Here is a 56,129-nt window from a genome sequence, read left to right on the forward strand (position 1 = left end):
TGGACGCCAGCGGCACCACCCAGATGAAGCCCACGTACTTGAAGCCCGCCGCGCCGACCACGCCGCCGGCGGTGAACATGCCCAGCAAGCTGGCGAACATGCGCAGGCGCGTCTTGTTGGCATGCACCTGCGACTCGCGCGGCGTCCCGCTGCGGTTCCAGTACAGGGCCTTGCCCATCTCGATGCCGAGGTCGGTGACGATGCCCGTCATGTGCGTGGTGCGGATCTGGGCCGAGGACATCTTGGTCACCACCGCGTTCTGCAGCCCCATGATGTAGGCCAGCAGCAGCACCGTGAGGGGCACGGCGAACGGCGTGCGCCAGCCCAGCGTGATGGCCCCCATCAGGCCGAACAGCAGCATCAGCACCGCCTCCAGCAAGAGCGGCAGCGCAAAGCCGCTGCGCAGGTGCTGGTGGCGCGCCCAATTGACGAGGATCGCCGTGGAGCCCGCGCCCGACATGAAGGCCCACAGCGTGCCAATGGCGCTGAGCACCAGCGTCATGTTGCCCAGCACCAGGTTGTCGGCCACCAGCGAAAGGAAGCCCGTCATGTGCGAGGTGTACATGTGCACGACCAGAAAGCCCCCCGCGTTGATCGCCCCCGCGTTGAACGCCAGCAGCAGGCCCAGCGTGCGGTTGGTGACCGTGGTGCGGTGCCGCCCGGTCAGGTGGCGCAGCAGGCGCATGGCTAGACGAGGCGCCCGGGGTTGAAGATGCCGGCCGGGTCGAACGCCTGCTTGAGCCGCTGGTGGATCGCAGCGAGCGCCGCAGAATTTGCATCAAAAATGGCTCTAGCGCTTATCCCATCTGCGCTAGCAGCTATGAATAGAGAAGCACTACCCCCCACCTCGGCGGCGAGTGCATGCAGCGCATCGCCGTGCTGCGGCAGCGCCTGCACCCAGCGCAGACCGCCGTGCCACTCCACCAGCGGGGACGCCACGCCCGCGGGCAATGCCAGCACGGGCGCGGTCTGGGGAACCGACAGGCGCCACAGCGCATGGTCTGCCGCGCGCGCGGCGAACCAGGGCAGGCGCTGGTCGCGGCAAGCCTGCCAGTCGTCAGGCACGGTGGGAGCGTCTTGCAACTCACCTCCCATGCTGCGGCAGGCGGCCTGCACCGCCGCCTGCGCGCCACGCAGGCGCACGTAGAGCTGGCCGCGGCCCGCATCCTCGACCCAGCAGCTGGCGTTGAGCGGCAGCGGCTGGCCGCCCCAGGCGTTGAGGCGGCGCAGCGCCTCGGCCTGGTCGCAGTCAAAGCGCAGCGTGGCCTCCGCCGGCGGCACCGGCAGCACCTTCAGGCTGACCTCAGTGATCACGCCGAGCTGCCCCCAGGCCCCGGCCATGAGGCGCGAGACGTCATAGCCCGCCACGTTCTTCATCACCTGGCCGCCAAAGCGCAGCAGCTCGCCGCGCCCGTTGATGATCTCCACGCCCAGCACGTAGTCGCGCACCGCGCCCACGCTGGCGCGCGCCGGGCCCGACAGGCCGGCCGCCACCATGCCCCCTACGGTGCCGCCTTCGGCAAAGCGTGGCGGCTCGAACGGCAGGCTCTGGCCATGGCGCGCGAGCAGCGCCTCCAGCTCCGCCAGCGGCGTGCCGGCGAGCGCGGTGACCACCAGTTCGCTGGGCTCGTAGCTCACGACGCCGGCCAGGGGCCGCATGTCCAGCGGCTCGCCGGCATGCTGCGGCGCGCCCGGGCCATGGAAGTCTTTGGTGCCTCCGCCGCAGATGCGCACGGCGCTGCGGCGGTCTGCGCTGTCGCGCACGCGGTCGATGATCTGGCGAAGGGCTGCGTCCATCCGGCGATGGTACTGCCCTGCCCTTTCGGGCGGCCGTGGCGCAGGTTTGATTTTTTTGAACGCGCGGCGTGAATGGCGCTGGCAGCCATGCGCGCCGCAGGGGTCAGCGCTGGCCGACCTCGCACCAGGCCACGGGCAACCCCTCCACGGCCACGCGGGTGGACAGCACCTGCCCCGACTGGGGCCAGCGCGCCAGCTCATCGGCACTGCGGCCCTTGCGTGCAGAGGTGACGAACAGCGTGTGCCCGTCCGGCCCACCGACGCAGGGCATGGTGGGGCAGGACAGCGGCGTGGGCAGCTCGGCCAGCACCTCGCCGCGCGGCGACAAGCGCAGCACACGCGCGCCCTCGTACAGCGCGCACCAGTAGGCGCCTTCGGCATCCACGGCGGCACCGTCCGGGCGGCCGCCATAGGGGACTGCCTCATCGCGCGCCGCAAAGCGGTGCAACACACGCGGCGCCCCGATGGGCTCCAACTGCGCGTTGCAGTCCCAGGCGCGGATGGTGTGCGAGGGCGTGTCGCTCCAATACAGCGTGCGCCCGTCCGGCGACCAGGCCAGGCCGTTGGCGGTGGCCACGCCGTCCAGCATGCGGCGCACCGTGGGAGCATCGGGGCCGCCCTGGTCCCCGCCGCGCAGGTCGATGCAGTACAGCGCAGCGACGGGCTGGCGCGGGCCCTGGACGGGCTCATGCACCGTGCCCACCCACAGGCGCCCGAGCGCGTCGCACTTGCCGTCGTTGGCACGCTCGGTCGCCGGGTCGATGGGCAGGTGCGCCAGCGTGAGGAGCGGCCCGCCCCAGCGCGGCGCGTGGCAGATGCGGTCGCGCAGCGCCACTACCAGGCCTGCGGGTGTGCCCCCCTGGCGCGCCGGCGCGATGCAGCCGGGCTCGGCCGGCAGGGGCCAGCATTGCGCATCGCTCCCGTGCACGCCGCTGCGCCACAGCGCGCGGCCGGCGATGTCCACCCAGTACAGACGGGACTCCAGGGGGTGCCAGAAGGGAGATTCGCCGAGTTGCGCAGGCGCGGCGGCCAGGGGCGTCCAGGCAGTGTTCATACAGGCATTATTGGCCCCGGGCCCGCGCGCCGCACAAAGAAAAGGCCCGCCAAGGGCGGGCCCAAACACGGGACAGGGAGTTACTCGCTTGTAGTCGGAGGGCCGCCGCGCCACCACGCGGCGCCCGCCATTCAACGGTGGTAAGCCGTCTCGCCATGGGAGGTGATGTCCAGGCCCTCGCGCTCGGCCTCCTCGCTCACGCGCAGGCCCACCAGCAGGTCGGCGACCTTGTAGGCGATGAAGGACACCACGCCCGACCACACGATGGTGAACAGCACGCTCTTGACCTGCACCCACACCTGCGCGCCCATGCTGAAGGTGTCGGGCGTCAGGCCGCCGGTGCCGCCCAGGCCCTGGGCCGCGAACACGCCGGTGAGTATCGCGCCCACGATGCCGCCCACGCCATGCACGCCAAACACGTCGAAGGCATCGTCCACGTTCAGCATCTTCTTCAGGCCGCCCACGCCCCACAGGCAGACCAGGCCGGCAATCAGGCCGATCGCGATGGAGCCCATGGGGCCCACGAAGCCCGCGGCGGGCGTGACCGCCACCAGGCCGGCCACCGCGCCCGAGGCCGCGCCCAGCATGGAGGCCTTGCCCTTGTGCAGCGCCTCGCCGGCAATCCACGACAGCGTGGCGGCCGAGGTGGCCAGCACCGTGTTCACGAAGGCCAGGCCCGCAACGGCGTTGGCGGCACCTGCAGAGCCGGCGTTGAAGCCGAACCAGCCCACCCACAGCAGCGACGCGCCCACCATGGTCAGCGTGAGCGAGTGCGGAGTGAACGCTTCGCGGCCAAAGCCGATGCGCTTGCCCACCATGTAGGCACCCACCAGGCCCGCGATACCGGCGTTGATGTGCACCACGGTGCCGCCCGCAAAATCGAGCGCGCCGTCGGCCGCCAGCAGGCCGCCACCCCACACGATGTGGGCCATGGGCACGTAGCTGAAGGTGAACCACAGCAGCGCGAAGATGAGCACGGCCGCAAAACGCATGCGTTCCGCAAAGGAGCCCACGATCAGCGCCACGGTGATGGCCGCGAACGTGCCCTGGAAGGCGATGAACACGTATTCGGGAATGGTCGCCAGCGCACCAAAGGTTTCCTGGCTCACGCCCTTCAGGAAGAGCTTGGACAGGTCGCCCACGAATTGGCCCTCGCCGGAGAACGCGAGGCTGTAGCCGTAGATGGACCACAGCAGCGACACCAGGGCGAAGATCACGAACACCTGCATCAGCACGGACAGCATGTTCTTGGTGCGGCCCAGCCCCCCGTAGAACAGGGCCAGGCCCGGGATGATCATCAGGATCACCAGCAGCGTGGAGGTCAGCATCCAGGCGGTGTCGCCCGAGTCCACCTTGGGCGCGGCGGGCGCCTCTGCCGCGGGGGCGGGTGCGGGTGCCGCAGCAGGTGCTGCGACGGGCTCGGCAGCGGGCGCAGGCGCGGGGGCGACGGCCACGGGCTCCGAAGCCGCCGCGGCCGCGTCGGGTGTCTGGGCCAGCGCGCCGGCGCCACCGGCCAGCAGGCTTGCACCGATCAGTAGGGAAGCAAATAGTTTTTTCATGGCAGATCTCTGGGTCGGGAGGGACGAATGCCTGTGCGGCGCGCGCTCACAGGGCTTCCTGGCCGGTCTCGCCGGTGCGAATGCGCACCACCTGCTCCAGGTGCGCCACGAAGATCTTGCCGTCGCCGATCTTGCCGGTGCGGGCCGCGCCTTCGATGGCCTCGATGACGCGTTCCACCAGCTCGTCGGCCACGGCGGCCTCGATCTTCACCTTGGGCAGGAAGTCCACGACGTACTCGGCGCCGCGGTACAGCTCGGTATGGCCCTTCTGGCGGCCAAAGCCCTTCACCTCGGTCACGGTGATGCCCTGCACGCCGATGTCCGACAGGGACTCGCGCACCTCGTCGAGCTTGAAGGGTTTGATGATGGCGGTGACCATTTTCATGATCGATTCCTTGTCGAGAGTTAGAGGGTCTTGGTGAGGGAGACGATCAGGCGGGCCTTGTTGGCATCGCCGAAGAAGCCCTTCTTGTTGGCTCCGGCAACCGCCGCGGACAACGACAGGCCGGCGCCGAAGTCGTAGGCGCCGCCCACGCTGTAGTCCACGTAGTTGGGCACGCCCAGGTCCTTGATGTCGCTGGCAAAGCGCGTGTAGCCCACGGACGCCTTCAGCGTGACGCTGGGCGCAACCTCCTGCGCAAACGCCAGGTTCAGGTAGCCCGTGTTGCGCCCACGGTTGCTGGAGGTCTTGGCGCCCGCCCAGCCGAAGTAATCCTTGGACACGGTGTGCGAGTACTTGGCCGTGAACGGGCCGTACGTGGCCGCGCCATACAGCTCGGTGGTGTTGCCGTTGGTGTTGCCTGGGTACACATACGTGAGCGCGCCCACATCCAGGTCCACCTCGCCGGCCTTGAATTTGTAGCCACCGTAGAAGTCGGCCTCGATGGAGTTGCCGGACAGCCAGTCCACGCTGGAGTTCCAGTTGCCCACGTAGAAGCCACTGTCGCCAAAGCTGTAGTCGAACCCGCCCTGGATGGCCGGGTTCACGGCCTTGATGCGGTTCACGTCCTGGTCCTGGCCGCGGAACTTGTAGTTGCTGGTCAGCGACACATTGGCAGTGAGCTGGGCGCTGGCAAGGCCCGGTACGGCGACGGCCGCAAAAGCGAGGGCCAGGGTCTTGAGGGAAAAGCGGTGCATGGTTCCTCCAGTGTTGGGCGACGGTTGACACCCCCTCAATGCATGGACCGTGCCACCCCGAAATCCGCCCCGCGACGGCCTGCCGGGTACCATCCTGAGGCATACGTGCAGTCACAGGGGTTGCAGCCCGGCGCATTTCGCACCAGCCTGGTGCAGGGCGGCCCCCTTGCGCATCCGTCGCCATGGTTGCACGCACATGCCTGGGGAGATCCGTTGCGATGAGTCTTGCTTTGGTGCAAAGCCGCGCCCTGCTGGGCCTGCACGCGCCCGCCGTTACTGTGGAAGTACACCTGGCCAACGGGTTGCCCAGCTTCGCGCTGGTGGGCCTGGCCGATGTCGAGGTCAAGGAGGCGCGCGAGCGCGTGCGCTCCGCGCTGCAGAACGCCGGGCTGGAATTCCCGGCCAACAAGAAGATCACCGTGAACCTGGCGCCGGCCGATCTGCCCAAGGACTCCGGCCGCTTCGACCTGCCGATCGCGCTGGGCATCCTGGCCGCGAGCGGGCAGATCGACGCAGCCCGGTTGGACGGCTGGGAGTTCGCCGGCGAGCTATCGCTGTCGGGCCTGCTGCGCCCGGTGCGCGGCGCCCTGGCGACCAGCTTGGCGCTGCGCGCGCTGGCGCAGCCCGTGCGCACGGTGCTTCCCCCCGGCAGCGCCGAAGAAGCTGCGCTGGTGCCGGGCACCGAGATCTACCGCGCGCACCACCTGTTGGACGTGGTACGCCAGTTCGTGCCCGTGCCCCCGCCGAACGATGATGGCGCGGACGACGGCGGTTGGCAGCGGCTGCAACCCGCGCCGCCGGCCCCGGCCACCGATGGCCCGGACCTGGCCGACGTGAAGGGGCAGGCCGCGGCCAAGCGCGCACTGGAGATCGCCGCCGCCGGCGGGCACGGGCTGCTGCTCGTGGGGCCCCCGGGCTCGGGCAAGTCCATGCTGGCCCAGCGTTTTGCCGGGCTGCTGCCCCCGATGGGGGTGGAGCAAGCGCTGGAGAGCGCGGCCATTGCCAGCCTGGCCGGGCGCTTCAGCCCCGCACAGTGGATGCAGCGCACCACAGCCAGCCCGCACCACAGCTGCAGCGCGATCGCGCTGGTGGGCGGGGGCTCGCCGCCGCGCCCGGGCGAGATCTCGCTCGCGCACGAAGGCGTGCTCTTCCTCGATGAATTCCCCGAATTCGCCCGCAGCGCCCTGGAGGCGCTGCGCGAGCCGCTGGAAAGCGGGCGCATCACCATCGCCCGGGCGGCGCAGCGCGCCGAGTTCCCGGCGCGCTTTCAGCTCGTGGCGGCCATGAACCCCTGCCCCTGTGGTTTTGCGGGCTCGCACCAGCGCGCCTGCCGCTGCACACCCGACCAGATCGCGCGCTACCAGGGCAAGCTCAGCGGCCCGCTGCTGGACCGCATCGACCTGCATGTGGAGGTGCCCGCGCTGCCGCCCGAGGAACTGCTGGGCGCCCCGCCCGGCGAACCCAGCGGCGCCGTGCGCGAACGCGTGGCCCGCGCGCACGAACGAGCGCTCCAGCGCCAGGGCAAGGCCAACCAGGCATTGCATGGCCAGGAGCTGGAACAGATGGCGGCGCTGGACGCGCCGGCCGCGCGGTTCCTGCAGGCCGCGGCGGCGCGCCTGGCGTGGTCGGCGCGCAGCACGCACCGGGCCCTCAAGGTTGCACGTACTATTGCCGATCTATCGGGCTGCGAGACCGTGGGCGCCGCCCATGTGGCCGAAGCCGTGCAATACCGGCGCGCCCTGCGCGCACCGGCGTGACGCTCCACCGCTGCCCTTCCTTGTTTGAATCCTCCTGAAGATCCTATGAAAAACCTCAGCATCGGCACCCGCCTGGGAGGCGGCTTCGCCCTTGTCCTGCTGCTGATGGCCCTGATGACGGCCTTTGGCGTATGGCGCCTGCAGACCGTGGCGCAAGCCACCAACGAGATGACGCAGCAACCCCTGGCGGTGGAGCGCATGATCAGCGACTGGTACCGCTACGTGTACAGCGCGGCGCGGCGCACCTCGGCCATCGTCAAGAGCACGGACCCCTCGCTCGGCCAGTTCTTCGCGGCGGACACCGCCACCTCCACGCGCGAATCGGCCGAGCTGCAAAAGCGTATCGAGACGCTGCTCACCAGCGACGAGGAAAAGGCCCTGTGGGCCGACATCCAGAAGGCGCGCGTGACCTACCTGTCCTCGCGCGACCAGGCCGTGAAGGCCAAGGCCGAGGGCCAGCTGGAGGAGGCCGAACGCCTGCTCACCCAGGTGTACCTGCCCGCCACCGACCAGTACGTGGCGCTGATCCAGCGCCTGCTGGACATGCAACGCTCCCGCATCGACGCCACGGCGCAGGGGATCAATGTCACCTATGGGCAAAGCCGGCTGTGGCTGATCGTGCTGGGCGTGCTCGGCCTGGGCGCAGGCGCCCTGTGCGCATGGTGGCTCACACGCGGCATCACGCGGCCGCTGGCGCAGGCCGTGCAGGTGGCGCGCGCCGTGGCGGCCAACGACCTCACCAGCCGCGTGCAGGTCGACTCGCGCGACGAGACCGGCCAGCTGCTGCAGGCGCTGCAGGAGATGAACGCCAGCCTGTCGCAGGTGGTGGCGCGCGTGCGCTCGGGCACCGACGGCATCGCCACGGCGTCCAGCCAGCTCGACGCAGGCAACCAGGACCTGTCCTCGCGCACCGAGGAGCAGGCCAGCTCGCTGCAGGAAACCGCCGCCTCGATGGAGCAGCTGACCAGCACCGTGCGCCAGAACGCCGACAACGCGCGTCAGGCCAACCAGTTGGCCTCCTCTGCCGCGCAGACGGCCACGCAGGGCGGCCAGGTGGTGGCCGGCGTGGTGCAGACCATGGGCGCCATCAACGCCAGCAGCCGCAAGATCAGCGACATCATCGGCGTGATCGACTCGATCGCCTTCCAGACCAACATCCTGGCGCTGAACGCCGCGGTGGAGGCCGCACGCGCCGGCGAGCAGGGCCGCGGCTTTGCCGTCGTGGCCGGCGAGGTGCGTGCACTGGCACAGCGCAGCGCGGCTGCCGCCAAGGACATCAAGGGCCTGATCGGCGACTCGGTCGCCAAGGTGGAGGAAGGCTCCCACCAGGTCGAGGAAGCCGGCCGCACCATGGACGCCATCGTGCAGAGCGTGCAGCGCGTGAGCGACCTGGTGGCCGAGATCACCGCCGCCAGCCAGGAGCAGAGCGCGGGCATCGAGCAGGTGCACCAGGCCATCACGCAGATGGACCAGGTCACGCAGCAGAACGCCGCACTGGTGGAGGAAGCCACCGCCGCCACGGGCTCGCTCAAGGCCCAGGCTGGCCAGTTGGCCCAGGCAGTGAGCGTGTTCCGCGTGGAAGGCCTGCAGGCCGCCCAGACGGCAACGGCAGCGGCAGCGCCCGCCCCCCTCCGCCGGCCCGCACCGGCCACAACGACCACAACGACCAAGCCCCCCGCAGCAGCGCGCACGCTGGCGGCGCCCGCCCGCCCACCGGCAGCGGCCAAGGCGGCCCCGGCCGCCGCGCGCCACAGCGACGACGATTGGGAAGCCTTCTGAGCGCCCCGGGCGGGGATGCCCCACCCGCCTCGTTTTGCTACGTTGTTTATAGCTGCTAGCGCTTATATAACAAGCGCTACAGCCCAAAAATGCAGTAAAGCAACCAGGCGCAGCCCCGATGCCGGGCGTCAAACGAACATGCCGCCCGATGCCTCGATGCGCTGCGCGTTCACCCAGCCCGTGCCCGGCTGCAGCAGCGCAGCGATCACGCCACCGATGTCGTCCGGCAGGCCCACGCGGCCCAGCGCGGTCTGGCCGGCGATGAAGGCGTTGAGCTGCGCGTTGTCGCGCACGGCGCCGCCGCCAAAATCCGTCTCGATCGCGCCAGGCGCCACCACGTTCACGGCAATGCCGCGGGCGCCCAGTTCCTTGGCCAGGTAGCGCGTCAGCACCTCCACCCCGCCCTTCATCGCCGCATAGGCCGCGTAGCCCGGTAGCGCGAACCGCGCCAGGCCCGACGACACGTTCAGGATGCGCCCGCCGTCGTTCATCAGCGGCAGCAGCTTCTGTGTGAGGAAAAACACGCCCTTGAGGTGGATGTTGACCATGTCGTCGAACTGCGCCTCGGTGGTCTCCATGAAGCTGGCATACACGCCCACGCCGGCGTTGTTCACGAGGAAGTCGAAGCGCTCGCGCTGCCAGTGCCGCGCCAGCACGTCGCGCACCTGGCCTGCGAAAACGGTGAAGGTGGCGCTGGCCGCCACGTCCAGGGGCAGCGCCACGGCGCGGCGGCCGAGGGCCTCGATCTCGGCGACGACGGCCTGCGCCTCGGCGGCCTGGCTGCGGTAGGTCAGGATCACATCGGTGCCGGACCGCGCCACGTGCAACGCGGCATTGCGGCCCAGTCCCCGGCTGCCGCCGGTGATGAGGGCGATGGCCGGGCGGGCGGCCATGCCGGCGGTGGCCGTAGAGGAGGAAGAAGATGCGGCGTGGCTCATGGCGGGAACCTTTCAGTGAGGAGTGAGAAGCAGTGAGCGGACTCTATTGATCCGCGCTGCATCCATAAATCACTGAAAATTGATCGCATCGTTCTTTGGATACGAACAATGAGCCCGTTTGACCGCATGCACATCTTCGTCCGCGTGGCCGAGCTGGCCAGCTTCACGCAGGCCGCCGAAGCGCTGGGCATCCCCAAGGCCAGCGCCTCCACCGCCGTGCAGCAACTCGAAACCCAGCTTGGCACGCGCCTGCTGCACCGCACCACCCGGCGCGTCCAGCTCACGCAGGACGGGCAGGCCTATTACGAGCGGTGCAAGGATCTGCTGGCGGACGTGGACGAGCTGCAATCCATGTTCCAGCACCCCGACGGCGCCGGCCTGAAAGGACGCGTGCGCATCGACATGTCCACCGGCATGGCGCGCAACGTGGTGGTGCCCCGCCTGCCCGAACTGCTGGCGCGCCACCCCGGTCTGGAGGTGGAGCTGAGCAGCACCGAGCGCCGCGTGGACGTGGTGCGCGAAGGCTTCGACTGCGTGCTGCGCACGGGCGCCGTGGTGGACAGCAGCCTGGTCGCGCGCCCGCTGGGGCTGGTGCGGCTGGTCAACTGCGCCAGCCCGGCCTATCTGCGCGCGCATGGCACGCCACGCTCGCTCGCCGACCTGCCGGGCCACCGGCTGGTGCATTTCGTGAACACGCTGGGCGCCCGCTCTGCAGGCTTCGAGGCCGTGGTGGATGGCGCACTGGTGCTCACCCCCATGCAGGGCGCCCTCACGGTGAACAATGCCGAGGCCTACATGGCCGGCTGCCTGGCGGGGCTGGGCCTGATCCAGGTGCCGCACCTGGGCGTGGTGGACCTGCTGGCGCGCGGCGATCTGATCGAAGTGCTGCCGCAACTGGCCGCCCCGCCGATGCCGCTCACGCTGATGTACGCCAACCGCCGCAACCTGCCGCGGCGCGTGCGCACGGTGATGGACTGGCTGGCGCAGGTGGTGGCGGAGCATCTGGCGCAGGTGGCCGCCGCCTGAGCGGCCTGGCCCCCACGTGTCCCTGGGCCGCTAGACGCCCAGGTACTGCCGCCGCGCCGCGGCGTCGCCCGCCAGCTGCGCCATGCCGGCGCTGTACACGATGCGGCCCTGCTCCAGCACGCAGGCGCGGTCGGCCACGGCCTCGGCGAAGGGCAGGTTCTGTTCGCTCAGCAGGATGCCGATGCCCTGGGCCTTCAGCGCGCGGATGGTGCGCGCCATCTGCTGCACGATGACTGGCGCCACGCCCTCCGAGGGCTCGTCCAGCAGCACCAGCAGCGGCTGGCCCATGAGGGTGCGCGCCACGGTCAGCATCTGCTGCTCGCCGCCGCTCATGCGCCCGCCGGGGCGGTCGGGCATTTCGCCCAGATTGGGGAACAGCGTGAACAGCCGCTCGGGCGTCCACAGCGGCGCGGGCGTGCCGTCGGGCCAGTGGCGGGGCTTCTGGCGGCCCACCTCCAGGTTCTCCAGCACCGTGAGGTCGGTGAAGATGCGCCGATCCTCCGGCACGTAGCCCAGGCCGCGCCGCGCGATGGCGTGCGGCGGCTGGCGGTCGATGCGCTGGCCCAGGAACTCGATGCGCCCGCTGCGCCGCTCCAGCAGGCCGGCAATGCCCTTGAGCGTGGTGGACTTGCCCGCGCCGTTGCGCCCCATCAAGGCCACCACCTCGCCGCGCCCCACGCTCAGCGATACGCCGTGCAGGATGTGGGCGGCGCCGTACCAGGCGTGCAGGTCCGCCACCTCCAGCAAAGGTTTTTTTGCCACCAAAGCCTTGTCTGGCAAGCGCGAGGCGCTATCGTTTTGATTGTTCATGCCGACTCCAGTGCCAGCCCCGTGCCCAGGTAGGCGGCCTGCACCCGCGCGTCGTCCTGGATCTGCTGCGGCGTGCCCTCGGCCAGCAGCTGGCCGCGCACCAGCACGGCCACGCGGTCGGCCAGGCCGAAGACCACGTCCATGCTGTGCTCGGTGAACAGCACGCCCATGTGCCGCTCGCGCGCGATGCGCTGCACCAGCTGCATGAGCGCCAGGCGCTCGGCCGGCGCCATGCCGGCGGTGGGCTCGTCCATCAGCAGCAGCGCCGGGGCGTGCGCCAGCGCCATGGCCAGCTCCACGCGCTTGACATCGCCGTAGGCCAGCGCGCTGCACGGGCGCTGCGCCTGGGCAGCCATGCCCACCTGCTCCAGCAGCGCCAGCGCATCCTGCGGGCGGTGCGCATCGGCACGGCGCCACCAGCGCCAGGCCTGCCGGTCGTGCGACAGCAGCGCCATCTGCACGTTCTGCAGCACGGTAAAGCTGGTAAAGGTCTGCGCGATCTGGAAAGTGCGGCCCACGCCGCGCCGCCAGACGGCGCGTGGCGCCAGACCGGTGATGTCCTGCCCCTGCAGCAGCACGCACCCCGCATCGGGCAGGAGCTGCCCGCCCACCAAGTTGAAGGTGGTGCTCTTGCCCGCGCCGTTGGGGCCAATCAGCGCCAGCAACTCGCCGGCCTGCAGTGCGAACGACACGCCCTGCACGGCCTGCACGCCGCCGAAGGACTTGCGCAGCCCCTGGACCTGCAGCAGGCTCACGGCGCGCCCTCCTGTGCTTTGTTTTTGATAGCTGCTCGCGCTTGCCACATCTGCGCAAAACCCGAGATTCCTTGAGGAAACAGCAGCACCAGCAGCAGCATGATGCCGCCCAGCAGCGCGCGCCAGTAGTCGGTACTGCGCGCCACGGTGTCGTGCAGCCAGGTGAACACGCCCGCGCCCACCACCGGCCCGGCCAGCTGCTGCATGCCGCCCAGCAGCACCATCACCAGCCCGTCCACCGAGCGCGACACGCCCAGCGCATCGGGCGCCACGCTGCCTTTGGAAAACACGTACAGCGCCCCCGCCAGACCGGCCAGCAGCCCCGCCACCACAAAGGCGGCCCACTGCACGCCGCGCACGTCGATGCCAATGGCGTCGGCCCGCAACGCCGAGTCGCGCGCCGCGCGCAGCGCCCAGCCCAACGGCGCAAACAGCATGCGCCGCAGCAGGTAGATGCCCGCCACGGCCAGCGCCAGCACCAACCAATAGAAGCCCGCGCCCTGCGCGGCCCACTGCGGCGGCCACACGCCGGTGATGCCGTTGCTGCCGCCGGTGAACCCGTCCCACTGGTAGGCGATGGCCCAGGTGATCTGTGCGAACGCCAGCGTCAGCATGGTGAGCGACACGCCCGACAGGCGCACGCAGAACCAGCCGTACACCAGCGCACCGGCCGCCGCCACCAGCGGCCCCAGCAGCAGCGCCGTGCCCATGGGCCAGTCCAGCCAGCGCACCAGCAGCGCCGCGCCGTAGGCGCCCAGGCCGAAGTACGCCGCATGGCCAAACGAATGCAGCCCGCCCGGCCCCAGAATGCAATGCAGGCTGGCGGCGAACAGCGCGGCAATCGCGATGTCGGTCAGCAACACGGTGGCGTAGCTGCCCGGCTCCACCGCCAGCGGCAGCAGCGCCAGGCCCAGCACCAGCGCGCACCAGGCGGCCGTGGCACCCTGCCCCGCCTGGCGCAGCGGCGCCTCGGGCGCGCCCACGCCGCGCGCCACGGCCTGCGGGCGGCCCATGAGGCCCCAGGGCCGCCAGATGAGCACGGACGCCATCACCAGGAATTCCACCACCAGCGTGAGCCGGGGAAAGGCCACCTCCACCCCCGCGACCTCGACCACGCCCAGCCAGATGCACACGGCCTTGAGCTCGGCAATCACCAGCGCCGCCACGAAGGCGCCGGGCAGCGAGCCCATGCCGCCCACCACCACCACCACGAAGGCGGCGCCGATGGTGAGCATGTCCAGTTCCAGGCTGGCGGGCTCACGCGGCAGCTGCAGCGCGCCGCCCAGGCCTGCCAGCAGGGCCCCCAGCGCAAACACGCTGGTGAACAGCCAGGCCTGGTTCACACCCAGCGCACCGACCATCTCACGGTCCTGCGTGGCGGCGCGCACCAGCGTGCCCCAGCGCGTGCGCGTGAGCAGCAGCGTGAGCAGCACCAGCACCAGCGGCCCCACGGCGATGAGGAACAGGTCGTAGGCCGGGAAGCGCCGGCCCAGCAGGTCCACCGCGCCCTCCAGGCCCGGCGCGCGCGGGCCGAACAGCTCCTCCGGCCCCCAGAGCCACAGCGCCGCGTCCTTGATCACCAGCACCAAGGCGAAGGTGGCCAGCAGCTGCAACAGTTCGGGTGCGCGGTAGATGCGGCGCAGCAGCAGCACCTCCACCGCCGCGCCCAGCAGGCCCACCGCCAGCGGCGCCAGCAACAGCGCAGGCCAGAAGCCGAGGGCCTCGCCCAGACGCTCCACCAGGGCATAGGCCAGGTACAGGCCCAGCATGTAGAACGAACCGTGCGCGAAGTTGACGATGCGCATCACCCCAAAGATCAGCGACAGCCCCGCCGCCACGAGGAACAACGTGGAAGCGCCCGCCAGGCCATTGAGCAGTTGGGCCAGCAGCCCCGAAACATCCATGTCAGTCGTCCAATGCCGCACAGTGCCACCGCAGCCCGCGCGGGTGAAGCCCGCAGCCATAGCGCCCGGGTCGCCCGGCGGTAGCAGCCGCGCCGTCCCCCACGGGAAGGGCGCAGGCGCAGAGTGCGGCGGTCACTCGTCCTTGCGCAGCCGCTTCACCTCGGCGTCGCTGGGCTGGTACTTGGCGCCGTCGCGGTAGGTGAAGTCCACCATCACACCCTTGCCCATGCGCAGCGCGGTCTTGCCCACGTAGGCACCCATGGTGGATTGGTGGTCCTGCGTGCGGTAGGTGATGGGACCGAACGGCGTGGCCACCTGCAGGCCGCGGAAGGCGGTGATGAGTTTCTCGGTGTCGGCCGATCCAGCCTTGGCCAGCCCCGCCGCAACCGACTGCACGGCGTTGTAGCCCACCACCGAGCCCGCGCGCGGGTAGTCCTTGAAACGCTTCATGTAGGCGTCCAGAAAGGCCTTGTGCTCGGGCGTCTGGATGGCATACCAGGGGTAGCCGGTGACGATCCAGCCCTCGGGCGTCTCGCTCTTGAGCGTGTCCAGGTATTCCGGCTCGCCCGACAGCAGGCTCACCACGCTGCGGCCCGTGAACAGCCCGCGGGTGTTGCCCTCGCGCACGAATTTGGCGAGGTCGGCGGCGAACAGCACGTTGAAGATCGCATCGGGCTTGGCGTCTTCCAGCGCCTGGGCCACGCTGCCGGCATCCACCTTGCCGAGCGGCGTGGCCTGCTCGGCAACGAACTCCACGTCCGGCTGCGCGGCCTTGAGCAGTTGCTTGAAGGTGGCCACGGCCGACTGGCCGTACTCGTAGTTGGGGTAAACGATGGCCCAGCGCTTTTTCTTCAGCGCCACGGCTTCGGGCACCAGCATGGCCACCTGCATGTAGGTGGAGGGGCGCAGGCGGAAGGTGTAGCGGTTGCCGTGCTCCCACACGATCTTGTCGGTGAGCGGTTCGGCCGCCAGGAAGAAGCGCTTCTTCTGCTGCGCGAAGTCGGTCAGTGCCAGGCCCACGTGCGACAGAAAGCTGCCCATGAGCACATCCACCTTCTCGCGCGCGATCAGTTCCTCGGCCGCGCGCACCGCGTCGCCGGGGGTGGCGTTGTCGTCGCGCGTGACCAGCCGCAGTTGCTTGCCCTGGATGCCGCCGGCCGCATTGATCTGCTCGACCGCCAGTTCCATGCCCTTCTTGTAGGGCTCCAGGAAGGCGGGCTGGGCCTTGTAGCTGTTGATCTCCCCGATCGTGTAGGCCCCCTGCGCATAGGCGCCACCTGCAAACAGCAGGGCGAGCAGGGGGGTGAAGGGCTTGTGCATGGTCGAATCCTTTGCCACAGGTCAGCTTCCGGGCAACGCAACTGTACCGCTGCCACGAGTTTGCCCGACAATGTGCGGGTTTGCCCGCATGGCAGGGGGCAGCCAACGCCCGCACGCGATGCTTGACGGGTGCCGTGGACACAGCGCAAATGTCGGCTTATGCCGAGAGCGCATATCAAAGCCGCGACACTAACGCCACCGGCCCTGCCCCCACGGCTCCCGTTCGCCCTGTTTTCGTTCATTTTTCTGGCACCCATCCATGAGCGCATTTCACGAAGAGCGTGTACTGACCGTACACCACTGGACCGACCGCCTGTTCTCCTTCACCACCACGCGCGACCCGGCGCTGCGGTTCTCCAACGGCCACTTCACCATGATCGGCCTGAAGGTGGACGGCAAGCCGCTGCTGCGCGCCTACAGCATCGTCAGCGCCAACTACGAGGAGCACCTGGAGTTCCTCTCCATCAAGGTGCCGGACGGCCCGCTGACCTCGCGCCTGCAGCACATCCAGGTGGGCGACTCCATCATCGTGGGCAAGAAGCCCACGGGCACGCTGCTCATCGACTACCTGCTGCCCGCCAAGCGGCTGTACCTGATGTCCACGGGCACGGGCCTGGCGCCGTTCCTGAGCGTGATCCGCGACCCCGAGACGTACGAGAAGTTCGAGCAGGTGATCCTGATCCACGGCGTGCGCCAGGTGGCCGAGCTGGCCTACCACGACTACATCACCAAGGAACTGCCCCAGCATGAGTTCCTGGGCGAGCTGATCACCAAGCAGCTCAAGTACTACCCCACGGTCACGCGCGAGCCCTTCCGCAACCAGGGCCGCATCCCCGACCTGATCGACAGCGGCAAGCTGGCCGCCGACCTGGGCCTGCCCGAACTCAACCCGCTGGAAGACCGCGTGATGCTCTGCGGCAGCCCGGAGATGCTGGCCTCGCTCAAGGAACTGCTGGAAAAGCGCGACTTCGAGGAAGGCAACACCACGCGCCCCGGCGACTTCGTGATCGAGCGCGCCTTCGTGGAGAAGTGACGCACGCGGCCCTGGCCGCGCCGGTCTGCTAGCAAAATAGGAGCTATTGGCGCTTGCTCACAGGCGATCCAACGCCAATCCCCCTTCAAAACGGCCTGCCCGCAAGCGCAGGCCGCTTTTATTTTTGTAGCGCCTGCGTGGCCGCGCTCGTCAAACGCAACCCCTGCGCTCAATAGCCCCGGTCCACTACGCGCACCGGCTCCACGCCCGCACGGTCGGCGTCCGCCCCCGGGTCCACGCGCAGGCTCTTGCCCTGCACGCGCACGGCCGTGCCCTCGGCCAGCGGCTGGGCGCGCGTGAAGTTGCGCACCGAACCGTCATCCATGCGCACGCGCATCTGGTAGACCGTGGTGGTACGGGCGCGCTGCTCCACCTTGTGGCCCACGTAGCCGCCGCCCACGGCGCCCAGCACCGTGGCCGCGGTGCGGCCCGATCCCTTGCCGATCTGGTTGCCCAGCACGCCCCCCAGCACACCGCCGGCCACCGCGCCCACGCCCGTGGCCGGCGCGGCCTGCTCGACAGCGCGCACCGACTCCACCCGCCCGCAGGTGCCACACACCGGCGCCGCACTGCGCTGCGCCACGGCCCGCTGCAGCGGTTCGCCGCGCTGGGTTGGCACTGGCGAGGGCGATGCCGCCGGCTGTGGATAGCCCTGTGCATACGTCTGTGGGTCGTCCTGTGGATACGCCTGTGGAGAAGGCGGCGCTGCTGCGCGCCGGGCTGTGGGATTAGCTCCTGAATCGAGAGCTGCCATCGCTTGCTGCGACTGGACTGGAGGCGCTTTTTCATTCAACACTTCCGCCTCGGGCGTGCGCGGCGCGGTGGCTGCCAGCGTGGCGGCCGGTCCGCCGGCCGCGGAGTCGCCAGCAGGCGGACCGCCGCGCAGGTTCTGCGCCAGCAGCGTGCCACCCAGGGCCAGCACACTCACGCCCAGCACGCCCACGGCGGCCCACAGCCATTTGAGCGAAGCCGCGGACGGGGCTGCGGCGGAGGAAGCAGAGGTGGAATGCATGTGCTCGTTCGGTTGCCAGAAGAAAAGCCGCGGGCTGCGCATGCAGCCGCCACGGCACCGGCGCCAAGGCTAACGCCGGCCCTGCTTCACAAAACCGCGCGCGGCGTAACGGACGTAATCAGCGGTCAACGGCCCGCCGGCGCGGAGGCGGCGGTACGCGTTTCGTGCAGCGCCCGCGCGCTGGCGGCCGAGAACAGCAGCACCGCGGACGAAAAGTAGATCCACATCAGCAGCACCACCAGCGAGCCCGCAGCGCCATAGGCCGACACCACCGCCGCGGTGGACAGGTACAGCGCCAGCAACTGCTTGCCCACCGTGAACAGCGTGGCGCCCACCACCGCGCCGAATACCAGGCAATGCGTGGGCGGCTTGGGGCCGCTGCCGATGCGCATCAGCCCCAAGAACAGCGCCACCGCCACGGCGAAGGCCACGGCCTCATTGACGATCTGCAGCAGCGTGCCCGAGCCGAACGGCAGCCGCGCGCTGGCCCAGGTGGCCAGCACGTTGATGGCCGTGGACAACACCAGCGACACCAGCAGCAGAAAGCCGATGGCCAGCACATAGGCCAGGCCCCGCAGGCGCAGCGAGGCCATGCGCCACCACGCCTTGCGCTCGGGCGCGGGCTGGCCGTGCGCCCACAGCCGCTCCAGCGCGCTCTGCAGCTCCACGAACACCCCCGTCGCGCCGGACAGCAGCAACACGAAGCCGGCCACCGACGCGAGGCGCCCCTCGGCCGGCTCCTGCGCGCTGGCCAGCGCCAGGCGCACCACCTCGGCGCCGCGCTCGCCCATCACCCCGCGCACCTGGGCGATGAGGTTGCTCTCCAGGTAGGCCTGGTCGATCCACCACCCGAGCACACCCACCAGCAACAGCAACAGCGGCGCCAGGCTCAGCATGCCGTAGAACGACATCGCCGCGCTCATGCGCAGGCCGTCGGCGTCCAGCCACATCTGCACGGCGCGCACCAGCGGCGCAATGGGCTGCAACACTCGCTGCAGCAGTGGCTGGGCAATAGATTTGAGGCTCTGCAGGGACAGTGGCATGGCCCGATTGTGAACAGTGCGGGCCCGGCCCCCTGTCGGCGCAAGCCGATAGCCGGCTGCGCACCGGCTGCCGCACGGACCAGGTGGACGCTCTTACACTTCCCAGTCTTCACTCACCACGACAGACAAGCATGCAAACGCGTTGCGCCCTGGTCGGCATGCCGGGCTCGGGCAAATCCACGGTGGGCCGCCAGCTCGCCCGCCGTCTGGGGCTTCCCTTCGTGGACCTGGACCAGCGGCTGGAGCAGCGGCTGGGCACCAGCATCCGCGACTATTTCGACCAGCATGGCGAAGCGGCCTTTCGCGACCACGAGGCTGCGCTGCTGGCCGAGCTGGCCGCCCAACCCGGCGGCATGGTGCTGTCCACCGGCGGCGGCGCCGTGCTGCGCGAGGACAACCGCGCCACGCTGCGCCGCGGCTTTCCCCATGTGATGTACCTGCGCGCTTCGCCCGACGAGATCTTCAAGCGCATCAAGCACGACCGCACGCGCCCCCTGCTGCAGGTGGACGACCCGCTGGCCCGCCTGCGCGACCTCTACCGCGCGCGGGACCCGCTGTACCGCGAGGCCGCGCACTACGTCATCGAGACCGGCCGGCCCACGGTGCACACGCTGGTCAACATGATCATGATGCAGCTGGAGATGGCGGCGCCGGGCGACCCGGTGTAGCTAGCGCCCTTCCTCAGACATGAAAAAGGCCCCGCATGCGGGGCCTTGGTTCTCTTGCGGCGCAGAGGCTTACCAGCTGCGCACACGTCCGGTGTCGATGTGCACGAACTGTTCCCGGGCGTAGTAGCCCACGCCGCCCGCCCGCAGGGAGATGGCGGCGTCGCGCAGGTCGCTCAGGGACACGCCGGGCAGGCGCACGTCGATGGCCTTGCCGTCCATGTGCAGGCTGCGCCGCGCCACACCGCCGCCGCGCGTGGTGCGCAGCGTCTCGTTGGTGTGGGGGCTGCGGTAGCCGGAGATCACCTCGAACGGCTGCTGCGTCTGCAGCGTCTGCCGCACGCGGTGCAGCAGGTGGAACAGGTCCGGGTCCATCACGCCGACGTCGCCGCTGTAGTGGTCGCGCAGGAAGTGGTTGAGCGTGGGCAGCGCCGCGGGAACGAATTGTTCGCCCTGGGCGTAGACCAGTGCCAGCCGCTCATGGGTGTGCAGGTGGTTGAAGGCCAGGCGCCGCGCAAGGTCCTGCTCTTCGCTGAGCGACGCCAACGCCGCCTTGGGCAGCAGCACCGCGGCCGCAGCGGCGTGCGCGACGGCGGCGCCGCGCCCCAGGAATAGACGGCGGTGGGGGTTGTGCGGTGGAGCCATGCGCGAAAAACCTCGAAAAAGCGAAAAAACGCGCTATTTTGGACCGATCACCCCGGCAGCACTACCCGCGCGGACCGCATCGTAGGGTTTTGCCGAATGCAGGCGCAGCAGGCTGGCGAGCTTGCGGTCATGGCCGTACAGGTCGCCATAGAAGTGCGGACGGCCGTCCTGCACCACCACGGTGATGTGCGTGATGATGACCGGCACCGGATGCGGCAGCCGTACGAACACGGGCTTGGGCTGCGCCATGGCCGCACGGATACGCTCCACGGTCCAGGCGGGATCGTCCTGCAACACGAACTGGGCGAGCGCCACCGGCTCCTCGACACGCACGCAGCCGTGGCTCAGGTCGCGCCGGCTGCGGCCGAACAGCGTGGGCGCCGAGGTGTGGTGCAGGTAGATGTTGTCGTTGTTGGGCAGCACGAACTTGATATCGCCCAGCGCGTTCAGTGGCCCCGGGCGCTGGCGTATGCGCGCCTGGCCTGCCAGCACGGCACCCAGCATCTCGGGTGTGGTGTCGGTGCTCACTCCCGCCGCGCTGACGAACTCCATGCCCTGCCGTGCCAGGTAGCCCGGGTCGCGGCGCAGGCGCGGCACGGTTTCGCCGCGGGCGATGGACGGCGGGATGTTCCAGTACGGACTGAATTCGATGGACTGCATGTCCTCATCGAACAGCGGCGTGCGCGTATCCAGCGCCTTGCCGACGATGACCGCCATGGACAGGCGCAGCGTGATCCTGCCACCCGCGTACTCATAGGCGCGCAGGCGGTATTCGGGCACGTTCACGGCGATCATGCGCGGGCCCTGCAGCACGGGCGTCCAGCGCAGGCGCTCCATCTGCAGCGCGATCTGCTCGGCGCGTGCGGCCGGGGGCACATTCAGCGCCGCCAGCGTGGTCGCGCCCAGCACCCCGTCCGCCTCCAGCCCGTGGCGGCGCTGGAAGGCCGTGACGGCCTCGACCAATGCGGGGGTGTATTGCGCCGGCGCGGACGCTGCGGGCGGCTCGCCCGTGGGCTGCGGCGGCAGGTCGCCCAACGCCACCAGCCGCTCGGCCAGCACGCCCAGGCCCTCCCAGGGCTGGCCCGGCGTGAGCTTGCGGCCCGGCAGCGCGGGCAGCGGCTGCGCCCAGGCAGGGTGAGCGCCCATCGCGCGGTACTGCGCCAGCAGTGCGCGCAGCGCCGGGTACATGGGCACGCGAGGGATGGCCGCGTCCCGCGCCTGCTGGATCTGGCCGTCGGCCAGCGCGGTCTGCAGCGCGGCGCGCAGGTCGGGCTGGGGGCGGCGGGAGTGGTCGTAGCGCTCGTTGAGCCGTGCCGGATCGATGCGCCCGCCGTGCAGCTCATACAGGTAGCGCTCCACGGCCTGCGTCAGCTCCTGGTCGAGCGCCACGGCGGAGGCGGCATCCAGGCCGCGGGCGGCTGCGGCCGCCAGCGCATCACTCAGGTGCTGCGCGCCATAGTCGGCCGGCTCCAGCCCATCGGCTGCGGCTTCGTTGAGCCAGCGCACCGCTTCATGCGCAGCCGGCAGGGGGCGCCCGTCAGCCGTCAGCCAGGACGGGTTCGCCCAGGCAGCCAGCGGCATCCAGGCCGCCAGCAGCAGGGGGGCAGTGTGGTGTGTCAGCAGGCGCAGGTTCATGGGTCGATCTTGGCATGGCCTGCGCCGACCAGGCGCTATAGCCCCAGATTCGGCGCAAGCGCGCGCTCCACCTCGGCCAGGGGCACTCCGCTGCGCTGGGCCATGTCCTGCACCTGCGCATCGTCGATCTTGCCGACGCTGAAGTAGGTGCTCTCGGGGTGGCTGAAGTAAAAGCCGCTCACACTGGCCGCGGGCGTCATGGCGTAGCTGTCGGTAATGTCCATGTCCACGTCGGCCGTACCCAGCAATGCAAACAGCGGCTTTTTCACCCGGTGATCGGGGCATGCGGGGTAGCCAGGCGCGGGGCGGATGCCCACGTACTTCTCGGCGATCAGTTCGTCGTTGGACAGCCGCTCGCCCGCCTGGTAGCCCCACCAGTCGGTGCGCACGCGGTGGTGCAGCCATTCGGCACCGGCCTCGGCCAGGCGGTCGGCCAGGGCCTTGAGGGTGATGGCGTTGTAGTCGTCGTGGTCGGCCATGAACTCGGCCACCTTGGCATCCACGCCGATGCCGGCAGTGACGGCAAACGCGCCAATGTGGTCGGCCTGCGTGGGTGCGCCACCCTCCGGGCGAGGCGCGATGAAGTCGGCCAGGCAGCGACTGGGGCGCATGCGGCCCTCGGCGTCGGGCTGCTTCTCGGCCTGCTGGCGCAGGCCGTACCAGGTGAGCACGACCTTGTCGCGCGCGGCATCGGCATACAGCTCGATGTCATCGTCGCGCACGGTGTTGGCGGGCCAGAAGCCCACCACGGCGTGGGCCGTGAGCCAGCGGCCCTCCACGATCTTCTTGAGCATGGCCTGTGCGTCGCGGAAGACGCGCGTGGCTTCCTCGCCCACCACCTCGTCCTGCAGGATGTCGGGGTACTTGCCGGCCAGGTCCCAGGTCTGGAAGTACGGCGCCCAGTCGATGAAGGGCACCAGCTCGGCCAGGTCGATGTTCTTGATCACGCGCCGGCCGATGAACTTGGGCGCCGGCGGCTGGTAATGCGCCCAGTCGATGCGCGTCTTGTTGGCGCGGCACTGCGCCAGCGGCCACACCGGCGTCTTCTTCTTGTTGGCATGCAGGTGGCGCACATGGTCGTAGTCGGCCTGCACCTCCGCCAGGTAGCTGTCCTTTTGCTCGCCCAGCAGGCTCTGCGCCACGCTCACGCTGCGCGAGGCATCGGGCACGTAGACCACGGGGCCCTGGTACTGCGGCGCGATCTTGACGGCCGTGTGCACGCGCGAGCAGGTGGCGCCGCCGATCAGCAATGGAATCTTCTTGATGCGGAAGTACTCGTCCTTGTCCATCTCGCCGGCCACGTACTGCATCTCTTCCAGGCTGGGCGTGATGAGGCCCGACAGGCCGATGATGTCCGCGCCTTCGGCCTTGGCGCGCGCCAGGATTTCATGGCAGGGCACCATCACGCCCATGTTGATGACCTCGAAGTTGTTGCATTGCAGGACGACGGTGACGATGTTCTTGCCGATGTCATGCACGTCGCCCTTCACGGTGGCGATGACGATCTTGCCCTTGCTGGACACATCCAGGCCGGCGGCTTCCTGCTGGCGCTTTTCTTCCTCGATGTAAGGGATCAGGTGGGCCACGGCCTGCTTCATCACGCGGGCGCTCTTGACCACCTGCGGCAGGAACATCTTGCCCGCGCCGAACAGGTCGCCCACGATGTTCATGCCGTCCATCAGCGGGCCTTCGATCACGTGCAGCGGGCGGCCGCCGCCTTGCACCACGATCTGCTGGTAGGCCTCCTCGGTGTCTTCGACGATGAAGTCGGTGATGCCGTGCACCAGCGCGTGCGACAGGCGCTCGCCCACGGTTTTCGGGTGCTCGGGCGTGCCGCGCCACTCCAGCTTCTTGCTGTCGTCCTTGGCGGCGCCCTTGGCGGCCTCGGCGATCTCCAGCAGGCGTTCGGCCGCGTCGGGGCGGCGGTTCAACACCACGTCTTCCACACGCTCGCGCAGCTCGGGGTCGAGGTCGTCGTAGACGCCGACCATGCCCGCGTTGACGATGCCCATGTCCATGCCGGCCTTGATGGCGTGGTACAGGAACACGGTGTGGATCGCCTCGCGCACCGGCTCGTTGCCGCGGAAGCTGAACGACACGTTGGACACGCCGCCCGACACCTTGGCGCCCGGCAGATGCTGCTTGATCCAGCGCACGGCCTCGATGAAGTCCACGGCGTAGTTGGCGTGCTCTTCGATGCCCGTGGCGATGGCGAAGATGTTGGGGTCGAAGATGATGTCCTCGGGCGCCATGCCCACCTCGTCCACCAGGATGCGGTAGGCGCGCTCGCAGATCTCGGTCTTGCGTGCGAAGGTGTCGGCCTGGCCCATCTCGTCGAAGGCCATGACCACGGCAGCCGCGCCGTAGCGGCGGATCAGCTTGGCCTGGCGCTTGAACTCCTCCACGCCCTCCTTCATGCTGATGGAGTTGACGATGCCCTTGCCCTGCAGGCAGCGCAGGCCGGCCTCGATGACCTCCCACTTGGAGCTGTCCACCATCACCGGCACCCGGGCGATGTCGGGCTCGGAGGCGATGAGGTTCAGGAAGCGCACCATCGCGGCCTTGCTGTCCAGCATGGCCTCGTCCATGTTCACGTCGATGATCTGCGCGCCGTTTTCCACCTGCTGGCGCGCCACCGACAGTGCCTGCTCGTACTGGTCGTTCAGGATCATGCGCGCGAACGCCTTGGAGCCGGTGACGTTGGTGCGCTCGCCCACGTTGACGAACAAGCTCCCCTCGCCGATGAACACGGGCTCCAGCCCCGACAGGCGCATGGGCGGCACGGCGTGCGAAGGGACGGAAGATGCGGGGGCGGACGACGGCATGGGGCTCACCTGGATAACAAGAACAGATACATCAGGTGAGCGCCGTTGGTACACGCACGGCTGCATGCCGCGGTGGGCCCGAGCCTGACGCCGCCACGCGCGAGCCGCCTGTGCGGCCCCGGCCGGCGGGCGCTGCAGCGCTCCTCGGGAGAGCGTCGAATTCTACGCGGCCCACCTTTGGGGGGCAGGCATATGGATATACCCCCGCGTGCACTGTGCGCCCAGAACGTGGCCCCTACACGGGGCGGTGGCTGTTTCAAGCAAAAACAGACCGCAAGCCAATCACAGCAAGCGCTAGCAGCTATCAAACAAGGAGCATCAGCCCTGCTCCCGTAACAGTCGCAGCTTGCGGTACAGCGTGCGCGTGCTGACCCCCAGGGCGCGCGCCAATTCGCGACGCGACGCGGCCCCACCCGCCAGCGCCGCGCGCAGGGCCTCGGATTCGATGTCACGCAGGGTGGCGTGGTCGGGCTGCTGCGCAGCGCGGGCCGGCGCCGCCGCGGGCGCATCGAACGAGAGCGCGCGCTCGATCGTATGGGCGGTCACCACCGCGCCGTCGGTCAGCAGCGCGGCACGTTCCAGCACGTTGCGCAGCTCGCGTACGTTGCCGGGGAAGGGGTGCTGCGCCAGCCGGCGCAGCGCCGCGGGCGCAAGCACCAGGCCCCGCCCCCCGGCCACACGCTGCAGGAGCGATTCCGCCAGCAGCGGAATGTCCTGCGGGCGTTCGCGCAGCGCGGGCAGCTGGATGGGAAAGGTGCTCAGGCGGTAGTACAGGTCCTGGCGAAACCGCCCCTCGCGCACCATGGCACGCAGGTCGCGGTGGGTGGCCGCCACCAGGCGGATGTCCGCGCGGCGCAGCTCGGTGTGGCCCACGCGGCGGTAGGTGCCGCTTTCCAGCAAACGCAGCAGCTTGACCTGCATGGTGAGCGGGATGTCGCCCACCTCGTCCAGGAACAGCGTGCCGCCGTGCGCCGCCTCCACCAGGCCGGCGCGTGCGGCATGGGCGCCGGTGAAGGCGCCACGCTCGTGGCCGAACAGTTCGCTCTCGAACAGCGTCTCGGGCAGGCTGGCGCAGTCCACCACCACCAGCGGCCGCCCCGCGCGCGGGCTGGCCTCGTGCACGGCGCGCGCGGCCAGCTCCTTGCCCGTGCCCGACTCGCCCAGCAGCAGCACGCTGGCCTGCGACGGGCCCACGCGCGCGATCAGCTCCAGCACGGCCTGGAACGCGGGCGCGCGCCCGATCATGCCCAGCGCGCCCGGCTGCCCCTGGGCAATGCGCAGCGGCTCCATCTTCTCCAGAAAGTACTGGGGCTGCCCCGCCTCGTCGCGCAGCGGCACCAGTTCGATCTGCACGTATTCCTCACCCGCCGGGGTGTGGTGCAGGTGCAGCACGCGCTCGCGCTGGCCGCTGAAGAGCGAGCGCGCCAGCGGGCAGGTCTCGCCCGCCTGGTCGCACGGCACGGGCGAATGGTGCGAGACCGCATGGCAGGTGCGCCCCACCACCGGCGCGCCCTGGCCGAACTGGCGACGGTAGGCGCCATTGGCGGCCACGATGCGGTAGCCGCGGTCGAACAGGATGTGCGGCTCGGGCAGCCCCTCCAGCCAGGAGGCGAGCAGCGCGGTCTGCGCCACCTGCGCCGGGGTGGGGGAAAGATCAGGGGTGTCGGCCATGGTGACATATGGTGTCACAAATGGCATGCATTGGCAGTGTTTCTACCCTCCACCATGGCAGCGCTGACTCCTTGGGTGGATGTAAGCCTTTGTTCCACATAGGGATTTCGCACGGAGTGCCGCGCGGCCAGGCTGGCACGGCTCTTGAGTCAGGACAAGCAAGCGCGCGGCCCCTTGGCCGCGCCTATCGAGAAGGAACTGCCATGACCGCCCTCCCCGCCTCGTGCACCTGCGCCGCGCCCGACGCAGAACGTCGCACCCTGATCCACGCCACGGCCGCCGCCGGGGGCCTGGCCGCCGTCGGCGCGGCCGTGCCCCTGGTCAGCAGCCTGGCGCCCAGCGAACGCGCACGCTCCCTGGGCGCAGCCGTGGAGGTGGACATCGCCGGCCTGCCGCCGGGCGGCATGCTCACGGTGGAGTGGCGCGGCAAACCCGTCTGGATCGTGCGGCGCACGCCGGAGATGCTGCAGTCGCTGCAGGGGCTGGAGGCACAGTTGGCCGACCCCGCATCGGCCAAGGACCAGCAGCCCGACTACGCGCGCAATACCCACCGCTCCATCCAGCCGGAGGTCTTCGTGGCCATCGGCATCTGCACGCACCTGGGCTGCTCGCCCACGGCCGTGGCCCCGGGCGCGCCGCAGTCCGGCCTGGGCGCGGGCTGGCCCGGGGGCTTCTTCTGCCCCTGCCATGGCTCCACGTTCGACAACGCGGGGCGCGTGTACCGCAACAAGCCCGCACCGACGAACCTGGAGGTGCCGCCGCACCGCTTCCTGAGCGCCACGCGGCTGCTGATCGGCGAGGACAGCGCCAGCGCCTGATCGACCGCCCTTCGCCCAAGACCATCACAACCACGCCCCCTTCCATGCCCGCCCCACAGACCCAGCCCCCCGCTGCCGAACGCGACGTCTACGTCGACCTGTACGAAGCCAAGAAGAAGATCTACCCGCGCGCCATCGGCGGCGTGTTCACGCGCTGGCGCTGGGCGCTGGTGCTGCTCACCCAGGGGGTGTTCTACGGCCTGCCCTGGTGGCAGTGGGGCGAGCGCCAGATGGTGCTGTTCGACCTGGGCGCGCGGCGCTTTTACCTGTTCGGCCTGGTGCTGTACCCGCAGGACTTCATCTACCTCACCGGCCTGCTCATCATGTCGGCGCTGTCGCTGTTCCTGTTCACGGCGGTGGCGGGGCGGCTGTGGTGCGGCTTTGCCTGCCCGCAGACGGTGTACACCGAGCTGTTCCTGTGGCTGGAGCGCCTGACCGAAGGCGACCGCAGCGCGCGCATGCGGCTGGACAAGGGCCCATGGACCTTCGAGAAGCTGTGGCGCAAGACGCTCAAGCAGCTCGCCTGGGTGTCGGTGGCGCTATGGACCGGATTCACGTTCGTGGGCTACTTCGTGCCCATCCGCCAACTGGGCGGCGAGCTGCTGGCGCTGCACGGCACCTGGCAGATCTTCTGGGTGGGGTTCTACGGCTTCGCCACCTACGGCTTCGCGGGCTACATGCGCGAGCAGGTGTGCAAGTACATGTGCCCGTATGCACGCTTTCAGAGCGCAATGTTCGACAAGGACACGCTGATCGTCACCTACGACACCCAGCGCGGCGAGCCGCGCGCCGCGCGCAGCAAGAAGGTGGACGCCAAGGCCGCCGGCCTGGGCGACTGCATCGACTGCTCGCTGTGCGTGCAGGTGTGCCCCACGGGCATCGACATCCGCAAGGGCCTGCAGTACGAGTGCATTGGCTGCGGCATGTGCGTGGACGCCTGCAACACCGTGATGGACAAGGTGCAGTACCCGCGCGGGTTGATCCGCTACGCCACGCAAAACGGCATGCAAAACCGCTGGAGCAGCGCACAGATGCTGCGCCGCGTGCTGCGCCCGCGCGTGCTGTTCTACAGCGCCGTGCTGCTGGCGCTGTGCACGGCCATGCTGGCCAGCCTGGTCACGCGCACGCCGCTGAAGGTGGATGTGGTGCGCGATCGTGCCGCGCTCTCGCGCGTGGTGGCGGGTGGGCAACTGGAGAACATCTACCGCGTGCAGGTCATGAATGCCACCGAGCAGCCCCAGCGCTACCGCATCACGGCCAGCGGCCTGCAGGGGCTGCAGGTGGCCTCGGAGCCCGAAGTGGAGATCGGCCCCGCCGAGTCGCGCTGGGTGGCGGTGCGGCTGCAGGTGCCCTATGGCGCCGCGCCCGCCGGTTCGCACACCGTGCACCTGGACGTACAGGCGCTGGGCGACCGGGCGCAGGTGTCGGAAAAGACCGTGTTCCTGGTGCCGCGGTAGGCGCGGCCGCACATTACAAGCCAAAAGAGCTTCTAGCGCCCTTCTATCAAGCGCTGGAAGCTCTTTATTTCATAGCAACTTCGCTATCAATCCATGCGGATGTTGCGCTCCTTGATCAGCGCACCCCAGCGGGCCAGTTCCTTGTCCAGGTGCGTGGCCAGCTGCTGCGGCGTGGTACCGATGGGCTCGGCGCCGATGGTCTCGAACTTGGCCACGGTATCGGGCTGCTTCATGGCGTCGATCAGCGCGGCGTTGATCTTGTTCACGATGGCCGCCGGCGTGCCCGCGGGCGCGAACACGGCAAACCAGGGCGAGACCTCGTAGCCCGGCACGCCGGCCTCGGCGATGGTGGGCACGTCGGGCAGCGTGGCCGATCGCTTGGCGCTGGTCACGCCCAGCGCGCGCAGCTTGCCGGCCTGGATGTGCGGGCGCGCCGAGGTGATGCTGTCGAACATCAGGTCCACCTGGCCGCCCAGCATGTCGGTCACGGCCGGGCCGCTGCCCTTGTAGGGCACGTGCAGCAGGTTCAGCCCGGCCATGGAGGCGAACACCTCGCCCGCCAGGTGAATGGAGGTGCCGTTGCCGGCCGAGGCATAGGTGAGCTTGCCGGGGTCGCGCTTGGCATGGGCGACCACGTCGGCCACGGACTTGTCGGTCGTCTTGGCGGTGTTCACCACCAGCACGTTGGGCACGATGGCCAGCAGGCTGATGGGCGCGAAGTCCTTCACCGGGTCGTAGCTCAGGCGCGGGTACAGCGCCTTGTTGGTGGCCATGCCGATGGACGTGATCATGATGGTGTAGCCATCGGCCGGCGACTTGGCCACGGCGTCGGCGCCGATGTTGCCGCCCGCGCCGGGACGGTTCTCGATCACGAAGGGCTGACCCAGCGTGCGGCCGGCCTTCTCGCCCAGCGTGCGGGCAATCACGTCCATCGCGCCGCCCGGAGGGAAGGGCACGACCCACTTGATGGGCTTGGCAGGCCATTGGGCGTCGGGCTGCGCCATGGCGGCAGCGGGCAGCAGGCCGGCGGCGGCCAGGGTGCAGGCGCCCATCAGGGCAATGCGGCGGGAGAAAGTCATGGTGTGTCTACCTCAGGTCCAGGATGTCAGGCGGCGGCCACGCGGTCCATGCGTGCCTCGGGGCGCTGCTCGTCGGCCGACAGGGCCTTTTGCAGCACGAAGTCAAAGCGCACGCGGGTGAACGGCGCGCTGATGCCCAGCGATTCATAGCCGGCGGCGGGCGTGCCCGGCTCCAGCGTGACCACCAGGCCGTCGCGCGTGGCGAAGGCGAAGTCGTCGTCCAAGAAGCTGTCGCCCGGAATGTTGACCTGCGTGGTCAGCGTACGCAGGCCATCTGCCACCACCAGGAAGTGGATGTGCGCGGGTCGGTTGCCATGGCGGCCCAGGGCGTCGAACAGTTCGGCCGTGGGGCTGCCCGGCGGGATGGCGTAGCCCGGCGGGATGAAGCTGCGAAAGCGATAGCTGCCGTCCGCACCCGTGCGGATCTTGCGGCGCAGGTGGTAGGGCGCCTGGTCGGGGTCGAAGTGCGAGTAGCGGCCCAGCTCGTTGGCGTGCCACACGTCCACCAGCGCGCCGGCCACAGGCTGGCCCGCGGTGTCGAGCACGCGGCCTTCCATCACCACCACCTCGCCGCGCGGCGGCTCCTCGCCCTCGTCCAGGCGCACCTCGCGCTCGGACAGCGGCGCGCCGGCCACGAACAACGGGCCCTCGATGGCGCGCGGCGTGCCCGCGGCACGCTGGGCGCGCTCGTCGGCCTCGTCCATGCGGATGTCGATCAAGCGGTCAAAGCCCAGGCCGGCGGTGATCAGGCCCGTCTGGCCGCTGGCGCCCAGGCGCGTGAGCCAGCCCACGCCGGCCCAGAACTCGTCGGGCGTCACGTCCAGCTCTTCGATGGTGCGGAACAGGTCCGTGACGATGCGCTGCGTGATCTGGCGCACGCGGGCATTGCCCTCGGCCACGTGCACGGTGTTGACGATGTCCAGCAACTGCTGGGCGGTGTATTCGGCCATGTCTCTCTCCTGTGGGATGGAATGTGGGGTGTCGGAGGCCGTGCGTCAGCCGGCGGCGCCTTCCTGCACGATGGCCGACGGATGGTTGGCCAGCGGCGTCACGTGGATGTCCATGTAGGGAAACAGCGGCAGTTGCGACAGCAGCTGGTGCAGCTCGTCGTTGGACTGCACGTCGAACACGCTGTAGTTGGCGTACTCGCCCACCACGCGCCAGATGTGGCGCCAGCGGCCGTCACGCTGCAGGTCTTGCGAGTACTTCTTCTCGCGGGCCTTGATTTCGTCGGCCTGCGCGGCGGGCAGGTCGTGGGGAATCTTCACATCCATGCGAACGAGGAACAGCATCTGGGTTTCTCCTGGCAAAAAAAGGGGTTCAGGCGGGCTGCGCGCTGGCGCGGCCCAGGTCCACGTGCACGGGCGTGAGGCCCTGGCGTGCCCGGTCGAAGCGGTCGAGCCGCTCGGGCACCACGGTGAGGCCGAAGCCCGGCCCGTCGGGCAACTGCAGCGCGAAGTCGGAAATGACCATCTGCTGCTCCACGATGTCGTCCACCAGCAGCTGCGGGCCGAACAGCTCGCAGTTGTGGTGCGTGCCGCCCAGCGTGGCAAACACATGGGCCGAGGCGGCGCTGCCGACGGAGGTCTCCAGCATCGTGCCGCCGTACCAGCCGATGTCGGCGGCGCGCGCCACGTCGGCCACGGCGCGCGTGCGCAGCAGGCCGCCGTGCTTGGCGATCTTGAGCGAGAACACATGGCAGGCGTTATGGCGCGCCAGGCGCATCGCGTCCTGCGGCGTGCAGACGGTCTCGTCGGCCATCACCAGCGCGGTGTGGGGCAGCGTGGCGGTGAGCTGGCGCAGCGCCTCCTCGTTCCACTGGGCCACGGGCTGCTCGATCAGGCCCACACCGGCGTCGATCATCTCGGGCAGGTAGCGGCGCGCGGTGGCGCCGTCCCAGGCCTGGTTCACGTCCACCGTCATGCTGGCGCGGCCGTCCAGCGCGCGGGCGATGCGTGCCACGTGCGCCACGTCGTCCTGCGGCGCGCGCGCGCCAATCTTCAGCTTGAAGATGCGGTGGCGGCGCGCGGCCAGCATCTTCTCGGCCTCCTCGATGTCCTTGGCGGAGTCGCCGCTGGCCAGCGTCCACGCCAGGGGCAGGCTCTCGCGCTGCTTGCCGCCCAGCAGTTGCCACACGGGCAGGCCCAGGCTGCGCGCCACGGCGTCGATGGCGGCCTGCTCCACGGCGCTCTTGGCAAAGCGATTGCCCTTGCAGGCCAGGTCCATGCGGTGCAGCAACTGCTCGAAGCGGCCCGCGTCCTGGCCGATCACGGCAGGCGCAAGGTAGCTGTCGATGGCGTGCCGGATGCTCTCGGGCGATTCCTCGTTCCACGAGGGACCGCCGATGGTCGCGGCCTCGCCGAAGCCGCTGGCGCCATCGCTCAGCCACAGCTGCACGATCACGGGGCTCTGGCGCTGGATGGCGCCGAACGAGAGCTTGTGCGGGCGGATCGTGGGGATGTCCAGGATGCGTGCCTGGATGCTTTCGATGCGCAGCACGGAAGCGGAAGGAGAAGTCGTCATGGAAAGCGGGCCGTGGCGGAAAAAAGCGTTACGGGCCATGACCTTAGCGCTGGCATCGGGGCGAATCCAATGAGATATATTGCAGTTTTTGTTCGACGCCATCGAACAGTCACAGGTTTTAGGGTTAACCCTTAGAACGGATTGCACCCATGGAACTGCGCCAGTTGCGGTACTTCTTGAGCGTGGCCGAGACCGAGCACCTCACCCGCTCGGCGGATGCGCTATTCGTCACGCAGTCCACGCTCTCGCATGGCCTGCGCCAGCTGGAGGCCGAGTTGGGCGTGCCGCTCTTTGACCGCCTGGGGCGCGGGCTGCGCCTGTCGCAGGCGGGCCATGCCTTTCGCGACCACGCGGCGCGCGCGCTGCAGGAGCTGGAAGCCGGGCGGCAGGCCGTGGCCGACATGAGCGCGCTGCAGACAGGCACGCTCCAGGTGGGCGTGATCCCCACCTTCCTCACGCGCTTCGTGCCCGACGCGGTGGCCGCCTTCAGCGCGCGCTACCCGGGCGTACAGCTCACCGTGCGCGACCTGCGCAGCGGCCAGATCGAGGAACTGCTGATCGCCGGCCGGCTGGATCTGGGGATTGCCTTCCATCCGGCCAGCCGCGAGGAGATCGAGGCCGAGCCGCTGTTCGAGGAACGCATGCATCTGGTGGTGCACCAGGGCCACCCGCTGGCGCGCAGGCAGCGCCTGCGGCTGGCCGAGCTGGCGGGCGTGCCGCTGGCGCTGCTGCCGGCCAGCTTCGCCACGCGCCGGTTGATCGACGCGGCCTTCGCCCAGGCGGGCGTGACGCCGCTGGTGCGCGTGGAGATGGAGTCGGTGGATGCGCTGCTGCAGGCCTGCCGCAGCGGGCCGCTGGCCACCATCGCCGCCGAGCACGCGGCCCTGCACGCGGGCCCCGACATGCGCGCCGCCGTGCTCACCGAGCCGCGCACCGTGCGCCGCGCCGGCCTGCTGTGGCGCCGCGGCGCCTCGCGCAGCGCCGCGGCGCGCGAGTTCGTGGCGCTACTGCGGCCCGCCATCGCACGCACCGCTGCTCCGCCTTCCCTGCAGGGCGGTGTTGCACAGCAAGAGTAAAAAATGACTCTAGCGCTTACCAGTCAAGCGCGAGCAGCTATGAACTAAGGAGCACCCACCACGACCCCCGCTGGCGCGGCAGCAGGCATGGCCTGGGCCGATGCCGGCAGGCCGAAGACGCGGTCGAACGCCCAATTGAAGGCGTAGGTGTAGACAAGGAAAAACAGCAGCAGGCCGGCCTCCATCACCGTGGCCTGCCACAGGCTCACACCGAACCACCAGGCCATCAGCGGGATGAGGACCAGCGCCAGCCCGCCCTCAAAGCCCATGGCGTGCACCACGCGCCGCAGTACGGAGCGGCCCTTGACGCGCTGGCGCGCCTCCCAGCGCTCGAACAGGGCGTTGAAGGTCACGTTCCAGGCGATGGCCAGCGCGGACGCGACGACGGCCATCACCCCCGAAGCGCCCGCGCCCTGGCCAATGGCCATGAAGAGCAGGCTGGAGACGATGATCGCGATGATTTCGTAAAGGGTGACAAAGACCACCCGGCGCTTCGGCCCCTGCAGGCCGACCGCATGTGTTGTTGCACTCATGCGGCGCAGTATAGGGAGTGAAATCTGAAGGAAAAAGTCATCTTCTTTCAGAAATATTGATAGATTGGCGCATGGCCTTCACTTCCGACAACGTCCTCGTGTTCCTGGCCGTGCTGGACCGCGGCTCGTTCTCCGCAGCGGCGCGGGCGCTGTCGCGCGTGCCCTCGGCCGTGAGCATGGCCATCGCCCAGCTGGAAGCCGAGCTGGACATGCCGCTGTTCGACCGCAGCGGCCGAGAGCCGCGCCCCACGGCGGCCGCGCGTGCGCTGGAGCCGCAGGCACGCGCGCTGGCGGCGCAGCTGCAGCAGCTCAACACCCAGGCGCTGGCGCTGACCCAGGGGCTGGAGGAGCGCCTGACCCTGGCCATTGCACCCGAGCTGCTGGCCGCGCGCTGGCACGGCCCGCTGGCCACGCTGGCGCAGGACTACCCGCTGCTGCAGGTGGAGGTGCTGGCCGCGCCCCAGGCCGATGCGCTGGCCCTGCTGCATGCCGGGCGCGCCCAGCTCGCGCTGGTGTTCGAGCGCCCCAGCCTGGACGGGCGGGAAGACTTCCAGGAGGTGGGCAGCGAAACCCTGGTGGCCGTCATCGCGCCGCAACATCCGCTGCTGGCGCCTCGCGCGGCGGGTGCGGGCCCTGCAGGCCTGCGCGAGGAACACCTGGCCGGCACGCGCCAGATCGTCGTGGCCGGGCGCGACCTGGGGCAGACCGATGCGCGCTTCGTCTACGCGCGCCACCATTGGCGCACCGACAGCCACTTGGCCGCGCTGGGCTTGATCGAGGCCGGCCTGGGCTGGGGCTGGCAGCCGCGCGCGCTGGTGGCGCCGCGCATCGCCGCCGGCACGCTGGTGGAACTGCCCCTGGAGAACCTGAGCAACGGCGCCCAGTTGTGGGTGGACGTGGTCTGGTCCCGCGAGCGCCCGCTGGGCCTGGGCGCACGCCGCTTCGTAGAGTTGATGGCGCGCCAGCGCCCCGGCAGCAGCCCGGCGCCACAATAGCCAGGCACTGACCATCTTGAGGAGCGTTCATGCCCACCTACCTGCCACCCTTTGACATCGCCGACGACGCGCTGGCCAAGCAATGGCGCCAGTGGCAGCCCAAGGACTTCGCCCCGAACGGCGGCAACGGCAAGAACGGCAAGCACGCCGACAAGGACAACGGCGCGCTGCACCTGAAGGACTACGACCCTGGCGCCAAGCCTTTTTCCTGCGGCGACAAGGCACTGGACAAGGCCCGCGTGGAGGAGCTGGCACTGGAGCTGGACGCGCTGCAGGACCTGCTGTACGCCGACCGCCGCTACAAGCTGCTGGTGGTGCTGCAGGGCATGGACACCGCCGGCAAGGACGGCACCGTACGCGGCGTGTTCGGCCGCATGAGCGCCCTGGGCGTGCATGCCGTGGGCTGGAAGGCGCCCACCGAGCTGGAGCGCGCGCACGACTACCTGTGGCGCATCCACCGCCAGGTGCCCGGCGCGGGCGAACTCACCGTGTTCAACCGCAGCCATTACGAGGACGTGCTGGTGCCCGTGGTGAACGGATGGATCACGCCCGAGCAGCAGCGCCAGCGCTATGCGCACATCAACGACTTCGAGCGGCTGCTGGCCGAAACGGGCACGGTGGTCATGAAGTTCATGCTGCACATCAGCAAGGACGAGCAGCGCCAGCGCCTGCAGGAGCGCCTGGACGACCCCACCAAACACTGGAAGTTCGACATGGGCGACATCCAGGTGCGCGAGCAGTGGGACGCCTACCAGCGCGCCTATGAGGCCTTGCTGCCCGCCACGCACACCCCGTGGGCGCCGTGGACCATCGTGCCCGCCGACTCCAAGACGCACCGCAATCTGATGATCGCCAGCGTGCTGCGCGGTGTGCTGCAACGGTTGGAACTGCGCTACCCACCGGGCGACCCCGCGCTGGAAAAGTTCACAGTCAAATAGGGCTCTAGCGCTTGCATGGAAAGCGCCAACAGCTCCTTTTAAAGGAGCAAATTTCACCAAGACGCGGGCATGGCAAGGTTATGCATCGAATGCATTAGATGGAAACATGGCGGCGTTGGACAGCCCTGGGCGACAGGCATAAAGTGCTTCGCTTGGTAGACATTCCCCAAGGAATTCCGCATGTCCAACACCCCCAACCCACCCCTTCCCACCCACGCGCTGCCGTCCTATCTGGACCCCAACCACCTCGGCCCCTGGGGGGTGTATCTGCAGCAAATCGACCGCGTCACCCCTTACCTGGGCAGCCTGGCGCGCTGGGTGGAAACGCTGAAGCGCCCCAAGCGTGCGCTGATCGTGGATGTGCCCATTGAGCTGGACAACGGCACCATCGCCCACTTCGAGGGCTACCGCGTGCAGCACAACGTCAGCCGAGGCCCGGGCAAGGGCGGTGTGCGCTTTCACCAGGACGTAACCCTGTCCGAAGTCATGGCCCTGTCGGCCTGGATGAGCATCAAGAACGCGGCCGTGAACGTGCCCTACGGTGGCGCCAAGGGCGGCATCCGCGTCGACCCCAAGACCCTGTCGAAGGCCGAGCTGGAGCGCCTGACGCGCCGCTACACCAGCGAGATCGGCATCATCATCGGCCCCTCCAAGGACATTCCCGCGCCGGACGTGAACACCAACGCCCAGGTCATGGCCTGGATGATGGACACCTATTCCATGAACGTGGGCACCACCGCCACCGGCGTGGTCACGGGCAAGCCCGTGGACCTGGGTGGCTCGCTGGGCCGCGTGGAGGCCACGGGCCGCGGCGTGTTCACCGTGGGCGTGGAGGCCGCGCGCCTGACCGGCATGAGCATCGAGGGTGCGCGCGTGGCCGTGCAGGGCTTTGGCAACGTGGGTGGCACGGCCGGCAAGCTGTTTGCCGAGGCCGGCGCCAAGGTGGTGGCGGTGCAGGACCACACCGGCAGCATCCACAACGACAAGGGTCTGGACGTGCCGGCGCTGCTGGCGCACGTGCAGCGAACCGGCGGCGTGGGCGGATTCGCCGGCGCCGAGCCCATGGCCAACGACGCCTTCTGGGGCGTGGCCTGCGACATCCTGATCCCCGCAGCACTGGAGAGCCAGATCACCAAGGACAACGCGGGACGGATCCAGGCCAAGATGGTGATCGAGGGCGCCAACGGCCCCACCACCCCCGAGGCCGACGACATCCTCAACGACAAGGGCGTACTGGTGCTGCCCGACGTGATCTCCAACGCCGGCGGCGTGACGGTCAGCTACTTCGAGTGGGTGCAGGACTTCTCCAGCTTCTTCTGGACCGAGGACGAGATCAACGCCCGCCTCGTGCGCATCATGAAAGAGGCCTTCGCGGGCGTGTGGCAGGTGGCGCAGGAGAACAAGGTCACGCTGCGCACGGCGACCTTCATCGTGGCCTGCAAGCGCATCCTGCATGCGCGCGAGATGCGCGGCCTGTACCCCTGACACGGCCCGCTCCGTGCGCAAGGCGGCCTGCGGGCCGCCTTTTCTTTGCCTGCCCTTCCGGCCCCGGCGCACGCGCATACGGGACATCGCGGATGACGCGCGCGCACCCCATTTTTATAATCGGCCGTGCAGACTGCCCTTGGCGGCCTGCATGCGCCCTTTTGTTCGGGCAGGCCGCAGTCCCTGTGGCCACCTGGAATCCGAACCGTCTGCCGGGCGCGTCATCGCGCTGGCCATTCCTGCGATGGCCAGTTTCATTGCTCTCCCTGCTGCCTGCGGCAGCGCCACGCCCATGCCTTCCCCGCGAGGGAGCGGCAGGGCGTTTCATCACACAAGGAGTCTCCCCAGGATGCGCATGTCCCAATGCCTGCCTCTCAGTTTTGCCACCCTCGCCGCCCTCGCCCTGCCGGCCGCCGCGCAGTCGCAAGTGACCATCAGCGGCTATCTGGACACCGGCGTCTTTCGTGACTACGACAAGACCCGCAAGCTGGGGACGATCCAGCGCAGCCATCTGGCGGTGGCCGGCACGGAAGACCTGGGCGGTGGCCTCAAGGCCACCTTCCGCCTGAGCACACGCTTCGAGCTGGACACGGGGCAGTCCGAAGGGGCGGGCAGCAAGCCCTTCTGGCATGACGAATCCACCGTGGGCCTGCAAGGCGGCTGGGGCCAGTTGCGCCTGGGCCGCGCCCTCAGCGCGATGTGGAGCCAGGAATGGAAGTTCGACGCCTTCTCCAACTTCAACCGCATTGCCTCCACCGCCTGGCACATGGCCCACTACTACACGCCCACCGACCGCGCCAGCAACAACGGGGCCGCGGAGTACGGGCGCATGACCAACGGCATCTACTACGACTCGCCCACCTGGGACGGCTTCTCGTTCAATGCCAGTGCCTCGACCGAGCGCACCCAGGCACCCGGCCGCGACGGGCGCGGCGGCTCGGTGGCACTGAACTACGACCAGGGGCCGGTGGCCGCCATGGTGGGCTACGAGCGCAACGGCAGCGGTGACAAGGACCTGTTCCTGGGCGGCCTCTACCGCCTGGGCGCCGCCACGCTGATGATGGCCTACGACCACAGCCGCGCGGGGAGCAGCCCCGATACGTCGCGCATGGTGTCGGTGGGCGGCAGCTACGCCCTGGGTGTCACCACGCTGCGCGCCAGCTACGGCCGCCAGCGGCTGAACGACGGGGTGACCCACCACATGGCGTCACTGGGGGCGGAGTACAACCTGTCCAAGCGCACCATGCTCTACGCGAGCCTGGGGCACCAGCGCTACGAACACAACCCCTCGCGCACCGCGTTCGGCGTGGGCGTGGCCCACGCCTTCTGACGCCGCCTCAGAGCACGCGCTGCGCGCGCAGCGCCTGCAGTTGCGCGGCATCCAGCCCCAGCCGCTCGCGCAGCACCTCGTCGGTGTGCTGACCCAGTGCGGGCGGGGCATAGCGCAGGGTGACGGGCGTATCGGACAAGCGCAGCGGGCTGGCGGTGGTCACCACGCGGTTGACCACCTCGCCGGCCGGCGGCTGGGCGCCGGGGTAGCGCTGCTGCTCCACGCGCAGTCCGCGTGCGCGCACCTGCGCATCGTCGAACGCCTGGCCGACGTGGTTGATCGGGCCGCAGGGCACGGCCTTGTCCTCCAACAGCGCGATCCAGGCGGCCGTGGGCCGCGTGCGCGTGAGGGCGGCCATCAGGGGGATCAGCGTCTCACGGTGGGTCACCCGGCCGGCGTTGGTGGCAAAGCGTTCGTCGCCGGCCCAGTCGGTACCCGCCGCTTCGCAAAAGCGTGCGAACTGCCCGTCGTTGCCGATGGCCAGCAGCATGTTGCCGTCCTGCGTGGGAAAGTCCTGGTAGGGCACGACGCTGGGGTGGGTGTTGCCCTGGCGCTTCGGAATGTTGCCGGCGTTGAGGAAGCCCGCACCCTGATTGGCCAGCACCGCCATGGCCACGTCCAGCAACGCCATGTCGATGTGCTGGCCGCGTCCCGTGCGGTGGCGCGCCTCCAGCGCACCCAGGATGGCGGTGGTGGCATACATGCCGGTGAACAGGTCGATCACGGCCACGCCCACGCGCATCGGGCCGCCGCCAGGCTCGCCATCGGCATGGCCGGTGATGCTCATCAGGCCGCTCATGGCCTGGATCAGCAGGTCATAGCCGGCCCGCGGCGCATACGGCCCAGTGTGGCCGAAGCCGGTGACCGAGCAGTAGATCAGGCGCGGGTTCAGGGCCGACAGGCTTTCGTAGTCCAGCCCGTAGCGCTTGAGGCCGCCGGTCTTGAAGTTCTCCACCACCACATCGCTTTGCTGGGCCAGTTCGCGGATCAGCCGCTGCCCCTCGGGCGTGGCCATGTCCACGGTGACGGAGCGCTTGTTGCGGTTGCAGGCGGCGAAGTAGCAGGCGTGTTCGCTCGGCTGGCCGTCGGCATCGGGAAAGAACGGCGGGCCCCAGTGGCGCGTGTCGTCGCCGTCGCCGGGCTTCTCGATCTTGATCACGTCGGCGCCCATGTCGGCCAGGTTCTGGGTGCACCACGGGCCGGCCAGCACGCGCGATAGGTCGAGCACGCGCAGATGGCCGAGCGCGCCGGCGCGGCCTGCGCCTGGGGAAGAGGAGGAATCAGGGGTGGTCATGGACAGGCGGTGGTTGCCGAGCGGAAGGCGCATGGTACGGCCCGCCCCGGCGCCGCGGCTTTGCATTTGTGAAAGCTGGCGTTCACGCAGGGCCGCCAGGGTATCCAGCGCTTCCTACAATGCCGGCCATGGCCATGCATTTCGATCTTGTGGATCTGCGCCTGATGGTGCACATCGCCGACGCCAACAGCATGACGCGCGGCGCGGAACTCTCCTTCATCTCCCTGCCGGCGGCCAGCACGCGCATCAAGAACCTGGAAGAAAGCATCGGCACCAAGCTGCTGTACCGCACCAGCCAGGGTGTGACGCTCACGCCCCCGGGCCAGGCCTTCGTGTCCCACGCGCGCATGGTGCTCGGGCAGATCGAACACCTGCGCGGCGACATGCAGGAATACGTGCGCGGCATCAAGGGCCATGTGCGCGTGTTCGCCAACACCACCTCTCTGGGCGAATTCCTGCCGCCGGTGCTGCGGCACTTCCTGCGCCGCAACCCCGACGTGAACATCGACCTGCGCGAGCGCCTGTCGCACGACATCGTGCGCGCCGTGACCGAGGGGCAGACCGACATCGGCATCGTCGCCGGCCTGGTGCGCACCGAGAATCTGGAGACCCTGCCCTACCGCCGCGACCGGCTGGTGTTGGTGGTCCCCAAGGGCCATGCCCTCGACGGCGAGATGCAGATCGACTTTGCCGACACGCTGGAGCTGGACTACGTGGGGCTGCACGAATCCAGCGCCATCCACGCCTTCCTGCGCCACGCCAGCGACCAGCTGCACCGCCCAATCAAGCTGCGCATCCAGGTCGGCAACTTCGAGACGGCCTGCCGCATGATCGAGGCCGGCGTGGGCGTGGGCGTGCTGCCCGAGTCCGCCGCCAGCCGCCATGCGCAGGCCATGGCCATCGCCATCGTGCCGCTGTCGGACGCCTGGTCGGTGCGCGAGATGCAGATCTGCGTGCGCAGCATGGAGGCCCTGCCCAGCTTTGCGCAGGAACTGGTGGACCTGCTGGTGGCCGATGCGCAGGGGCGGCTGCAGCTGGAGTGACCGCCGCAGCCGCTGCGGCCCGCGCGATCTGTGAGTGAAATTGGCCTCTAGCCCTTGCCAGACAACCGCTAGCAGCTCACTTTTTTGAATCAAGCGTGGTCGGCGCAAGCCAGTACTTGAAGGTGCCGTGTGCGGTGGCTACGAGCCGGCCGTCCTCGTCCAGCAGTTGGCCCGCGCAACTGCACAGGCTGCGCGTGGCATGCACCACCCAGCCTTCGGCCAGCAGCGCGCCGCGCCCCGGGCGGTGAAAGCGGCTGCTCATCTCCACCGTCACCGCGGTCTGCGAGGGCGCCTCGGGCAGCTCGCCTGCGGCGCGCGACATCACGGAATCCAGCAGCGCCATGACCACGCCGCCATGCGCAGCGGGTAACTGGTTGAGCAGTTCCTTGCGCAGGTGCGGCAGGCGCACCTGCACCTTGCCCGGCGGCGCCGGCACCTGCGCGGCGCCGATCAGGCGCATGAAGGCGCTGCGGTCCACCAGCGGCGGCACCCCGCTCATGCGGCGCGCGCCTCGCGCACCATGTTGCGCGCGATGATGATCTGCTGGATCTGCGTCGTGCCCTCGTACAAGCGGAACAGGCGCACGTCGCGGTAAAAGCGCTCGATGCCGTACTCGGCCATGTAGCCTGCGCCGCCCAGGATCTGCACCGCGCGGTCGGCCACGCGGCCGCACATCTCGCTGGCAAACATCTTGGCGCACGAGGCCTCGGTGGAGACGTTGTGCCCGTCGTCGCGGCGGCGCGCGGCGTCAATGGTCATGCACTCGGCGGCGTACAGCTCGGCCTGGCTGTCGGCCAACATGGCCTGCACCAGCTGGAAGTCGCAGATGGGCTGACCGAACTGCTTGCGCTCCAGGGCATATGCGAGGGCGTCGCGCAGGATGCGCTGGGCCACGCCCACCGCCACCGCGGCGATGTGGATGCGGCCTTTTTCCAGCACCTTCATGGCGGTCTTGAAGCCGCGGCCCTCCTGCAGGCCGATGAGGTTGGCCGCCGGCACCTTGACGTTGTCGAAGATCACGTCGCAGGTGTGGGCGCCGCGCTGGCCCATCTTTTTGTCGTACTTGCCAAAGCTGATGCCGGGCGTCTTGGCGTCCACGATGAACGAGGACACGCCGCCCGCGCCCTTGTCGGCCGGGTTGGTGCGTGCCATCAGCGTGAACATGCCGGCGTGCGGCGCATTGGTGATGTAGCGCTTGGTGCCGTTGACGATGTAGTGGTCGCCGTCCTTGATGGCCGTGGTGCGCAGCGATGCGGCGTCCGATCCCGCCTCGGGTTCGGTCAGCGCGAACGAGGCGATGACCTCGCCGGTGGCCAGCTTGGGCAGCCACTGGGCCTGCTGCTCGGGCGTGCCATCCATCAGGATGCCCTGCGAGCCGATGCCCACGGTGGTGCCGATGATCGAGCGGAAGGCCGGCGCCGTCTGGCACAGCTCGAACAGTACGCGGCACTCCTCCTCCATCGTCAGCTCCAGGCCGCCGAACTTCTCGGGAATAGTCATGCCGAACAGGCCCAGCTCGCGCATCTCCTGCACGATGGACTCGGGAATTTCATCGATCTCGGCCACTTCGTTCTCGGCCGGCACCAGGCGTTCTCGCACAAAGCGGCGCACGCTATCGAGCAGGGCTTCCAGGATGTCTGGGTCGCGGATCATGAGGGTTCTTTCTTCGGTATGCGGGCTCAGAGGGTGTCGGCGGTGCCGAGCACGGCGGTGGACTGGCTGGACAGCGTGCCGCCGTTGCCATGCACCACGGCGGTGTCATGACGCGATAGCTGGCGCGCGCCGGCCTCGCCACGCAGCTGGCGCACGGCCTCGATCAGCGCAAAGATGCCGTACATGCCCGGGTGCACGCACGACAGGCCGCCGCCGTTGGTGTTCACGGCCAGGCGCCCGCCGGGCGCGATGCCGCCGTTCTGCACGAAGGCGCCGCCCTCGCCCTTGGCGCAGAAGCCCAGGTCTTCCAGGAACAGGAGGGTGTTGATGGTGAAGGCGTCGTAGACCTGGGCCATGTCCATGTCTTTGGCCTGCAAACCCGCCATCGCGAAGGCCTGGGCGCCCGACTGCGCTGCCGCGGTGGTCGTCAGGTCGGGCATGCAGGAGATCTGGCGGTTCCAGATCGCGGTGGCATTGCCCAGCACATAGACGGGCGGGTTGGGCAGGTCGCGCGCGCGCTCGGCGCGGGTGAGTACCAGGGCGCCGCCACCGTCCGTCACCAGGCAGCAGTCGCGCACGGTGAGCGGGCTGGCGATCGGCCGGGCCGCCAGCACATCCTCGATGGTGAGCGGGTCGCGCATGAACGCCTCGGGGTTCTGCTGCGCCCAGGCGCGTGCGGCCACGGCCACCTCGGCCAGTTGTTCGCGCGTGGTGCCGAATTCGTGCATGTGGCGCGCGGCGGCCAGCGCATAGGCGGACACGGGCAGCACCGGCTCATACGGGAATTCGTACGGCTGCGGGTCCAGGAAGCGGCGTGCGGCCACGCTTTCCTTGCGCCCGAAGGTGGCCGAGCGCTGCGCGCTGCCGTAGCACACCAGTACGGCCTTGCACTGCCCGGCCTCCAGCGCGCGGATGGCGGGCAGCAGGTGGGCGATGAAGCTGGAGCCACCGATCATCGTGCCGTCCACATAGGTCGGGTTGATACCGAGGTGTTCGATCACCGGCATGGTCCACATGCTGGCGTTCACACTGCAGGTGGCCAGGCCGTCGATGTCCTGCATGGTCAGCCCCGCGTCGGCCACGGCCGCGTGTGCTGCACGCACCAGCAGCGTCATGTCGTCCATGCCGGGCGCCTCGCCGCAGCCGTAGGTGGCGGCGCCGACGATGGCTGCGCGGCCGCGCAGCGGCCGGTTCACGGCGGCGGCGTCCAGGGGGGATTGCGGAACGCGGCTCATGCGGCACCCCCTTGCGCTGCGGGCTGGAACAGCACCAGGCCACGCCCGTCCTTCTGCGCCACGCGGGCCTGCACCCGCTGGCCGATGCGCACGTCTTCGGGCGCCACCCCCTCCACGCGGCTCATCATGCGCACGCCTTCCTCCAGATCGATCAGCGCGACGTTGTAGTTGCCCCCCGCGTCCGCCTTGCGTGCGATGGTGGTGGTGGAATACACGGTGCCCAGGCCGCTGGCGCGCACCCAGCGCAGCGGGCTGGCGCCACAGTGCGGGCACAGCTCGCGCGGCGTGAATACGTGGTTCTTGCACTGCGGACAGTGCTGCAGGCAAAAGCGGCCGGCATCCAGCTCGGCCTGGTAGTGGGTCTGTGCGCTCAGGTGCATGGGATTCTTCGAGTCTTCGGAGTACGAGGCACAGCATGCCCCGGCCACCGCATCACTTCAATTCGACAATCTGAAAGGGCGTCTTCGCCGCGGCATCAACCCGGCGTGATCCCCGCCGTCTTGATCACCTTGGCCCACTTGTCCAGCTCGCCGCGCAGGCGCTGGCGCATCTGCTCCTGCGTGCCGGGATCGGCCTCGGCGCCGGCGTCCAGCAGGCGCTGGCGCACGGCGGGGTCTTTCATCGCGGTGTTGAAGTCGGCGTTGATCTTGTCCAGCACGGCCTGGGGCGTCTTGGCGGGCGCGAACAGCGCGGCCCACGAATACGCCTCATAGCCCGGCAGACCCGATTCCACGCCCGTGGGCACGTCGGGCAGCATGGCCGAGCGCTGGCGGCTGGCCACGCCCAGCACCTTCACGCGGCCGCTCTTGATGTGCTGCAGCGCCGTGGGTGCGTCGCTGAACATGAGCTGCACCTGGCCGCCCAGCAGGTCGTTCATCGCGGGTGCGCTGCCCTTGTAGGGAATGTGCTGCAGCTTGGTCCCCGCCTCCATGTTGAACAGCTCGCCCGCCAGGTGCGTGCCGCCCCCGTTGCCCGACGAGCCATAGGCCAGCGGTGTGCCCTTCTTGGCCAGCGCGATCAGCTCCTGGATGGTGTTGGCCGGTACCGAGGGGTGCGCCACGATGAACACGGGGAACATGGCCGCGAAGCTGATGGGCGCGAAGTCCTTCTCGATGTCGTAGGGCAGCTTGCCCATCAACGAGGGGTTGACCGAGTGGTGGATGGCGCCCACGAAGAGGCCGTAACCGTCGGGTGCCTCCTTGGCGGCGGCCGTGGCGCCCACCACGCCGCCCGCGCCGGCGCGGTTGTCGATGACGGTGGGCGTCTTCCAGATCTCGGACAGCCTGTGACTGAAGACGCGGGCGGTGGTGTCCACCGGGCCGCCGGGCGGGAACGGCACGATGAAGCGCACGGGCTTGCTGGGCCAGGGGTCGGCCGCGAGCGCCGCCAGCGGATGGGCGGCGGCAAGCAGGCTGCCGGCGATGAAGCTGCGGCGGGAGGGGGTGGAATGCATGGTGTGTCTCCTATCGTTCAGGTGGTCAGGCGCAAGGCCTGGTCTTTCAAGGTGCGCTTGAGCACCTTGCCGTTGGTATTGGTGGGCAGCTCGCTCAGAGCGACGATGTGGGACGGGCGCTTGTAGGGCGCGAGCAGCTCGCGCAAATGGGACTGCATGGCATCGGCATCCAGCGCGGCGCCGGAGCGCAACTCCACAAAGGCCACGATCTCCTCGTTGCCGTCCTCCACGGTGCGGCCCACCACGGCCGAGCGCTGCACGCTGGGGTGGGTGTTGAGCGCGGTCTCCACCTCGGCCGGGTAGACGTTGAAGCCCGAGCGGATGATCATTTCCTTCAGGCGCCCCACGACGAACAGCGCGCCGTCGGCATGCATCTCGCCCAGGTCGCCGCTGGCGTACCAGCCGCCCTCGCGCATCACCGCGGCCGTGGCCGCGGGGTCGCGGAAGTAGCCGGGCATCAGCCCCCGGCCGCGGATCCACAGCTCACCGCGCTCGCCCAGCGGCAGCGGCTCGCCCGTGGCCGGGTCGGTCACACGCACCTCGGCCTCGGCCACGGCGTAGCCGGCACTGGTGTCGGGCCGCTGCTCGCCCAGGCGCGTGAGGTGCACCGAACCCGCGTATTCCGACAGGCCGTAGCCGTGGTGCAGCGCCTGGCCGAAGGCGGCCTCCACGCGCTGCTTCAGCGCCAGGTCGAGCGGGCCCGCTCCGGTGTAGAGATAGCGCAGCGCTGGCGCCTCGGGCCGCTGGATGCCGCGCTCCTGCAGATGCGCCAGCAGGCGCGAGAACAGCGCGGGCGGCCCCTGCAGCTGCGACACGCCATGGTGGGCCAGCGCATCCAGCAGGTCGTCGGGATCGAACTGCGGACGCATCACGAGCTGCGCACCGGCCAGCAGCGAGCTGATCAGCACCGTGCCCAGACCGAAGATGTGGGTCATGGGCACAAAGGCGTAGCTGCGGTCCTGCGGACCCAGCGCACGCGATGCTCCCGACACGCGCGCAAAGTGGATCAGCGCATCGTGCGTGAGCATCACGCCCTTGGGCTGGCCCGTGGTGCCCGAGGTGAAGATCAGCGAGGCGACCGTATCGCGCAGCGCACCTGCCTCGGGCTGCGCGTCCTGGAGAACCGCGCCGTGCTGCATGCCCGGCAGCGCGGAATCGACCGCCGCGAAGCGCTGGGCATGCGCGGCGGCGCTGCGCGATGCCGCAGCCGTGAAGAACACCACGCGCGCATCGGCCTTGCCGACGAAGGCGTCGATCTCGGCCGGTGCCATGCGTGCGTTCACGCCGCAGGACCAGGCGCCCACGCGGCTGCAGGCCAGGATCAGCGCAGCATGCTCGGGGCAGTTCTCGGCCACCACCAGCACGCGGTCGCCAGGGCGCACATCCAGGGCCCGCAGTTCGGCCTCGGCCGTGTCGGTGAGCGCGCCCAGGTCGGCAAAACTCAGGCTGCGGCCGTCCGGCAGATGAATGAAGGGCCGCGCGGGCGCCTCGGCCAGCCAGCGGTCCAGCAGGTGATGGATGCGCTCTGCCATCTCAATCCACGGTGATGCCCTGGGTCACCGTGGCCCACATGGCGCGCTCCTGGGCGCCGCGCTCGGCCAGCTTCTGCGGCGCGCCGGTCCACTCGTCGTAGCCCAGTTCCTTGTAGCGCTTCTTCAGCTCGGGCTGCTGCAACGCGGCATTGACGGCCTTGTTGAGCTTGGCCACCAGCTCGGGCGACATGCCCTTGGGACCATAGACGCCGTACCAACCACCCACGTCGAAGCCCTTGAGGCCGTCGATGCCCGACTCGGCGAACGTGGGCACGTCCGGCAGCGAGGCATTGCGCTGCGGCGAGGTGACGGCAACGGCGCGCACCTTGCCGCTGTGGATGTAGGCGCTGGCGGTGCTGATGATGTCCAGCATCATGTTGAGCTGGCCGCCGATCACGTCCGTCATCGCCGGGGCGTTGCCCTTGTAGGGGATGTGGTTCATCTCGATGCCGCTGCGCTTGGCGAACAGCAGCGCGCCCAGATGGTTGGAGCCGCCCACACCGGCCGAGCCGTAGGCCAGCTTGCCCGGATTGGACTTGGCGGTGGCCACCAGCTCGCGCACGCTCTTGTAGGGCTCGTTGTTGTTCACCACCAGCACGTTGTAGTAGCTCAGGATGGGCGCCACAGGCGTCAGGTCCTTGGCCGGGTCGAACGGCATCTTGGTCATCACATTGGGGCTGATGGTGATGGTGGGGCTGGCCGCAAACCACAGCGTCATGCCGTCGGGCTTGGAGCGCACGACCTCGCTGCCGGCAATGGTGGCGTTGGCGCCGGTCTTGTTTTCCACCATGACGGGCATGCCCAGTTCCTTGGACAGCGCCGGTGCGAACAGGCGCGCCCCCTGGTCCACGGGGCCACCCGCGGCATAGCCCACGATGAGGCGCACGGGCTGGCCGTCCTGCGCGGCGGCGGGCAGAGCGAAGGCGAAAGGCGCCAGGGCCAGGGCGGCCGTGGCGAGACGACGGGAAGCGGGCATGGTGTGTCTCCTGATGTTGTAGGTAACGCGGGCACCGCTGGGGCGGAGGGCCAGCGCGTTGGCAGCAATGGTGCGGCCCGGTGCGCACGCTGGGAATCTGCTTTTGCCAAAGCCGGGGTTCAGGTGTCCTTAGGGCCTGGCCAACAACGCGCACGCTGGCGCGCGCCTTGCACCGCAGCCGTGCAAGGCGTCAGGTCACGCAGTCACACACGGCGATCTGCGGCGGCGCAGATCCGCCGCTCACTGCAAGCGCCGCGCGTCAGACGCGCTCGAACACCGCGGCGATGCCCTGGCCACCGCCGATGCACATGGTCTCCAGGCCGTAGCGGCCCTTGCGGCGCTGCAGCTCGTGCAGCAGCGTCGCCAGGATGCGCACGCCCGTGGCGCCGATGGGGTGGCCCAGCGAGATGCCCGAGCCGTTGACGTTGAGCTTGTGCGCGATGGCATCCTGGTCCTGCCATTCCCAGCCCTTGAGCACGGCCAGCACCTGGCAGGCGAAGGCCTCGTTGAGCTCCACCAGATCCATGTCGTCGATGCGCAGGTTCAGCCGCGCGAGCAGCTTCTTCACGGCCGGCACCGGGCCGATGCCCATGTGCGAGGGCTCGCAGCCCGCGGCCGCCCAGCCCACCAGCGTGGCCATGGGCGTGAGGCCCAGCTCGGCCAGCTTGTCCTCGGCCACGATCAGGCAGGCGGCGCTGGCATCGTTTTGCTGGCTGGCATTGCCGGCGGTCACGGTGCCGTTCGGCATCAGCACGCGCAGCTTGCCCAGGCTCTCGGGCGTGACGTCGGCGCGAAAGCCCTCATCCCGGGCAAACGTGACCGGCTCGCCCTTGCGCTGCGGCACCTGCACGGGAACGATTTCGTCGGCAAAGCGGCCCGCCTCCCAGGCGGCCGCCGCGCGCTGGTGGCTGCGCAGCGCGAAGGCATCGGCCTCCTCACGCGTAATGCCATAGTCGCGCGCCAGGTTCTCCGCCGTCTCGATCATTCCGGAAATCTTGCCGAAGCGCTCCACCGGCTGCGAGCGCTCGCGCCCGCGGTCCAGCCGGTCGTAGAAGCGCACGTTGCCCGAGCGCGCGCCCCAGCGCATGTCGGTGCTGTAGTACTCGATGTTGCTCATGCTCTCCACGCCGCCGGCGATCACCACGTCGGCGGCGCCGCTCTGCACCATCATCGACGCGGTGACGATGGCCTGCAGGCCGCCGCCGCAGCGCCGGTCCAACTGCATGCCGGGCACCGACACCGGCAGGCCCGCCTGCAGCGCGGCCCAGCGGCCCACGCAGGGCACCTCGCTGTTGGCGTACGACTGGGCCATGACCACATCGTCGATGCGTGCGGGGTCGATGCCACTTCTCTCGACCACGGCGCGCACCGTGGTGGCGGCCAGCTCCTCGACGGGCACGGGCCGCAGGCTGCCGCCAAAGGTGCCAACGGGGGTGCGGACGGGGGTGACGATGGCGGCTCTGCGCATGGTGTTGCTCCTTGAAATATGAATGAAAATGGCCGCTAGCGCTTATCTGACATGCGCTAATAGCTATCAAATTTGAAATACCGCGCCACAGCGGCGCAGCGTGTCGTGGGCCTGGCGCTCCAGGTCCTCGCGGTGTTCGGGGGCGGCGATGTCGATCAGCCGGCGCACGCGGCGCGACAGCGTCTGCCCGCGCAGGTCGGCCACGCCATGCTCGGTGACGATCAGGCCCGCGTCGCTGCGCGGCGTGCTCACCGGGCCCGAGAGCTGGGCCACGATGCGCGTCTTGCCCTTGGCGGTGGCGGGCAGCGCCACGATGGGCAGGCCGCCTTTGCTGCGGGCGGCGCCGCGCAGGAAGTCCACCGCGCCGCCCACGGCGCCCACGTAGCAGCCGGCGGCCACCTCGGCGTTGATCTGGCCGGTCAGGTCTACCTCGATGGCCGCGTTGATGGCGGTGAGCTTGTGGCTGGCGGCCAGCACCTCGGGGTCGTGCGTGTAGTCGGTGCCGCGCAGCACGATCTGTGGATTGCAGTGCGCCCAGCGGCGCAGCCTCTCGCCACCCATGAGGATGCCGCCAATGCCCACGCCGGTGTCCAGGCTCTTCCTGGCGTTGGTGAGCACGCCGGCTTCGGCCAGAGCGGCAATGCCGTCGCCCACTGCACCGCTGTGTAGGCCCAGGTCGCGGTGGCCGTGCAGCGCGGCCAGCACGGCCTCGGGCAGGTTGCCGATGCCCAGCTGCAGCGTGGCGCCGTCTTCCACCCACCCCGCCACATGCCGTGCAATGGCCTGCTCCACCGGGCCGGGCGCGCTGCGGCTCTGGTCCAGGGGCGGGTGCTCGGCATCGATGAGCAGCGCGAAATCGCTGGCCTGCAGGTGCAGGCCGCCGTGCGTCCAGGGCACGTCGGGGTGCACCTCGGCAATCACTGCGCGCGCGCGCTCGATGGCGGCGGGCAGGTATTCCTGCACCAGCCCCAGGCTGTAGCGGCCCTGCGCGTCGGGCGGTGAGACCTGCAGCAGCACCACGTCGGCCGGCAGCGCACCCGCGCGGATCAGACCCGGCAGATGGGAATAGTGGCTGGGCAGGATGTCCAGCACGCCGGCCTGGGCCAGGGCGCGGTGCGGCCCGCCTGCGGCATAGCCGAAGAAATCGATGGCGTCGGCCTGCGCGGGCTGCAGCGTGTCCGACGCGCCGATGCCCACGAACACGCGCAGCCTCCCGCCCTGCGCCAGCGCGTGGCGCTGCTGCACCACGGCGCGCGTGAGCGTCAGCGGCTCGGCCGTGGCCTGGCCCCACCACAGCGTGTCGCCGGGGCGGATCAGTGCCTGCAAGCGTTCGGCCAATGCGCTCATATCAGGCATCCATGGCGCAGCGCGCCACCCGCAACCCATGAAACTGGCGCGTCGGCACCGGTCCGATGGCCGCGGAGCAGGCCATGCCAGCGGACGCCGTGGAGCGGGCTTTGCCCGGCCACTGGCGTCTTCCCCCTGGGGGGATGGCGTCGCAGGCGACACAAGGGGGTGTCATTTCCTGTCCCAGTCGAAGCGCAGCGGCTGCTTGTCCTTGAAGCGTCGCACCGCGTCCTGGTGGTAGTCGGAGCCACGGCACACAGATTGCGCATAGGACTCCAGCTCGGCGATGGTGCGCGCGTCGCTCTCGAAGGACTGGTTCATGATGGTCTTGGCCATGCCGATGGCAGCGGTGGAGGCCTCGCCAAAACGCCGCGCCAGCGCCAACGCGGCCTCGGTCAACGCGGTGGCGTCGTCCACAATGTCGAACACCATGCCCAGTTGCTTGGCCTCTTCGGCATCGACGGTGCGCGCGGTGAAGACCAGCTCCTTGGCCTTTTGCTGGCCCACGATGCGCGGCAGCAGGTGCATCGCGCCCAGGTCGGGGATCAGCCCAATGCGGCCGAACACCGCGCAGAACTTGGCGCGGCACGTGGCCAGCACGAAGTCGGCTGCCAGCGCCAGGCTCAGGCCCGCGCCGAAGGCCGGGCCGTCCACCGCGGCGATCACGGGCTTTTCCAGGTTCACGAGTTCGGGGAACCACTGGTGCAGCTCGCGCATGCCCTTGCGAAAGGCCAGGCCGGTGCGGCTGGTGTCCAGCATGGCCGAGATGTCGCCGCCCGAGCAGAACGCGCCGCCCGCGCCGGTGAGGATGACCGCGTGCACCTGCGCGTCGTCGCGCATCTGCGCGATGGCGGCGGCCAGGGCCGGGCGCATGGCCTGGTTGAGCGCGTTGCGTGCCTCGGGGCGGTTCAGGGTGATGGTGCCGATGCCGTCCTGCACGGCGGTCAACACGGGGGATGCGCTCATGGCGTGCTCCAGGGTATTTGATTCAGAACGAGCTCCAGCGCTTACCTATGAAGCGCCGGCAGCTCACTTTTTGATAGCTCACGCCAGTTCGGCGAAGCCGTGGCTCAGCACCACCTTGTCGCGTTCGAGCACACGGGCGCGCAGCTGCACCTGCGTCGGTTGGCCGGGCACGCGCCAGATCTCGGTCACCAACGTCTCGCCTGGGTACACGGGGGCGGCAAAGCGGATGTCCAGCGCCTTGAGGCGCGCGGGATCGCCGGCGCAGCACTGGCGCAGCAGCGCGTGCGCCACCAGGCCGTAACTGGCCAGCCCGTGCAGGATGGGGCGCTCGAAGCCGGCCTTGGCGGCCACGGCCGGGTCGGCGTGCAGCGGGTTGTAGTCGCCCATCAAGCGGTAGAGCAGCGCCGCCTCGGGGCGGGTGGGCTGGGTGTCGGTGAAGTCGGGCGCGCGGTCCTGCGGCGTGGGCTGCAGCGCGGGCAGCGGTGCGTCGCTGGGCTGGCCGCCGCCCTGCTGGCTGTAGCCGCCATCCCCGCGCAGAAAGGTCACCTGCTGCACGGTGGCCAGCAGCTCGCCGGCGGCGGTTTCCAGGCGCCGCTCGGTCACCATGATGGCGCCCTTGCCCTCGCCCTTGTCGGTCAGGTGCGTGATGCGGTTGTGGCCCACGACCTCGCAGCTCGCGGGCAGCGGGCGGTGCAGGCGCATGCGCTGCTCGCCGTGCAGGAGCTTGACCCAGTCGATGCCCGTGTCCGGCTCGCGCGCCCAGAAGCCCGGGTAGCCCAGCACCACGGCCTGCGACGGCAGAGCGCGCAGGCCGCCTTCCAGCCCCTCGTAGACGAAGGGCAGCGCGCTGGCGTTCAGCGGATCGTTGCCCAGCCCGAGGCTGAGCGCGTAGAGCATGGTGTCGCGCTCGGTGTACGTCTGGCGGATCACGCCAAAATCGCGCGCCTTCAGGTGGTGATAGTCAATGGCCATCTCAGTTGTCCATAAGGTTGTGTATTGCCAGCGCGCCATGCAACTGGCGCGTCCCCAGGCCAGCGGCCACCGCGCAAGGGCCTGGGCTGGCCGCGCCGCCCCGCCGCGCTGGTGGCGTCCCCCTTCCCGCAGCGCGCAGCGCTGCGAGAGAAGGGGGAAGGCGCGCAGCGCCTCAGGGGGTTGTCTCCGTCACACCGGATCCCAGGAGAACACGTCGCCCGAGCGCTCCATGGGCACGAACGAGCTCTTGAGCGCGGGCATGCCGTGCTCGGCGATGAACTCGGGCGTCCAGCCTTCGCTGCGGTGCACCGAGCGCAGGGGGCGCGGCTGGCTCATCAGGAAAATTTCATTGTTGCGCACGGCGAAGACCTGGGCGTTCACGTCCTTGGCTTGGTCCGACAGCAGGTACACGGCCAGCGGGGCGATCTTGTTGGGCGTCATCTGCTGGATCTTGGCCACGCGCGCCTGCTGCTCGGGCGTGTCGGTGGGGATCGAGCCGATCATGCGGCTCCACGCGAAGGGCGCGATGCAGTTGGAGCGCACATGGAACTTCTGCATGTCCAGCGCGATGGACTTGGACAGCGCCACCAGCCCCAGCTTGGCCGCGCTGTAGTTGGCCTGGCCGAAGTTGCCGATCAGGCCCGAGGTGGAGGTCATGTGCACGAAGGCGCCGCTCTCCTGCTCCTTGAAATGGTTGGCGGCCGCGCGGCTCATGTAGTAACTGCCGTACAGGTGCACCTTGAGCACGGCGTCCCACTCGTCCAGGCTCATCTTGTGGAAGAACCGGTCGCGCAGGATGCCCGCGTTGTTGACCACGCCGTCGATACGGCCGAAGTGGTCCAGCGCGCACTGGATGATGCGGCCCGCCGCGGCGGCCTCGGCCACGCTGTCCATGTTGGCCACGGCCTGGCCGCCGGCGGCCTTGATCTCCTCGACCACTTTCTGCGCGGGGCCGGCGTCGGTGCCTTCGCCCGTGGTGGAGGTGCCGATGTCGTTCACCACCACCTTGGCCCCGGCGGCGGCCAGCGCCAGCGCCATGTCGCGCCCTATGCCGCCGCCAGCCCCCGTTACCACCACCACCTTGTCCTGCACCATCTTCTGCGCCATGTCTGTCGTCCTTTGTTTGCGATAGGAAATCAATGGCTGCGAGCATGACGGCAAAGGGCCGCCTGCGCTATTCGGCAATCGCAAGGGCGGGCTTCGGCCCCATGAAAGCGGCGCGAAGACCCCGGGGGCTTCATGGGCGCCGAAGAGGCGCTTTCACAAACGCGGATTGCGCGGGTGTCGGCCAGACCGCACGATGGCGACCATGACCGAACCCACCATCGACACCGCCCAGCTCGCGCACCTGCAGACCTGGCAGGGCCAAAGCGAAACCCTGAGCGACACCCTCACGGCCACGCCCATCGCGGCGCTGTCGGCCACGCTGGACCGCGACGACCCCGCGCCGGCCCCCGGCACCACCGTGCCGCCGCTGTGGCACTGGCTGTACTTCCTGCCGCATGCGCGCCAGAGCGAGATCGGCCCGGACGGGCACCCCAAGCGCGGGGGCTTTCTGCCGCCCGTGCCGCTGCCGCGCCGCATGTGGGCAGGGGGGCGCCTGCGCTGGGAAATGCAGGGAGATGGTGCCAACCCGCTGCAGGTGGGCCAGCAGGTGCAGCGCACCTCCACCATCCAGTCCGTCAAGCACAAGGCCGGGCGCTCGGGCGAGTTGCTCTTCGTGCTGGTGGAGCACCAGTACCGCAACGCGCAGGGCCTGGCGCTGACCGAGGAGCACGACATCGTCTACCGCTCTGCCGCCCAACCCGGCGACCCGGCCCCCACGCCACAAAAGCCGCCGCTGGAGGGCCAGGCCGCCTGGTCGCGCACCATCGTGCCCGACGACGTGCTGCTGTTTCGCTACTCCGCGCTCACCTTCAACGGCCACCGCATCCATTACGACCGCAAGTACGTGACCGAGGTCGAGGGCTACCCCGGCCTGATCGTGCACGGCCCGCTGATCGCCACGCTGCTGCTGGACCTGCTGCGCCGCAGCCTGCCCGGCGCGCAGGTGCTCACGTTCGACTTCCGCGCCGTGCGCCCCACCTTTGACCTGCACCCGTTCAGCGTGCACGGCAAGCCCTCCAGCGACGGCAAGACCGTGGAGCTGTGGGCCCAGGACCACGAGGGCTGGCTGACCATGCAGGGCACCGCCACGCTGGCCTGAACACTACCAAATCCATAGCTGCTGGCGCTTGCTGCATCAGCGCCAGAGACTAAAAACACTTGAAAACCACCATGATCCACCAGCCCGACCAGTACCAGGAAATCCGCGACGCCGTGCGCGCTCTGTGTGCCCAGTACCCTGACGAATACTTCCGCAAGGTCGATGAGGCCCGCGCCTACCCCGAGGCCTTTGTCGATGCCCTGACCCAGGCCGGCTGGATGGCCGCACTGATTCCGCAGGAGTACGGCGGCTCGGGCCTGACCATGGCCGAGGCCTCGGTCATCATGGAAGAGATCAACCGCAGCGGCGGCAACTCCGGCGCCTGCCACGGCCAGATGTACGTGATGAACGCCATCGTGCGCAGCGGCAGCGAAGCCCAGAAGCAGAAATACCTGCCCAAGATTGCCTCGGGCGAGCTGCGCATCCAGTCCATGGGCGTGACCGAGCCCACCACGGGCAGCGACACCACCAAGCTCAAGACCAGCGCCGTCAGGAAGGACGGCCGCTGGGTCATCAACGGCCAGAAGGTCTGGATCTCGCGCATCCAGCACAGCGATTTGATGATTTTGCTGGCGCGCACCACGCCGGCCGATCAGGTGAAAAAGCGCTCCGACGGCCTGTCGTGCTTCCTGATCGACCTGCACCAGGCGATTGGCAACGGCCTCACCGTGCGCCCCATCCTGAACATGGTCAACCACGAGACCAACGAACTGTTCTTCGACAACCTCGAGATCCCCGAGGACGCGCTGCTGGGCGAAGAAGGCAAGGGCTTCAAGACCCTGCTGGACGGCCTGAACGCCGAGCGCACGCTGATCGCCGCCGAGTGCATTGGCGATGGTTACTGGTTCATCGACCGGGCCAGCAAATACGCCAAGGAGCGCGTGGTGTTCAACCGCCCCATCGGCCAGAACCAGGGCGTGCAGTTCCCGATTGCTGACGCTTTCATCGAGCTGGAAGCCGCCAACCTGATGCGCTGGAAGGCCTGCGAGAAGATCGACGCCCACCAGAACGCGGGCGCCGAGGCCAACATGGCCAAGTACCTGGCGGCCAAGGCCAGCTGGGAAGCGGCCAACGTCTGCCTGCAGACCCACGGCGGCTTTGGCTTCGCGTGCGAATACGACATCGAGCGCAAATTCCGCGAAACCCGCCTGTACCAGGTGGCGCCGATTTCGACCAACATGATCTACAGCTACGTGGCCGAGCACATCCTGGGCTTGCCCCGTTCGTTCTGAGATGAACAACCCCCTGAGCGGCTGCGCCGCTTCCCCCTTCTCTCGCGCTTCGCGCGGGAAGGGGGACGACGCCAGCGCGGCGGGGCGGCCCTTGCGCGGCGTCTGCTGGCTTGGGTCGCGCCGGTCGCAAGCGCCGCTCACCGCGCTCATACA

The 56,129-nt window shown here is 69.3% G+C and carries 50 protein-coding genes (1 of these 50 only partly in view); 15 read left to right on the forward strand and 35 right to left on the reverse strand.

Annotation, left to right across the window (positions count from 1 at the left end):
* From BA022_RS14340 to BA022_RS14365, 6 genes are all read right to left on the reverse strand, one after another.
* On the reverse strand, positions 1-685 hold the 5' portion of the coding sequence (locus tag BA022_RS14340; RefSeq protein WP_088887897.1) for a YoaK family protein. Its footprint begins 113 nt before the window's first position; 685 of the gene's 798 nt are visible here — the first part of the coding sequence; the start codon lies at positions 683-685; its stop codon lies beyond the left edge, outside the window.
* Between the two features lie 2 nt (positions 686-687).
* Complete coding sequence (gene glcE, locus BA022_RS14345; protein WP_088887898.1) at positions 688-1,797, reverse strand: glycolate oxidase subunit GlcE; 1,110 nt, start codon at positions 1,795-1,797, stop codon at positions 688-690.
* A gap of 103 nt (positions 1,798-1,900) precedes the next feature.
* Positions 1,901-2,851 (reverse strand): SMP-30/gluconolactonase/LRE family protein, encoded by a 951-nt coding sequence (locus BA022_RS14350; RefSeq protein ID WP_088887899.1) that lies wholly within the window; start codon positions 2,849-2,851, stop codon positions 1,901-1,903.
* Positions 2,852-2,982: 131 nt separating this feature from the next.
* Positions 2,983-4,410: an ammonium transporter gene (locus BA022_RS14355; RefSeq protein ID WP_088887900.1), complete on the reverse strand. Its 1,428-nt coding sequence runs from the start codon at positions 4,408-4,410 to the stop codon at positions 2,983-2,985.
* A 46-nt stretch (positions 4,411-4,456) separates the two neighbouring features.
* Positions 4,457-4,795 (reverse strand): P-II family nitrogen regulator, encoded by a 339-nt coding sequence (glnK, locus tag BA022_RS14360; protein ID WP_011803632.1) that lies wholly within the window; start codon positions 4,793-4,795, stop codon positions 4,457-4,459.
* A gap of 20 nt (positions 4,796-4,815) precedes the next feature.
* Positions 4,816-5,547 (reverse strand): TorF family putative porin, encoded by a 732-nt coding sequence (locus BA022_RS14365; protein WP_088887901.1) that lies wholly within the window; start codon positions 5,545-5,547, stop codon positions 4,816-4,818.
* A 218-nt stretch (positions 5,548-5,765) separates the two neighbouring features.
* Here BA022_RS14365 and BA022_RS14370 point away from each other — a divergent pair, with 218 nt between their 5' ends.
* Both BA022_RS14370 and BA022_RS14375 read left to right on the forward strand, forming a co-directional pair.
* Positions 5,766-7,304: a YifB family Mg chelatase-like AAA ATPase gene (locus BA022_RS14370; protein ID WP_088887902.1), complete on the forward strand. Its 1,539-nt coding sequence runs from the start codon at positions 5,766-5,768 to the stop codon at positions 7,302-7,304.
* 45 nt (positions 7,305-7,349) lie between these two features.
* Positions 7,350-9,083: a methyl-accepting chemotaxis protein gene (locus BA022_RS14375; protein WP_088887903.1), complete on the forward strand. Its 1,734-nt coding sequence runs from the start codon at positions 7,350-7,352 to the stop codon at positions 9,081-9,083.
* 128 nt (positions 9,084-9,211) lie between these two features.
* On the opposite strand, the gene BA022_RS14380 is transcribed toward BA022_RS14375, so the two are convergent.
* Positions 9,212-10,021, reverse strand: a complete 810-nt coding sequence (locus BA022_RS14380; RefSeq protein WP_088887904.1) for an SDR family NAD(P)-dependent oxidoreductase — start codon at positions 10,019-10,021, stop codon at positions 9,212-9,214.
* A gap of 108 nt (positions 10,022-10,129) precedes the next feature.
* Here BA022_RS14380 and BA022_RS14385 point away from each other — a divergent pair, with 108 nt between their 5' ends.
* Entirely contained in the window at positions 10,130-11,047 is a 918-nt protein-coding gene (locus tag BA022_RS14385; protein ID WP_187305970.1) for a LysR family transcriptional regulator, read from the forward strand.
* A gap of 30 nt (positions 11,048-11,077) precedes the next feature.
* Here BA022_RS14385 and BA022_RS14390 read toward each other — a convergent pair whose 3' ends face one another.
* From BA022_RS14390 to BA022_RS14405, 4 genes are all read right to left on the reverse strand, one after another.
* Positions 11,078-11,857 (reverse strand): ABC transporter ATP-binding protein, encoded by a 780-nt coding sequence (locus BA022_RS14390; RefSeq protein WP_228403615.1) that lies wholly within the window; start codon positions 11,855-11,857, stop codon positions 11,078-11,080.
* Positions 11,854-12,612, reverse strand: coding sequence for an ABC transporter ATP-binding protein (locus BA022_RS14395; protein ID WP_088887906.1), 759 nt, complete (start codon positions 12,610-12,612; stop codon positions 11,854-11,856). The genes BA022_RS14390 and BA022_RS14395 overlap by 4 nt, the downstream gene beginning before the upstream one ends.
* Entirely contained in the window at positions 12,609-14,516 is a 1,908-nt protein-coding gene (locus tag BA022_RS14400; protein WP_088887907.1) for an ABC transporter permease, read from the reverse strand. The genes BA022_RS14395 and BA022_RS14400 overlap by 4 nt, the downstream gene beginning before the upstream one ends.
* Positions 14,517-14,648: 132 nt before the next feature.
* A complete protein-coding gene (locus tag BA022_RS14405) occupies positions 14,649-15,836 on the reverse strand; it encodes an ABC transporter substrate-binding protein (protein ID WP_088887908.1) in 1,188 nt (395 codons plus the stop codon).
* Positions 15,837-16,095: 259 nt separating this feature from the next.
* On the opposite strand from BA022_RS14405, the gene BA022_RS14410 reads away from it, so the two are divergent.
* Positions 16,096-16,869: a ferredoxin--NADP reductase gene (locus tag BA022_RS14410; protein WP_088887909.1), complete on the forward strand. Its 774-nt coding sequence runs from the start codon at positions 16,096-16,098 to the stop codon at positions 16,867-16,869.
* Positions 16,870-17,038: 169 nt separating this feature from the next.
* Here the strand turns inward: BA022_RS14410 and BA022_RS14415 are convergent, their stop codons facing one another.
* Together BA022_RS14415 and BA022_RS14420 are read right to left on the reverse strand one after the other, a co-directional pair.
* The gene (locus BA022_RS14415; protein ID WP_088887910.1) at positions 17,039-17,881 is read right to left on the reverse strand and encodes an outer membrane lipoprotein; all 843 of its coding nucleotides are present in this window, start codon (positions 17,879-17,881) and stop codon (positions 17,039-17,041) included.
* A 125-nt stretch (positions 17,882-18,006) separates the two neighbouring features.
* Positions 18,007-18,924 carry a YihY/virulence factor BrkB family protein gene (locus tag BA022_RS14420; RefSeq protein WP_088887911.1) on the reverse strand — a complete coding sequence of 306 codons (918 nt, stop codon included), beginning with the start codon at positions 18,922-18,924 and terminating at the stop codon, positions 18,007-18,009.
* Positions 18,925-19,055: 131 nt separating this feature from the next.
* Between BA022_RS14420 and BA022_RS14425 the strand changes: the two genes are divergently transcribed.
* Positions 19,056-19,592 (forward strand): shikimate kinase, encoded by a 537-nt coding sequence (locus tag BA022_RS14425; RefSeq protein ID WP_012655272.1) that lies wholly within the window; start codon positions 19,056-19,058, stop codon positions 19,590-19,592.
* A gap of 69 nt (positions 19,593-19,661) precedes the next feature.
* Here the strand turns inward: BA022_RS14425 and mepK are convergent, their stop codons facing one another.
* From mepK to BA022_RS14445, 4 genes are all read right to left on the reverse strand, one after another.
* Positions 19,662-20,234, reverse strand: a complete 573-nt coding sequence (mepK, locus tag BA022_RS14430; RefSeq protein WP_047350181.1) for a peptidoglycan L,D-endopeptidase MepK — start codon at positions 20,232-20,234, stop codon at positions 19,662-19,664.
* Positions 20,235-20,267: 33 nt separating this feature from the next.
* The gene (locus BA022_RS14435; protein WP_088887912.1) at positions 20,268-21,869 is read right to left on the reverse strand and encodes a L,D-transpeptidase family protein; all 1,602 of its coding nucleotides are present in this window, start codon (positions 21,867-21,869) and stop codon (positions 20,268-20,270) included.
* Positions 21,870-21,904: 35 nt separating this feature from the next.
* A complete protein-coding gene (gene metH, locus BA022_RS14440) occupies positions 21,905-24,694 on the reverse strand; it encodes a methionine synthase (protein ID WP_228403618.1) in 2,790 nt (929 codons plus the stop codon).
* Positions 24,695-25,012: 318 nt separating this feature from the next.
* Positions 25,013-26,365 carry a sigma-54 interaction domain-containing protein gene (locus tag BA022_RS14445; RefSeq protein ID WP_088887914.1) on the reverse strand — a complete coding sequence of 451 codons (1,353 nt, stop codon included), beginning with the start codon at positions 26,363-26,365 and terminating at the stop codon, positions 25,013-25,015.
* A 203-nt stretch (positions 26,366-26,568) separates the two neighbouring features.
* Between BA022_RS14445 and petA the strand changes: the two genes are divergently transcribed.
* Both petA and ccoG read left to right on the forward strand, forming a co-directional pair.
* Complete coding sequence (gene petA, locus BA022_RS14450) at positions 26,569-27,183, forward strand: ubiquinol-cytochrome c reductase iron-sulfur subunit (RefSeq protein WP_011803614.1); 615 nt, start codon at positions 26,569-26,571, stop codon at positions 27,181-27,183.
* A 44-nt stretch (positions 27,184-27,227) separates the two neighbouring features.
* The gene (gene ccoG / locus BA022_RS14455; protein ID WP_088887915.1) at positions 27,228-28,640 is read left to right on the forward strand and encodes a cytochrome c oxidase accessory protein CcoG; all 1,413 of its coding nucleotides are present in this window, start codon (positions 27,228-27,230) and stop codon (positions 28,638-28,640) included.
* Positions 28,641-28,726: 86 nt separating this feature from the next.
* Here the strand turns inward: ccoG and BA022_RS14460 are convergent, their stop codons facing one another.
* Genes BA022_RS14460 through BA022_RS14475 form a run of 4 tightly spaced genes read right to left on the reverse strand, consistent with a single transcriptional unit; the run spans position 28,727 to position 32,242 of the window.
* Complete coding sequence (locus BA022_RS14460) at positions 28,727-29,719, reverse strand: tripartite tricarboxylate transporter substrate binding protein (RefSeq protein ID WP_088887916.1); 993 nt, start codon at positions 29,717-29,719, stop codon at positions 28,727-28,729.
* A 26-nt stretch (positions 29,720-29,745) separates the two neighbouring features.
* Positions 29,746-30,669 (reverse strand): dioxygenase family protein, encoded by a 924-nt coding sequence (locus BA022_RS14465; protein WP_088887917.1) that lies wholly within the window; start codon positions 30,667-30,669, stop codon positions 29,746-29,748.
* Positions 30,670-30,714: 45 nt separating this feature from the next.
* Complete coding sequence (gene catC, locus BA022_RS14470) at positions 30,715-31,011, reverse strand: muconolactone Delta-isomerase (protein WP_011803610.1); 297 nt, start codon at positions 31,009-31,011, stop codon at positions 30,715-30,717.
* 28 nt (positions 31,012-31,039) lie between these two features.
* Positions 31,040-32,242, reverse strand: a complete 1,203-nt coding sequence (locus BA022_RS14475; protein ID WP_088887918.1) for a muconate cycloisomerase family protein — start codon at positions 32,240-32,242, stop codon at positions 31,040-31,042.
* Positions 32,243-32,391: 149 nt separating this feature from the next.
* On the opposite strand from BA022_RS14475, the gene cynR reads away from it, so the two are divergent.
* Positions 32,392-33,318, forward strand: a complete 927-nt coding sequence (gene cynR, locus BA022_RS14480) for a transcriptional regulator CynR (RefSeq protein WP_012655261.1) — start codon at positions 32,392-32,394, stop codon at positions 33,316-33,318.
* A 44-nt stretch (positions 33,319-33,362) separates the two neighbouring features.
* On the opposite strand, the gene BA022_RS14485 is transcribed toward cynR, so the two are convergent.
* Positions 33,363-33,851, reverse strand: coding sequence for a PACE efflux transporter (locus BA022_RS14485; RefSeq protein ID WP_088887919.1), 489 nt, complete (start codon positions 33,849-33,851; stop codon positions 33,363-33,365).
* A 71-nt stretch (positions 33,852-33,922) separates the two neighbouring features.
* Here BA022_RS14485 and BA022_RS14490 point away from each other — a divergent pair, with 71 nt between their 5' ends.
* From BA022_RS14490 to BA022_RS14505, 4 genes are all read left to right on the forward strand, one after another.
* Entirely contained in the window at positions 33,923-34,846 is a 924-nt protein-coding gene (locus tag BA022_RS14490; RefSeq protein WP_012655259.1) for a LysR family transcriptional regulator, read from the forward strand.
* Between the two features lie 29 nt (positions 34,847-34,875).
* On the forward strand, positions 34,876-35,784 hold the full coding sequence (locus tag BA022_RS14495; protein ID WP_088887920.1) for a PPK2 family polyphosphate kinase: 909 nt from the start codon (positions 34,876-34,878) through the stop codon (positions 35,782-35,784).
* A gap of 180 nt (positions 35,785-35,964) precedes the next feature.
* Positions 35,965-37,269, forward strand: a complete 1,305-nt coding sequence (locus BA022_RS14500) for a Glu/Leu/Phe/Val family dehydrogenase (RefSeq protein ID WP_088887921.1) — start codon at positions 35,965-35,967, stop codon at positions 37,267-37,269.
* Between the two features lie 349 nt (positions 37,270-37,618).
* Entirely contained in the window at positions 37,619-38,599 is a 981-nt protein-coding gene (locus tag BA022_RS14505) for a porin (protein WP_088887922.1), read from the forward strand.
* A 7-nt stretch (positions 38,600-38,606) separates the two neighbouring features.
* Here the strand turns inward: BA022_RS14505 and BA022_RS14510 are convergent, their stop codons facing one another.
* Positions 38,607-39,893, reverse strand: a complete 1,287-nt coding sequence (locus tag BA022_RS14510) for a CaiB/BaiF CoA transferase family protein (RefSeq protein ID WP_088888631.1) — start codon at positions 39,891-39,893, stop codon at positions 38,607-38,609.
* A gap of 128 nt (positions 39,894-40,021) precedes the next feature.
* Here BA022_RS14510 and BA022_RS14515 point away from each other — a divergent pair, with 128 nt between their 5' ends.
* Positions 40,022-40,936, forward strand: coding sequence for a LysR substrate-binding domain-containing protein (locus BA022_RS14515; protein WP_088888632.1), 915 nt, complete (start codon positions 40,022-40,024; stop codon positions 40,934-40,936).
* Between the two features lie 76 nt (positions 40,937-41,012).
* Here the strand turns inward: BA022_RS14515 and BA022_RS14520 are convergent, their stop codons facing one another.
* The 12 genes from BA022_RS14520 to BA022_RS14575 form a co-directional block, all read right to left on the reverse strand.
* Positions 41,013-41,435, reverse strand: a complete 423-nt coding sequence (locus tag BA022_RS14520; protein WP_088887923.1) for a PaaI family thioesterase — start codon at positions 41,433-41,435, stop codon at positions 41,013-41,015.
* Positions 41,432-42,589, reverse strand: coding sequence for an acyl-CoA dehydrogenase family protein (locus BA022_RS14525; protein WP_088887924.1), 1,158 nt, complete (start codon positions 42,587-42,589; stop codon positions 41,432-41,434). Before BA022_RS14525 ends, BA022_RS14520 begins: the two co-directional genes overlap by 4 nt.
* A 26-nt stretch (positions 42,590-42,615) precedes the next feature.
* Positions 42,616-43,824: a thiolase gene (locus BA022_RS14530; RefSeq protein WP_047350168.1), complete on the reverse strand. Its 1,209-nt coding sequence runs from the start codon at positions 43,822-43,824 to the stop codon at positions 42,616-42,618.
* Positions 43,821-44,204 carry a Zn-ribbon domain-containing OB-fold protein gene (locus BA022_RS14535; protein WP_088887925.1) on the reverse strand — a complete coding sequence of 128 codons (384 nt, stop codon included), beginning with the start codon at positions 44,202-44,204 and terminating at the stop codon, positions 43,821-43,823. The genes BA022_RS14530 and BA022_RS14535 overlap by 4 nt, the downstream gene beginning before the upstream one ends.
* 95 nt (positions 44,205-44,299) lie before the next feature.
* Positions 44,300-45,277: a tripartite tricarboxylate transporter substrate binding protein gene (locus tag BA022_RS14540; RefSeq protein WP_011803596.1), complete on the reverse strand. Its 978-nt coding sequence runs from the start codon at positions 45,275-45,277 to the stop codon at positions 44,300-44,302.
* A gap of 17 nt (positions 45,278-45,294) precedes the next feature.
* The gene (locus tag BA022_RS14545) at positions 45,295-46,809 is read right to left on the reverse strand and encodes a class I adenylate-forming enzyme family protein (RefSeq protein ID WP_088887926.1); all 1,515 of its coding nucleotides are present in this window, start codon (positions 46,807-46,809) and stop codon (positions 45,295-45,297) included.
* 1 nt (position 46,810) lies between these two features.
* Positions 46,811-47,785, reverse strand: coding sequence for a Bug family tripartite tricarboxylate transporter substrate binding protein (locus tag BA022_RS14550; RefSeq protein ID WP_088887927.1), 975 nt, complete (start codon positions 47,783-47,785; stop codon positions 46,811-46,813).
* 259 nt (positions 47,786-48,044) lie between these two features.
* A complete protein-coding gene (locus tag BA022_RS14555; protein WP_011803593.1) occupies positions 48,045-49,253 on the reverse strand; it encodes an acetyl-CoA C-acetyltransferase in 1,209 nt (402 codons plus the stop codon).
* Positions 49,254-49,319: 66 nt separating this feature from the next.
* Positions 49,320-50,600: an acetyl-CoA hydrolase/transferase family protein gene (locus BA022_RS14560; protein ID WP_088888633.1), complete on the reverse strand. Its 1,281-nt coding sequence runs from the start codon at positions 50,598-50,600 to the stop codon at positions 49,320-49,322.
* A 171-nt stretch (positions 50,601-50,771) separates the two neighbouring features.
* On the reverse strand, positions 50,772-51,566 hold the full coding sequence (locus tag BA022_RS14565; protein WP_088887928.1) for an enoyl-CoA hydratase/isomerase family protein: 795 nt from the start codon (positions 51,564-51,566) through the stop codon (positions 50,772-50,774).
* A gap of 78 nt (positions 51,567-51,644) precedes the next feature.
* The gene (locus BA022_RS14570) at positions 51,645-52,538 is read right to left on the reverse strand and encodes a MaoC family dehydratase (protein WP_088887929.1); all 894 of its coding nucleotides are present in this window, start codon (positions 52,536-52,538) and stop codon (positions 51,645-51,647) included.
* A gap of 189 nt (positions 52,539-52,727) precedes the next feature.
* Positions 52,728-53,645, reverse strand: coding sequence for an SDR family NAD(P)-dependent oxidoreductase (locus tag BA022_RS14575; protein WP_088887930.1), 918 nt, complete (start codon positions 53,643-53,645; stop codon positions 52,728-52,730).
* A gap of 193 nt (positions 53,646-53,838) precedes the next feature.
* On the opposite strand from BA022_RS14575, the gene BA022_RS14580 reads away from it, so the two are divergent.
* Together BA022_RS14580 and BA022_RS14585 are read left to right on the forward strand one after the other, a co-directional pair.
* Positions 53,839-54,744, forward strand: coding sequence for an HTD2 family dehydratase (locus BA022_RS14580; protein WP_088887931.1), 906 nt, complete (start codon positions 53,839-53,841; stop codon positions 54,742-54,744).
* A 71-nt stretch (positions 54,745-54,815) separates the two neighbouring features.
* Entirely contained in the window at positions 54,816-55,976 is a 1,161-nt protein-coding gene (locus tag BA022_RS14585) for an acyl-CoA dehydrogenase family protein (RefSeq protein WP_005799452.1), read from the forward strand.
* Positions 55,977-56,129: the final 153 nt, after the last annotated feature.

Origin of the sequence: Diaphorobacter nitroreducens (genome assembly GCF_002214645.1) — a bacterium.
Lineage (GTDB): Bacteria > Pseudomonadota > Gammaproteobacteria > Burkholderiales > Burkholderiaceae_C > Diaphorobacter > Diaphorobacter nitroreducens.

Coding starts and splice junctions, on each gene's coding strand:
- glcE (WP_088887898.1), bottom strand. CDS start 1,797: ATGGACGCAGCCCTTCGCCAGATCATCGACCGCGTGCGCGACAGCGCA.
- BA022_RS14350 (WP_088887899.1), bottom strand. CDS start 2,851: ATGAACACTGCCTGGACGCCCCTGGCCGCCGCGCCTGCGCAACTCGGC.
- BA022_RS14355 (WP_088887900.1), bottom strand. CDS start 4,410: ATGAAAAAACTATTTGCTTCCCTACTGATCGGTGCAAGCCTGCTGGCC.
- glnK (WP_011803632.1), bottom strand. CDS start 4,795: ATGAAAATGGTCACCGCCATCATCAAACCCTTCAAGCTCGACGAGGTG.
- BA022_RS14365 (WP_088887901.1), bottom strand. CDS start 5,547: ATGCACCGCTTTTCCCTCAAGACCCTGGCCCTCGCTTTTGCGGCCGTC.
- BA022_RS14370 (WP_088887902.1), top strand. CDS start 5,766: ATGAGTCTTGCTTTGGTGCAAAGCCGCGCCCTGCTGGGCCTGCACGCG.
- BA022_RS14375 (WP_088887903.1), top strand. CDS start 7,350: ATGAAAAACCTCAGCATCGGCACCCGCCTGGGAGGCGGCTTCGCCCTT.
- BA022_RS14380 (WP_088887904.1), bottom strand. CDS start 10,021: ATGAGCCACGCCGCATCTTCTTCCTCCTCTACGGCCACCGCCGGCATG.
- BA022_RS14385 (WP_187305970.1), top strand. CDS start 10,130: ATGAGCCCGTTTGACCGCATGCACATCTTCGTCCGCGTGGCCGAGCTG.
- BA022_RS14390 (WP_228403615.1), bottom strand. CDS start 11,857: ATGAACAATCAAAACGATAGCGCCTCGCGCTTGCCAGACAAGGCTTTG.
- BA022_RS14400 (WP_088887907.1), bottom strand. CDS start 14,516: ATGGATGTTTCGGGGCTGCTGGCCCAACTGCTCAATGGCCTGGCGGGC.
- BA022_RS14405 (WP_088887908.1), bottom strand. CDS start 15,836: ATGCACAAGCCCTTCACCCCCCTGCTCGCCCTGCTGTTTGCAGGTGGC.
- BA022_RS14410 (WP_088887909.1), top strand. CDS start 16,096: ATGAGCGCATTTCACGAAGAGCGTGTACTGACCGTACACCACTGGACC.
- BA022_RS14415 (WP_088887910.1), bottom strand. CDS start 17,881: ATGCATTCCACCTCTGCTTCCTCCGCCGCAGCCCCGTCCGCGGCTTCG.
- BA022_RS14420 (WP_088887911.1), bottom strand. CDS start 18,924: ATGCCACTGTCCCTGCAGAGCCTCAAATCTATTGCCCAGCCACTGCTG.
- BA022_RS14425 (WP_012655272.1), top strand. CDS start 19,056: ATGCAAACGCGTTGCGCCCTGGTCGGCATGCCGGGCTCGGGCAAATCC.
- mepK (WP_047350181.1), bottom strand. CDS start 20,234: ATGGCTCCACCGCACAACCCCCACCGCCGTCTATTCCTGGGGCGCGGC.
- BA022_RS14435 (WP_088887912.1), bottom strand. CDS start 21,869: ATGAACCTGCGCCTGCTGACACACCACACTGCCCCCCTGCTGCTGGCG.
- metH (WP_228403618.1), bottom strand. CDS start 24,694: ATGCCGTCGTCCGCCCCCGCATCTTCCGTCCCTTCGCACGCCGTGCCG.
- BA022_RS14445 (WP_088887914.1), bottom strand. CDS start 26,365: ATGGCCGACACCCCTGATCTTTCCCCCACCCCGGCGCAGGTGGCGCAG.
- petA (WP_011803614.1), top strand. CDS start 26,569: ATGACCGCCCTCCCCGCCTCGTGCACCTGCGCCGCGCCCGACGCAGAA.
- ccoG (WP_088887915.1), top strand. CDS start 27,228: ATGCCCGCCCCACAGACCCAGCCCCCCGCTGCCGAACGCGACGTCTAC.
- BA022_RS14460 (WP_088887916.1), bottom strand. CDS start 29,719: ATGACTTTCTCCCGCCGCATTGCCCTGATGGGCGCCTGCACCCTGGCC.
- BA022_RS14465 (WP_088887917.1), bottom strand. CDS start 30,669: ATGGCCGAATACACCGCCCAGCAGTTGCTGGACATCGTCAACACCGTG.
- catC (WP_011803610.1), bottom strand. CDS start 31,011: ATGCTGTTCCTCGTTCGCATGGATGTGAAGATTCCCCACGACCTGCCC.
- BA022_RS14475 (WP_088887918.1), bottom strand. CDS start 32,242: ATGACGACTTCTCCTTCCGCTTCCGTGCTGCGCATCGAAAGCATCCAG.
- cynR (WP_012655261.1), top strand. CDS start 32,392: ATGGAACTGCGCCAGTTGCGGTACTTCTTGAGCGTGGCCGAGACCGAG.
- BA022_RS14485 (WP_088887919.1), bottom strand. CDS start 33,851: ATGAGTGCAACAACACATGCGGTCGGCCTGCAGGGGCCGAAGCGCCGG.
- BA022_RS14490 (WP_012655259.1), top strand. CDS start 33,923: ATGGCCTTCACTTCCGACAACGTCCTCGTGTTCCTGGCCGTGCTGGAC.
- BA022_RS14495 (WP_088887920.1), top strand. CDS start 34,876: ATGCCCACCTACCTGCCACCCTTTGACATCGCCGACGACGCGCTGGCC.
- BA022_RS14500 (WP_088887921.1), top strand. CDS start 35,965: ATGTCCAACACCCCCAACCCACCCCTTCCCACCCACGCGCTGCCGTCC.
- BA022_RS14505 (WP_088887922.1), top strand. CDS start 37,619: ATGCGCATGTCCCAATGCCTGCCTCTCAGTTTTGCCACCCTCGCCGCC.
- BA022_RS14510 (WP_088888631.1), bottom strand. CDS start 39,893: ATGACCACCCCTGATTCCTCCTCTTCCCCAGGCGCAGGCCGCGCCGGC.
- BA022_RS14515 (WP_088888632.1), top strand. CDS start 40,022: ATGGCCATGCATTTCGATCTTGTGGATCTGCGCCTGATGGTGCACATC.
- BA022_RS14520 (WP_088887923.1), bottom strand. CDS start 41,435: ATGAGCGGGGTGCCGCCGCTGGTGGACCGCAGCGCCTTCATGCGCCTG.
- BA022_RS14525 (WP_088887924.1), bottom strand. CDS start 42,589: ATGATCCGCGACCCAGACATCCTGGAAGCCCTGCTCGATAGCGTGCGC.
- BA022_RS14530 (WP_047350168.1), bottom strand. CDS start 43,824: ATGAGCCGCGTTCCGCAATCCCCCCTGGACGCCGCCGCCGTGAACCGG.
- BA022_RS14535 (WP_088887925.1), bottom strand. CDS start 44,204: ATGCACCTGAGCGCACAGACCCACTACCAGGCCGAGCTGGATGCCGGC.
- BA022_RS14540 (WP_011803596.1), bottom strand. CDS start 45,277: ATGCATTCCACCCCCTCCCGCCGCAGCTTCATCGCCGGCAGCCTGCTT.
- BA022_RS14545 (WP_088887926.1), bottom strand. CDS start 46,809: ATGGCAGAGCGCATCCATCACCTGCTGGACCGCTGGCTGGCCGAGGCG.
- BA022_RS14550 (WP_088887927.1), bottom strand. CDS start 47,785: ATGCCCGCTTCCCGTCGTCTCGCCACGGCCGCCCTGGCCCTGGCGCCT.
- BA022_RS14555 (WP_011803593.1), bottom strand. CDS start 49,253: ATGCGCAGAGCCGCCATCGTCACCCCCGTCCGCACCCCCGTTGGCACC.
- BA022_RS14560 (WP_088888633.1), bottom strand. CDS start 50,600: ATGAGCGCATTGGCCGAACGCTTGCAGGCACTGATCCGCCCCGGCGAC.
- BA022_RS14565 (WP_088887928.1), bottom strand. CDS start 51,566: ATGAGCGCATCCCCCGTGTTGACCGCCGTGCAGGACGGCATCGGCACC.
- BA022_RS14570 (WP_088887929.1), bottom strand. CDS start 52,538: ATGGCCATTGACTATCACCACCTGAAGGCGCGCGATTTTGGCGTGATC.
- BA022_RS14575 (WP_088887930.1), bottom strand. CDS start 53,645: ATGGCGCAGAAGATGGTGCAGGACAAGGTGGTGGTGGTAACGGGGGCT.
- BA022_RS14580 (WP_088887931.1), top strand. CDS start 53,839: ATGGCGACCATGACCGAACCCACCATCGACACCGCCCAGCTCGCGCAC.
- BA022_RS14585 (WP_005799452.1), top strand. CDS start 54,816: ATGATCCACCAGCCCGACCAGTACCAGGAAATCCGCGACGCCGTGCGC.